Raw genomic sequence first — 47,945 nt, 5'->3', positions numbered from 1 at the left:
TAAAGAGATTTAAAAGAGTAAAGACCAATCATTTCAAAGAAAGAACGAGCATAAATTTTTCTAGTATTAGTGAAGTATTAGAGAAATTTATGCTTTTTTAATACACTATTAGTAAATGAGTAAATTTTTGAGGAGCATTAGTATGATTATAAGAGCTTTAGAGGAAACGGATTTACCTTTCGTACATCATTTAAATAATGAATATTCAATTATGTCATATTGGTTTGAAGAACCTTATCAATCACTTAGTGAATTGGAGAATCTTTATAAAAAGCATATTTTAGATGAATCTGAGCGACGATTTATCATTGAAGAAGATGAGGTATCTATCGGTGTAGTAGAGTTATTAGAAATCAATTTTATACATCGTACTTGTGAAGTTTTAATTATTATAGATCCTCAATTTGCGAATCGTGGTTATGCTAAAAAAGCTTTCAAAATGGCAATTGATTATGCATTTTTAGTATTAAATATGAATAAAGTATATTTATATGTAGACATTAAAAATGAAAAAGCTGTTCACATTTATAAAAGTAATAATTTCGAGATTGAAGGTACATTAAAGGAACATTTCTATACACGTGGAGAGTATAGAGATTGTTATGTGATGGGATTATTAAAGAGAAATTGGGTTAATCAACATGACGATGATTTATCTCATATTAGGTAGAAGTGTTGCATTGGGAGAATAGAAAAGAGTGGATAAGATGGAAAAACCTATAACAAATAAACTTGAAGAGTTAATTGATAATAAAGTTATTTCAATGCATGTTCCAGGACATAAGAACATGACTATAGGAAATTTAAATCAACTAAAAATTAATATGGATATGACAGAAATTACGGGACTTGATGATATGCATCAACCAGAAGATATCATTTTAGAAAGTATGTCTCATTTTAAAAAACACGATGATTATGATGCATTTTTGCTTATTAATGGGACTACTTCAGGGATACTCTCTGTGATACAGGCATTTTCAGAGGAAAAGGGACGATATCTTATTAGTAGAAATGTTCATAAATCAGTTTTCCATGGTTTAGACTTAGCAAAAGCACAAGCTACTTTTACAGCTATGCATCAAAGTAACCTAACATGTCAATATGTAGAACCAATGCTAGAAGATGTGATTGAGGATTATAAGCTAGGTATTTGTACATATCCAAATTATTACGGGGAAACATTTAATATTGGAAATTTCACTAATAAATTACATGATAATGGCATTCCAGTATTAGTAGATGAAGCGCATGGCGCACATTTCGATCTCGAAGGTTTTCCAACTTCGTCTATGAATTATGGTGCGGATTATGTGGTTCAGTCTTATCATAAAACGTTACCAGCTTTAACCATGGGCTCAGTTTTATTTATACATAAAGATGCGCCTTTACGTTCACAAGTAATAGAGTATTTATCTTATTTTCAAACTTCAAGTCCCTCATATTTAGTTATGTCTAGTTTGGAATATGCTCAAGAATTCTATAATGAATTTAAAAGTGAGTTATTCTTTGAAAAGAGAAAACATTTTATAAAAGTATTAAAAAAGAAAGGATTCAACATTGGTGAACCCGACGATGCTGTTAAATTAGTCGTTAGTTATGATGGTTTTGAAGGGTATGATATACAACGTTGGTTCGAAGATCATAATATTTTTGTTGAATTAGTTGATGAGCATCAAATTTTGCTAGTATTACCACTTTGGCATGAAAATGACGTATTTCCGTTTGAATTATTAATTAAAACAATAAATGAAATGGAGATTCCTGAACGAGCTGAACATGCTCCTAAAAAATTGAATTTGATGCTAGCATCGAGTGAGTATAGGGCAGTTCATTTTCCAAAAGTAAAAGAGATAGCAATTCATCAAGCGGAAGGTGAAGTTTTAGCACAGCATATTGTGCCATATCCTCCTGGAATACCAGTAATGTTTAGAGGAGAAGTTATCACGACACATATGATAAAATTATTACAACATTATTCAAACCTCGGAATAAGAGTTGAAGGTTTGAAAGATCAAAATATTTTAGTTAAGGATGAATAAAATGTCAGCTTTTATAACGTTTGAAGGGCCTGAAGGAGCAGGAAAAACCTCTGTAATATCGAAAGTAAGTCAAAAATTAGCTACAGATATGGATGTTATTACAACTCGTGAACCTGGTGGAGTTCCTACAGGGGAAGAAATACGTAGAGTTGTATTAGAGGGAAATAACATGGATATTCGTACTGAGGCGATGTTGTTTGCAGCCTCAAGACGTGAGCACCTTGTTGAGAAAGTTATCCCGGCATTAAAAAAAGATAAAATTGTACTATGTGATAGATATATTGATAGTTCTTTAGCTTATCAAGGATATGCAAGGGGTATAGGTATTGAAGAAGTGAAAACTTTAAATGAATTTGCAATAAATGGATTGTATCCTGACTTAACTATTTATTTAGATGTAAGTGCTGAAGTAGGACATCAACGTATCCTTAAAAATCAACGTAATCAAAACCGTTTAGATCAGGAAGATAAGGCGTTTCATGAGAAAGTGATTGAAGGTTATCAGAGAGTTATCGATAGCGATCCTGAACGTTTTGTTAAAGTAAATGCGGATCAGGATTTGGAAAATGTTGTTGAGGAAGCTTACCAATCTATCATCAAATATTTAAAAAATATGTGATATAATATTAATAAGAGGTGTTATAAAATGAAGATGATTATAGCGATCGTCCAAGATCAAGATAGTCAAGAACTTTCAGACCAACTCGTAAAAAATAATTTTAGAGCAACTAAATTGGCTACTACAGGCGGATTTTTAAGAGCCGGTAATACTACATTCTTATGTGGTGTTAATGATGAACGTGTTGAAGAACTATTAACGGTTATTGATAACACTTGTGGTAATAGAGAACAACTTGTTTCTCCAATTACTCCAATGGGTGGTAGTGCTGATTCATATATTCCATATCCAGTTGAAGTTGAAGTAGGTGGAGCAACAGTATTTGTTATGCCAATCGAGGCCTTTCACCAATTTTAAATAGAAATAAATGGTCGTTAAATCAAGTGTATGTAGTATGAAGAGCTGATTAATAGCGACTATACTGGAATCAATTCAGTTATGAAATAGTAATTATTTTAATTACAATGTTGGGCTGCTTTGAAATGTAGCTTAGGATTGAGGTCATATTCATTCAAAACATGGTTTATCCTTTGAGTTATAGCATTGAAATTCGTTATTATATGAATTAATGTAAAGGATTACTGTTCGCATTGTTAAATTTGATTGAAGTAAGATGTCTACAATCTCAAGCTAATTTTTGAGTAGTCTTTTTTTATATAAGAAATTAAGAAGGAGTCGTCAATCATGGATGAACAACAACAGTTAGCTCATGCATATCATTCGAATAAGTTATCACACGCTTATTTATTTGAGGGTGACGATGCTCAAACTATGAAACATGTAGCTATTAACTTTGCTAAGTTGATTTTGTGTGCAGAGGATAGCCAGTGCGAACTGAAAGTTGATACATTTAATCATCCTGATTTTATGTATGTTTCTTCTGATGAGAACACGATTAAGAAAGAACAAATAGAAAGACTCGTACACTATATGAATCAATTGCCGATTGAAGGACGCTATAAAGTGTATATTATCGAAGATTTTGAAAAATTAACTGTTCAAGGTGAAAATAGTATACTAAAATTTTTAGAAGAACCACCAGAGAATACAATCGCGATTTTATTATCGACTAAACCAGAACAAATCTTGGATACGATACATTCTAGGTGTCAACATGTTTATTTTAAGCCAATTGATAGAAAACAGTTTATTGAGCGATTGGTTGAAGCATCACTAACTAAACCTGTTGCTGAAATGATAAGTACATACACAACTCAAGTTGAGACAGCAATAGCATTGAATGAAGAATATGATTTAACTGCTTTAAGAAAGTCAGTGATCCGTTGGTGTGAACTTATTTTATCTAATAAACCAATGGCGATGATTGGTATTATTGATTTGCTTAAACAGGCTAAGAATCGCAAATTACAATTGTTAACATTAGCAGCAGTAAATGGTTTTTTTGAAGACATGATGCATGCAAAAGTAAATATAGATAATCATTTTATATATAGTGATTTGAGTGTGGAAATGAAAAAATACGCGGAAAGTTTAACGTTTAATCAAATGACTCTGATGTATGACCAACTGACTGAAGCTCATAAGAAATTAAATCAAAACGTTAATCCAACACTCGTATTTGAACAAATAGTAATAAGAGGTGTGAGATGAGATGCCAAATGTTGTAGGTGTTCAGTTTCAAAAAGCAGGGAAATTGGAATATTATGCGCCTAACCAACTAAATGTGAACGTTGGCGATTGGGTGGTCGTTGAGTCTAAACGAGGCATTGAAATAGGTATTGTAAAATTCCCGCCGAAAGATGTCGCTAATGAAGATGTTACTTTACCTTTAAAGGAAATTATTCGAGTAGTCAATGAAGAAGATGAAGAACAATATTATAATAATGAGCGCGACGCAAAACAGGCTTTAGAACTTTGTAAGAGAGTGGTAAAGGAACAAAATTTGGATATGCGTTTAGTAAATTGTGAATACACACTAGATAAGTCGAAGGTTATTTTCAATTTTACTGCAGATGACCGTATTGATTTTCGAAAATTAGTTAAGGTATTGGCACAAAATTTAAAAACAAGAATTGAATTACGACAAATTGGCGTAAGAGATGAAGCGAAGTTATTAGGTGGTATTGGGCCATGCGGTCGTTCGCTTTGTTGTTCAACATTTTTAGGTGACTTTGAACCTGTATCTATTAAAATGGCTAAGGATCAAAACCTATCATTGAATCCAACTAAAATTTCAGGAGCATGTGGGCGGTTAATGTGTTGTTTGAAATATGAAAATGATTATTACGAAGAAGCAAGAGCACAGTTGCCCGATGTTGGTGAGTTAATTCAAACTCCTGATGGAAGTGGAAAAGTTATAGGTTTAAATATTTTAGATATTTCAATGCAAGTAAAAATAGAAGGACTTGAACAACCATTAGAGTACAAAATGGAAGAAATTGAAGCGTTTAACTAAGGAGGTTTAGCGACCTTTGAATAGAAATGAATTATTCGAGAGATTAATGCGACTTGAACGAAATGTAGGACAATTAACGAACGATATGACTGAACTCAAAGATTTAGCTGTTGAACTTGTTGAAGAGAATGTGGCGTTGCAAGTTGAAAATGATAATTTAAAAAGATTGATGGAGAAAGACGAGCAGTCAGAATCTAACAATGAAGAAAGAAGTCATTCAAAGCACGTTAAAACGCCTTCTCCAAGTAAAGATAATTTAGCTATGTTATATCGAGAAGGATTTCATATATGTAAAGGCGAATTGTTTGGAAAACACAGACACGGAGAAGATTGCCTATTGTGCTTAAATGTATTAAGTGATTAATGTTTTGAAAGGTCGATATGATTAAATTTAAGGGTGTATTATATGTATGAAAAGAAAATCATGCTATAATGACATCCTTTTTTTAGGAGTAAAAGTATGCTTAAAGAAAATGAGAGATTAGATTGTTTAATTAAAGAGGGGTATGAGATTATTCAAAATGATGATGTGTTTTCTTTTTCAACAGATGCACTGTTATTAGGACATTTGACTGAAGTTAGAAAAAACGATCGAATCATGGACTTATGTTCTGGAAACGGTGTTATACCTTTGCTATTAGCCGCAAAGTGCAATCAAAAGATAGAAGCCATTGAAATTCAAGACCAATTAGTAGAAATGGCTCGTCGCAGTTTTGTACACAATAGCTTAGATGAGAGACTTACAATGTATCTGATGGATTTGAACAATGTATATGACACCTTCAAACCTTCTCAATATACTTTAGTCACATGTAACCCACCTTATTTTAAAGTGAATCAACTGAATCAACATCAAAAAGAAGCGCATAAAATAGCACGTCATGAGGTAATGTGTGATTTCACTGATTGCGTTAAAGCTTCACGGCATTTGCTTAGGGAAGGTGGACGATTTATCGTCGTACATCGTGCGGATAGGCTTATGGATGTCTTAACTGAAATGAGAAATGGTAAAATTGAACCTAAGAAACTCACTTTTGTATACAGTAAAGCTAATAAATCAGCACAAACGATTGTAGTTGAGGGACGAAAAGGTGGGAAACAAGGACTAGATATACAGCAACCTTTTTATATTTACAATCAAGATGGTACATATAGTGATGAAATGAAAGGCATATATTATGGATAGACATTTTGTTTATATAGTTAAATGTATGGATGGCAGTTTGTATACTGGTTATGCGAAAGACGTGAATGCGCGTGTTGCAAAACATAATGAAGGTAAAGGTGCTAAATATACTAAAATAAGACGTCCGGTAGAGTTAGTTTATCAAGAAATGTATGGGACAAAATCTGAAGCGTTAAAAAGAGAGTATGAAATTAAAACATTTTCTAGAAAGAAAAAATTAAAAATGATTGAGGAGGGGTAACATGGCAACTTTATTTTTAGTAGGAACGCCTATAGGAAATCTAGCTGATATAACGTTTCGTGCGGTAGACACTTTAAAAAATGTAGATATGATTGCATGTGAAGATACTAGAGTGACACGAAAGTTATGTAACCATTACGAGATTGAAACACCTTTAAAATCGTACCATGAGCATAACAAAGAACAACAAACAGAGTATTTAATTGAGCAACTCATTTCTGGTTTAAATATAGCTTTAGTTTCAGATGCAGGGTTACCACTTATAAGTGATCCAGGATATGAGTTAGTTGTTGAAGCACGTAACCAGAATATAAATGTAGAAACAATCCCTGGACCTAATGCAGGTTTAACAGCACTAATGGCCAGTGGTCTTCCTTCTTTTACATATACATTTTTAGGCTTTTTACCTAGAAAAGAGAAAGAAAAATTAGATGTATTGCAAGAGAGAATGTATCAATGTAGTACTTTGATTTTATATGAATCTCCACATCGTGTTACTGACACACTCAAGGCAATAGCTAAAGTTGATAATATGAGAAAAATAGCTATAGGCAGAGAACTGACTAAAAGATTTGAGCAACTTATGACTTTACCAGTTGAGCACATGCTAGAAATGATTCAAAGTGGTGACATTCCATTAAAAGGTGAATTTGTGATTCTAATTGAAGGCGCACGTCCTTTAGTCAATCACTCATGGTTTGAGGAATTAAGTATTAAAGAACATGTTGAATATTATATTGAAAGAGATCAATTAAAACCGAAGAAAGCAATTAAATCAGTAGCACTAGATCGTGGAATGAAAACTGGAGAAGTATACAATATATATCATGATGTAGAATAAAAATTATTAAGTTCTACATGTATTTAATTAGTGATGAATTCACGTGAAAGCCACCATAAAACACCGATTTTATGGTATTGTAGTAAAGATGATGACAATTCATTTTCAAATGATGAGAGAATGTGAAAGTTGATACATAGTAGTGCGCTACTTCATTGAAAAGAAAAATAAATTTAGATATCATTTATTATGTAATTAATGAGGAGGACCAGTGATGGCTAAAGATACATTTTATATAACTACCCCAATTTATTATCCAAGTGGGAACTTACACATCGGTCATGCATACTCTACTGTCGCAGGCGACGTTATTGCGCGCTATAAAAGAATGCAAGGGTATGATGTTCGTTATTTAACAGGTACAGATGAACATGGCCAAAAAATTCAAGAAAAAGCTCAAAAAGCTGGTAAAACTGAATTAGAATATTTAGATGAAATGATTGCCGGAATTAAAAGTTTATGGGATAAACTCGAAATTTCAAATGATGATTTTATTCGTACAACTGAAGAACGTCATAAGCAAGTTGTTGAAAAAGTGTTTGAACGCCTACTTAAACAAGGTGATATTTATTTAGGAGAATACGAAGGTTGGTATTCAGTTCCTGATGAAACTTATTATACAGAATCACAACTTGTTGACCCAGTTTATGAAAATGGGGAAATTGTAGGGGGTAAAAGTCCAGATTCCGGACATGAAGTTGAACTTGTTAAAGAAGAAAGTTATTTCTTTAATATTAATAAATATACAGATCGTTTATTAGAGTTTTATGATGAAAATCCAGATTTCATCCAACCTCCATCTAGAAAAAATGAAATGATTAATAACTTTATCAAACCTGGATTAGAAGATTTAGCTGTATCTCGTACATCATTTGACTGGGGAGTTCGTGTACCATCAAATCCTAAACATGTTGTATACGTTTGGATTGATGCGCTTGTAAACTATATTTCTTCTTTAGGCTATTTATCAGATGATGAAGAACTTTTCAATAAATATTGGCCTGCAGATATCCATTTAATGGCTAAGGAAATCGTACGTTTCCACTCTATTATTTGGCCGATATTATTAATGGCTTTAGACTTACCGCTACCTAAGAAAGTCTTCGCGCATGGTTGGATTTTAATGAAAGACGGTAAAATGAGTAAATCTAAAGGTAATGTTGTTGATCCTAATGTATTAATTGACCGCTATGGTCTAGATGCTACGCGTTATTACTTAATGCGTGAGTTACCGTTTGGTTCAGATGGAGTATTCACTCCAGAAGCTTTCGTTGAACGCACGAATTATGATTTAGCGAATGACCTAGGTAACTTAGTTAATCGTACAATTTCAATGATTAATAAATATTTCCAAGGTGAGTTACCAGCATATCAAGGTCCTAAACATGAACTTGATGAAGATATGGAAGCGATGGCACTTGAAACAGTTAAAAACTTTAATGAAAATATGGAAAGTTTACAATTCTCTGTAGCATTATCAACGGTTTGGAAATTTATTAGCCGTACGAATAAATATATTGATGAAACTCAACCATGGGTATTAGCTAAAGATGAGGATCAACGTGACATGCTTGGTAATGTAATGGCACATCTAGTTGAGAACATTCGTTTTGCAGCTGTTTTACTGCAACCATTCTTAACACATGCACCAAGAGAGGTTTTCAAACAACTTAACATGAATGACCCTAAATTATCGCAATTAGAAAGTCTTGAAAGCTACGGTGCACTTACTGAACCAATCTTAGTTACTGAAAAGCCAACACCTATTTTCCCAAGATTAGATACGGAAGCGGAAATAGCTTATATTAAAGAATCTATGCAACCACCTAAATCTGAAGAAAAAGAGGAAGTGCCAAGTAAAGAACAAATTGATATTAAAGACTTTGATAAAGTTGAAATTAAAGCTGCAACAATTACTGATGCTGAAAATGTTAAAAAATCAGATAAATTATTGAAAATTCAAATTGATTTAGACAACGAACAACGTCAAATCGTATCTGGAATAGCAAAATTCTATAAACCTGAAGATATTATTGGTAAAAAAGTTGCTGTAGTTACCAATCTAAAACCTGCTAAATTAATGGGACAAAAATCTGAAGGTATGATTTTATCAGCAGAGAAAGATGGGGTACTGACATTAGTAAGTTTACCAAGTGCAATTCCAAACGGTGCAGTCATTAAATAATATTGTTTAAAGATAGGAGAGATAATGATGTTAATCGATACACATGTACATTTAAATGATGAACAATATGATGAAGATTTAAATGAAGTGATATCTCGCGCGCAAGAAGCAGGCGTAGATAGAATGTTCGTAGTAGGATTTGATACACCTACTATAGAACGCACTATGGAACTCATAGATAAATATGAATTTATTTATGGAATTATCGGTTGGCATCCTGTCGATGCTATAGATTGTACAGACGAACGATTAGAGTGGATTGAAAGCCTGTCTAAGCATCCTAAGATTATTGGTATCGGAGAAATGGGCTTAGACTATCATTGGGATAAATCTCCTGCTGATGTTCAAAAAGAAGTATTTAGAAAGCAAATTGCCCTAGCTAAACGTGTGAAATTACCTATAATTATTCACAATCGTGAAGCAACTCAAGACTGTGTTGACATTTTAATGGAGGAACATGCCGAAGAAGTCGGTGGCATCATGCACAGTTTTAGCGCTTCGCCTGAAATTGCGGATGTTGTCATAAACAAGTTGAATTTCTATGTTTCTCTTGGTGGTCCAGTTACTTTCAAAAATGCCAAACAGCCTAAAGAAGTGGCACAACATGTACCTATGGATCGTTTGTTATGTGAAACTGATGCACCATATTTATCTCCACATCCTTATAGAGGTAAACGAAATGAACCAGAACGTGTGACTTTAGTTGCACAACAAATTGCTGATTTACGAGATTTGTCCTATGAGGAAGTTTGTCGACAAACGACTGAAAATGCAGAACGTTTATTTAAATTGAACTAATAATAATTATAGTGGGAAAGGTGTCCGACTTTGAAAGGATGAATATCATCACACTTTTAAAAGTATGAGACATCTTTCTCATTTTTTATAAATTTAAGAGTGCCGGTATAGTAATATTAAAGATTCAAGTAGCTCATATTTTAATAATTAGAATTATTTATATAAAATAAAGTTAAATGTCATAGACTTGGAAGGTATAAATATGAAGATTAATGAATTTATCGTTGTAGAAGGTAGGGATGATACTGAACGTGTTAAAACTGCTGTAGAATGCGATACAATTGAAACGAATGGTAGTGCAATCAATCAGGATACACTAAATGTTATACGTCATGCTCAAGAAACTAGAGGTGTTATTGTACTGACTGACCCTGATTTCCCAGGTGATAAAATTCGGCATACAATACGTGATTATGTACCAGGTGTGAAACATGCTTACTTAGATAGAGAAAAAGCTAAAAACAAAAGAGGTAAAATTGGCATTGAGCATGCGAATGTTAAAGATATTCGTGAGGCTTTAATGTATGTGAGCTCTCCATTAGAAGAAGCAGAAGAAACTATTGATAAGAGTGTACTCATTGATTTAGGGCTTATTATTGGTAAGGATGCAAGACGTCGTAGAGAAATATTAGGACAAAAACTACATATTGGTCACTCAAATGGCAAACAATTGCTAAAAAAACTTAACGCATTTGGTTATACAGAACAAGATGTAAGAGAGGCATTACTTGATGATGAAAGAAGGGAGAAATAAATGGAACATAAAGATATAGCTACACCATCTCGTACGCGAGCTTTATTAGACCAATACGGATTTAACTTTAAAAAAAGTTTGGGCCAAAACTTCTTAGTTGATGTAAATATAATTAATAAAATTATTGATGCGAGTCAAATAGATGATACTACGGGGGTAATTGAAGTTGGTCCTGGTATGGGCTCATTGACTGAACAACTTGCTAAAAATGCTAAAAAAGTGATGTCTTTTGAAATAGACCAAAGATTAATTCCAGTTCTTGAGGATACTCTTGCTCCATATGATAATGTGACAATTATTAATGAAGATATATTAAAAGCAAATATTAGTAAAGCAGTTCATACACACCTAAGTGATTGTGAAAAAATTATGGTTGTGGCAAATTTACCTTATTATATTACTACGCCTATATTATTAAATTTAATGCAACAAGATATACCTATAGATGGTTATGTGGTAATGATGCAAAAAGAAGTTGGTGAACGTCTTAATGCAACTGTTGGTACTAAAGCATATGGTTCACTTTCAATAGTTGCTCAATATTATACAGAGACAAGTAAAGTTCTGACAGTGCCTAAATCGGTGTTTATGCCACCTCCAAATGTTGATTCTATTGTAGTAAAACTGATGCAACGTGAAGAACCTTTAGTACAAGTTGATAATGAAGAAGCGTTTTTTAAATTAGCTAAAGCTGCATTCGCACAACGACGTAAAACAATTAATAATAACTACCAAAACTTTTTTAAAGATGGTAAAAAGCATAAAGCGTCAATATTAAATTGGTTGGAAAGTGCAGAAATTGATCCAAAACGACGTGGTGAAACGCTTACAATACAAGATTTTGCTAATTTATATGAGGAAAAGAAAAAATTCCCAGAATTAGAAAATTAATATGTTGACAAAGGTCATTTACCTTGATAAAATTTAAATTTTATTTGACGAAAACGCTCTAAATATGGTATTATGTAACTTGTAGCGAGGTGGGGCAATATGCCAAAATCAATTTTGGACATCAAAAATTCTATTGATTGTCATTTAGGAAATCGTATTGTACTTAAAGCCAATGGTGGACGCAAAAAGACAATTGAACGCTCAGGTGTTTTAAAAGAAACATATCCTTCAGTATTCATTGTCGAGTTAGATCAAGATAAACACAACTTTGAACGCGTATCTTATACATACACTGATGTGCTTACAGAGAACGTACAAGTTTCATTTGAAGAAGATAATCATCAAGAAGCAGTTGCACACTAATTATAAACACATAAGAGTGATTGATTACTCTAAACTTCACAGTTTTATATTATATTTATTAAGGTGAGTATTGGGCGAAAAGTTCAATACTCTTTTTTGGTATAAGGTCCTCGTAAAGTTTGAGTCATAGTTACTTAGGACTTTTCAAATACGGCTCATATAAAAATTTATATTTTAAAAAATCAAAAAACGTATATTATTACTTTTTAAAATGTATTTCATTAAGATTTTACGAAAAATTGAAGGTAATCTATCAAATATTTAAGACCTTTATGTTAAAATCATCTTATTAACAATTCGAAGAGAGGGCGGAAAAATGATATATGAAACGGCACCTGCCAAAATAAATTTTACGCTCGATACCCTTTTCAAAAGAGATGATGGTTATCATGAAATAGAAATGATTATGACTACGATTGATTTAAACGATCGATTATCTTTTCAAAAACGCAAAGATAAAAAGATTGTTGTAGATATTGAACATAATTATGTGCCTAATGATCACAAGAACCTTGCTTACAGAGCGGCGCAATTGATGGTTGATACGTATAATATTAAAGAGGGCGTTACAATTACCATTGATAAAGATATACCAGTTTCGGCTGGATTAGCTGGTGGTTCTGCGGATGCGGCAGCAACGATGAGAGGTATGAATCGTTTGTTTGAGTTAGGTAAATCATTAGATGAATTATCGGCACTAGGTATCCAAATTGGGACGGATATCCCGTTTTGTATTTATAATAAGACTGCAGTATGTACTGGTCGAGGTGAATGTGTGACATTTTTAGATAAACCACCTTCTGCATGGGTAGTTTTGGCTAAACCAGATTTAGGAATATCATCTCCAGATGTGTTTAAAGCATTAAATTTAAACGAAAAGCATGTTGTAAATAACGATATGTGCAAACAGGCTTTAAAAACAAACAATTACTATCAATTATGTGAGAGCTTATCTAACCGTTTAGAGCCTATTTCGATATCAATGCATCCAGAAATAAAAAAGCTGAAAGATAACATGTTACAATGCGGTGCTGATGGTGCATTAATGAGCGGGAGTGGTCCAACGGTATATGGTTTAGCTCAAAAAGAGCGACAAGCTAAAAACATTTATAATTCAGTTAACGGATGTTGCAACGAAGTATATTTAGTAAGATTATTAGGATAGAAGGGTTTGAAAAAATGAGATATAAAAGAAGCGAACGTATTGTGTTTATGACTCAATACCTTATGAATCATCCGAATAAATTAATACCCCTCACTTTTTTCGTTAAAAAATTTAAACAAGCGAAATCTTCTATAAGTGAAGATGTTCAAATCATTAAAAACACTTTTCAAAAAGAACAGTTGGGTACGGTTATTACAACTGCTGGTGCAAGTGGTGGTGTGACTTATAAACCAATGATGAGTAAGGCTGAAGCGACTGAGGTTGTTAACGAAGTCATTACGCATTTACAAGAAAAAGAACGATTGTTGCCTGGAGGCTATTTATTCTTATCAGATTTAGTTGGCAACCCTACTTTATTGAATAAAGTAGGTAAGTTGATTGCAAGTATTTATATGGAAGAGCAACTAGATGCTGTCGTGACAATTGCCACTAAAGGTATATCGCTTGCTAATGCAGTAGCAAACGTATTAAATTTACCTGTAGTGGTTATTAGAAAAGACAATAAGGTAACTGAAGGTTCTACTGTTTCCATTAACTATGTTTCTGGATCATCAAGAAAGATAGAAACTATGGTGTTATCAAAACGTACTTTAGCTGAGAATTCCAATGTCCTCGTAGTAGACGATTTTATGAGAGCTGGAGGCTCTATAAATGGAGTTATGAATTTAATGAACGAGTTTAAAGCTCACGTAAAAGGGGTATCAGTACTTGTAGAATCAAAAGAAGTTAAACAAAGATTGATTGAAGATTATACTTCCTTAGTCAGATTATCAGATGTCGATGAATATAATCAGGAATTTAAAGTAGAACCAGGCAACAGCTTGTCTAAATTTTCTTAGAAAAGGAGCATTTATACAACATGAAAACAGTAAACACAAACAAAGCACCAGAAGCATTAGGACCATATTCACATGCTACAGTAGTTAATGACTTAGTCTTTACATCAGGTCAAATTCCATTAACACTTGATGGAAATATCGTTAGCGATGATGTACAAGAACAAACGAAGCAAGTTTTAGAAAATTTAACTGTAGTACTTCAAGAAGCTGGTTCTGATTTAGATTCAGTTGTGAAAGCAACAATTTTTATTTCTGATATGAATAATTTCCAAAAAATTAATGAAATCTATGGAGATTATTTCGGCAAATATCAACCTGCACGTAGCTGTGTTGAGGTAGCACGTTTACCTAAAGACGTGAAGGTGGAAATTGAATTGATAGGTAAAGTTAAGGAATAATAATTTTCTTTTAAAAAATATTGTCAAGCTTCTAATTAATATAAAGATATACTAGGGGGGCTCACTACATGAAAGTGACAGATGTAAGACTTAGAAAAATACAAACTGATGGCAGAATGAAAGCTCTTGTTTCCATTACACTTGATGAAGCATTTGTAATCCATGACTTACGTGTAATTGAAGGAAACTCAGGTTTATTCGTTGCTATGCCAAGTAAACGTACACCAGATGGTGAATTCCGCGACATTGCGCATCCAATCAACTCTGATATGCGTCAAGAAATTCAAGATGCTGTAATGAAAGTATATGATGAAACTGATGAAGTCATTCCGGATAAAAATGCGACTTCAGATAATGAAGAATCAGACGAAGCTTAATTAAAAAATATAAAATTAAAGTATAAAAAATGGTCAACGTTTCAAATGTCGGAGCGTTGACCATTTTTTATGACAACAACTCATTGTCCCCCGATATTTACATAATTTAAGTTGTTTATAAAAAATTAACGATTAGTTAACAAAAACTTTTAAAAGTTGAAAGTCTATTAGTTGTTAAATTATAATAATTATGAAGTGTAAATTTTAATGGAGGGTTAGCATTCATGCAAAGACATGCGATTATTTTGGCAGCAGGTAAAGGCACAAGAATGAAATCTAAAAAATATAAAGTGCTTCATGAAGTTGCTGGCAAGTCAATGATTGAACATGTTCTCAACAATGTTAAACAATCTGGAGTTAATCAAATTGTAACTATCGTTGGACACGGCGCAGAAAGTGTCAAAGAAACTTTAGGCGATCAATCATTATACAGTTTTCAAGAGGAACAACTTGGAACAGCACATGCTGTAAAGATGGCATATGAACATTTGGAAGATAAAGAGGGGACAACTTTAGTTGTATGTGGTGATACACCGTTAATCACATCTAAGACGTTAGAATCACTTATCAACCAACACGAAAGTACAGAAGCACAAGTAACTGTATTATCTGCATCAACTCAACAACCACACGGATATGGTCGAATTGTAAGAGATTCCAACCATCAATTAGAACGAATTGTTGAAGAAAAAGACGCAAATGAAAACGAGCGTGCGATTAAGGAAATTAGTTCTGGTATTTTTGCTTTTGATAATAAAGAGCTATTTGATAAATTAGCACAAGTCAAAAATGATAACGTTCAAGGTGAATATTATTTACCTGATGTTTTATCGCTTATTTTAGACGATGGTGGTAAGGCAGAAGTGTACCATACAGATGATTTTGACGAAATCATGGGTGTCAACGATAGAGTTATGTTAAGTCAGGCTGAAAAAGCTCTACAAAAACGTATTAATCATTACCATATGAGAAATGGCGTAACTATTATTGACCCAGATTCAACATTTATTGGTCCTGATGTTGAAATAGGTGCTGACACAACAATAGAACCAGGTGTACGTATTGGTGGCCGTACGATTATCGGTGAAGACGTATTAGTTGGTCAATATTCTGAAATTAATAATAGTACAATTCGTTCGAATACTAACATCAAACAATCTGTCATTAACGATTCAGTTGTAGGAGAAAAAACAAAAGTTGGGCCATTTGCTCAGTTAAGACCAGGCTCAAATCTTGGCGCAGATGTAAAAGTTGGCAACTTTGTTGAAGTTAAGAAGTCAGATCTCAAAGATGGCGCAAAAGTTTCACATCTTAGCTATATTGGTGATGCTGAAATTGGTGAAAGAACAAACATTGGCTGTGGTTCTATAACTGTTAATTACGATGGGGTAAATAAATTTAAAACGATTGTAGGTAACGATGCGTTTATTGGTTGTAATACTAACCTCATAGCCCCTGTAACAGTAAATGATCACACCCTTATTGCAGCTGGTTCAACAATTACAGATGATATACCTGAAGATAGCTTAGCCATCGCGCGCGCTAGACAAGTGAATAAAGAAGGCTATTTGAAAAAATAGTTAATTAAAAAAGCAACATGTTGTTAGATTAAAGTGGAAATGAATTAGCAATAGAAATTATTTTGATTTAACTTGTAACATAGTAAAAAAGTTCTATTTTCTATATAATAAACAGTGTAAGTAAATAATTGGAGGACTATAAATGTTAAATAATGAATATAAGAATTCATCATTAAAGATCTTTTCGCTCAAAGGTAATGAACCTTTAGCACAAGAAGTAGCAGATCATGTAGGGATTGAACTAGGGAAATGTTCAGTAAAACGTTTTAGTGACGGAGAAATTCAAATTAACATCGAAGAAAGTATCCGTGGTTGTGATGTATTTATTATTCAACCAACTTCATATCCTGTAAACCTTCATTTAATGGAGTTACTTATTATGATTGACGCATGTAAACGTGCTTCGGCAGCTAATATTAACATCGTAGTTCCCTACTATGGTTATGCACGTCAAGATAGAAAAGCGCGAAGCCGTGAACCGATTACAGCTAAATTAGTTGCAAATCTTATTGAAACAGCAGGTGCCAATCGTATGATTGCTCTTGATTTACATGCACCTCAAATTCAAGGATTCTTCGATATTCCAATCGACCACTTAATGGGTGTACCTATCCTTGCTCAACATTTTGAAAATGACCCTAATATCAATCCAGAAGAATGTGTTGTTGTTTCACCAGACCATGGTGGTGTAACACGCGCACGTAAATTAGCAGACATTTTAAAAACTCCAATTGCAATTATCGATAAACGTCGTCCAAAACCAAATGTAGCAGAAGTCATGAATATTGTTGGTGAGATTGAAGGACGCACAGCAATTATTATTGATGATATTATCGATACTGCTGGAACAATTACATTAGCCGCGCAAGCACTTAAAGATAAAGGTGCTAAAGAGGTTTATGCTTGTTGTACGCACCCTGTATTATCGGGTCCAGCTAAAGAACGTATTGAAAACTCTGCAATTAAAGAATTAATCGTTTCAAATTCTATTCAATTAGAGGACAGCAGAAAACCATCTAATACTAAAGAGCTTTCTGTAGCAGGATTAATCGGTAAAGCGATTATCCGTGTTTATGAACGAGAATCTGTAAGTGTATTATTTGACTAAAGGTTACAAATGCGTTTGACGAATTAACTAACAACGTGTATAATACATTCGTTCGTGAATTTACGGACAAATAAACACTTGCAAGCAACTATAGAGTTGATGGGCAAGTGAGGAGCAGATGAGAACAGTCGATAGATTGTTAATACTGCAAAATTTGAAAGGTGGAAATTTGAATGGCTTCATTAAAGTCAATCATCCGTCAAGGTAAACAAACTCGTTCTGACCTTAAACAATTAAGAAACTCAGGTAAAGTACCTGCAGTTGTATACGGTTACGGTACTAAAAATACTTCAGTTAAAGTTGATGAAGTTGAATTCATCAAAGTAATCCGTGAAGTAGGACGTAATGGTGTTATTGATTTAGGCGTAGGTTCTAAAACAATTAAAGTAATGGTTTCAGATTATCAATTTGACCCATTAAAAAACCAAATTACTCATATCGACTTCTTAGCAATCAACATGAGTGAAGAACGTACTGTAGAAGTACCAGTTCACTTAGTTGGTGAAGCTGTAGGCGCTAAAGAAGGTGGCGTAGTTGAACAACCATTATTCGACTTAGAAGTTTCAGCTACTCCAGAAAATATCCCTGAATCAATCGAAGTGGATATCTCTGAATTACAAATCAACGACAGCTTCTCTGTTGCTGATGTTAAGATTACTGGTGACTTCACTATCGAAAATGACCCAGAGGATTCAATCGTAACAGTCGTTCCTCCAACAGACGAACCTTCTGAAGAAGAAGTGGAAGCTATGGAAGGTGAATCAGCTACTGAAGAACCTGAAGTTGTTGGTGACGACAAAGAATCTGAAGAAGAAAACAAAGAAGAAGAGTAATTTCTTTTTGCTTTCTAACTGTCATTCATATGATGGCTTTAGATGATTAATGACATACAAGCACTGTGCTTATACTAATAAGCATGGTGCTTTTTGTGTTATTATAGGGAGTGATTAATTATTTGAAGTGATATGAAGATATGGACGGATGATATGACGATAACGTGTATGATTTCGTCCCTTCATTTTCAATAAAAAATAAAACCGGTCCAAATTGATACGGCTGATAGATAAATTAAGAATAATGACGGAGGTAACATAAGATGAAGTGTATTGTCGGTCTCGGCAACATAGGTAAACGTTTCGAACTTACAAGACATAATATTGGTTTTGAAGTTATCGATTATATATTAGAACGTAATCAATTTACACTTGATAAACAAAAGTTTAAAGGTGCTTACACGATTGAGCGTTTAAATGGGGACAAAGTATTATTTATAGAACCAATGACAATGATGAATCTTTCAGGCGAAGCGGTAGCACCGTTAATGAATTATTATAATGTTGAACCTGAAGATTTAATCGTTTTGTATGATGATTTAGATTTAGAGCAGGGACAAGTGCGTCTGCGTCAAAAGGGGAGCGCGGGTGGACACAATGGAATGAAATCTATAATTAAAATGCTTGGTACTGATCAATTTAAACGTATTCGAATTGGAGTAGGGAGACCAACGAGTGGTATGTCAGTTCCTGACTACGTATTACAACGCTTTTCTAAAGAAGAAATGGTAACTATGGACAAAGTGATTGAACATGCTGCTAGAGCTGTCGAAGCTTTCATAGAATCATCAAGATTTGATCATGTAATGAATGAATATAATGGTGAAGTCAATTGAAATCAATAATTACTGATTATATTAGTGAAGATAAGCGTTTTCAGGAATTAGACGACGTTTTTGGACAGGAGAATATATTAGTTACAGGTCTCTCCCCTTCTGCTAAAGCAACGATTATTGCTGAGAAATATTTAAAAGATCAGAAACAATTGCTACTTGTAACTAACAATTTGTATCAAGCAGATAAAATTGAAGCAGATTTATTACAATATGTTGATGGCTCAGAAGTTTATAAATATCCCGTTCAAGATATTATGACTGAAGAGTTTTCTACACAAAGTCCTCAGTTGATGAGTGAACGTGTACGAACATTGACGGCGTTAGCCCAAGGCCAACGAGGGTTATTTATCGTGCCTTTAAATGGCTTTAAGAAATGGCTAACTCCAGTCGATATGTGGAAAAATCATCAAATGACATTAAAAGTAGGCGAAGACATTGATGTCGAGGCGTTTCTTAACAAACTAGTTAATATGGGATATCGTCGAGAAAGTGTAGTATCTCATATTGGTGAATTCTCACTACGTGGGGGCATTATCGATATATATCCATTGATAGGATCGCCGGTAAGAATAGAGTTATTTGATACAGAAGTCGACTCCATTAGAGATTTCGATGTTGAAACACAACGTTCTAATGAGAACTTAGATGAGGTAGATATTACTACTGCAAGCGACTATATCATCACTGATGAGGTTATTCAGCATCTACAAACACATTTGAAAGAAGCATATGAACACACACGTCCTAAAATTGAAAAATCTGTACGCAATGATTTAAAAGAGACGTATGAAAGTTTTAAATTATTTGAGTCTACTTTCTTTGATCATCAATTATTACGTCGCTTAGTCGCATTTATGTATGAACAACCCTCTACTATTATAGATTACTTTAGAGATGATGCGGTTATCGCTGTAGATGAATTTAATCGTGTCAAAGAGACGGAAGAAACGTTAACTACTGAAGTTGACGATTTTATTAGTAATTTAATTGAGAGTGGAAATGGATTCATCGGTCAAAGTTTCATGAAATATGATGGGTTTGAAACTTTACTTGAGAAGAAACCAGTTGCATACTTCACGTTATTTACATCTTCAATGCAAGTACCATTGCAACATATCATTAAATTCTCATGTAAACCTGTTCAACAATTTTACGGTCAATACGATATCATGCGCTCTGAATTTCAAAGATATGTTCATAATGACTATACCATCATGGTGCTTGTGGAGACCGAAACTAAAGTAGAGCGTATTCAGTCTATGTTGAATGAAATGCACATCCCTACTGTTTCTCATATCCATGAAAAGGTAGATAGCGGACAAGCTATCGTAACGGAAGGTAGTTTGTCAGAAGGCTTTGAACTACCATACATGCAATTAGTGGTCATTACGGAGAGAGAACTTTTCAAGACTAAGCAAAAGAAACAGCGAAAACGCACTAAAACGATATCCAACGCTGAAAAGATCAAGTCTTATCAAGACTTGAATGTTGGCGACTACATTGTTCACGTGCATCATGGTGTGGGTCGTTATTTAGGTGTTGAAACACTTGAAGTAGGCGATACGCATCGAGATTATATTAAATTACAATACAAAGGAACAGATCAATTATTCGTACCAGTGGATCAAATGGATCAAGTTCAGAAGTATGTTGCTTCAGAGGATAAATCGCCAAGACTGAATAAATTAGGCGGTACAGAATGGAAAAAAACGAAAGCTAAAGTTCAACAAAGCGTTGAAGATATTGCTGATGAACTGATTGATCTGTATAAAGAACGAGAGATGTCTGTGGGTTACCAATACGGGGAAGACACCGCAGAACAATCAGCCTTTGAGCATGATTTCCCTTATGAATTAACGCCAGACCAAGGTAAATCAATCGAAGAAATAAAAGGTGATATGGAACGTGAAAGACCTATGGATCGCTTATTATGTGGCGACGTAGGTTATGGTAAGACTGAAGTAGCTGTACGTGCTGCATTTAAAGCGGTTATGGAAGGGAAGCAAGTCGCATTTCTAGTTCCAACCACAATTTTGGCGCAACAGCACTATGAAACGTTAATTGAACGTATGCAAGATTATCCTGTAGAAATTCAACTTGTCAGTCGTTTCCGTACGACGAAAGAGGTTCGTGAAACTAAAGAAGGCTTAAAATCTGGCTACGTTGATATTGTAGTAGGAACACACAAACTACTTGGTAAAGATATTCAATATAAGGATTTAGGCTTACTCATAGTCGATGAAGAACAACGCTTTGGTGTGCGCCATAAAGAGCGTATTAAAACACTTAAGAAGAACGTTGACGTGCTTACATTAACTGCAACCCCAATTCCAAGAACGTTGCATATGAGTATGTTAGGTGTTCGTGATTTATCCGTAATTGAAACACCACCTGAGAATCGTTTCCCAGTGCAAACCTATGTATTAGAGCAGAATACGAATTTTATTAAAGAAGCATTAGAACGTGAGTTATCTCGTGACGGCCAAGTATTCTATCTTTATAACAAAGTTCAATCAATTTATGAAAAGCGTGAACAGCTTCAAATGTTAATGCCAGAAGCTAATATTGCCGTTGCACATGGACAAATGACAGAACGTGATTTAGAGGAAACAATGCTTAGCTTTATTAACCATGAATACGATATCCTCGTGACCACAACGATTATAGAAACAGGCGTAGATGTACCTAACGCGAATACATTGATTATCGAAGAAGCGGACCGGTTTGGTCTTAGTCAGCTGTATCAATTAAGAGGTCGTGTAGGACGTTCGAGTCGTATAGGTTATGCTTATTTCTTACATCCGGCGAATAAAGTTCTAAATGAAACTGCTGAAGAACGTTTACAAGCAATTAAAGAATTTACTGAATTAGGTTCAGGATTTAAAATTGCTATGCGAGATCTTAATATTCGTGGCGCGGGTAACTTACTTGGTAAACAACAACACGGCTTTATTGATTCTGTCGGTTTCGACCTATATTCACAAATGCTTGAAGAAGCCGTTAATGAGAAACGTGGTATTAAAGAAGAGACGCCAGATGCACCAGAAGTGGAAGTTGAACTTAACCTTGATGCGTACTTACCGGCTGAATATATTCAAAATGAACAAGCTAAAATTGAAATATATAAAAAGCTGCGTAAGGTTGAGACAGAAGATCAATTATTTGATGTGAAAGATGAATTAATCGATAGATTTAATGATTATCCTGTCGAAGTAGAACGTCTCTTAGACATCGTTGAAATCAAAGTACACGCTTTACATGCTGGTATTACTTTAATTAAAGATAAAGGTAAAACAGTTGAAATTTCACTCTCTAATAAAGCTACCGAAAATATTAATGGTGAAGAATTGTTTAAACAGACGCAACCTCTAGGTAGAGCGATGAAAGTAGGCGTACAAGAAAATGCGATGCGCGTTACTTTAACTAAATCTAAGCAATGGCTAGATAGTTTGAAATTCTTAGTTAAATGTATTGAAGAAAGTATGGCGATTGAAGATGAAGCATAAGCCTAAGCCTAAAACGGCATTCAATGGTGTTGTGATACTGACGCTAGCGCTTGTCGTTGTTAAAATCTTAAGCGCTATTTATCGCGTACCTTACCAAAATGTTTTGGGCGATCAGGGTCTGTATGCTTATCAACAAATTTATCCTATTGTCGCTTTAGGAATGATTCTATCTATGAACGCAATACCTAGTGCAGTCACTCAAGTATTAGGTGTGCATAGTCCAATTGCATCATACTCGAAGGTTATGTTGAGATTACAGTATGTTGGCTTGGCCATATTTACAATCATATTCATTGGTGCGTATCCATTAGCGCTATGGATGGGCGATTCAAGACTGACACCTATGTTAAGAATGGCAAGTTTTAGTTTTATACTTATTGGCATACTAGGTGTCTTACGCGGTTTTTATCAGACAAAACAAGCTATGAATATTCCAGCTATTTCCCAGGTAATAGAACAATTGATTCGAGTAAGTTTAATCATCGTAGCGATTGTTTTATTTTCTTTACACAGTTGGTCTATTTATCAGGCTGGTACACTCGCGATTTTAGCATCTTCTATTGGATTTTTAGGTTCCATGCTATATCTAGTGCTGACGCGTCCATTTTCCTTAAAATTAAAGCACAATACCGCTCAGGTTGATTGGCGCCGGCTCTTCATGTCGATACTCATCTATGCATTAAGCCAATTGATTGTCATTTTATGGCAGGTGGTTGATAGCTTCACTGTTATACACACGCTTCAAGTGAGTGGTCTGTCATTCGATACAGCTATTCGATATAAAGGTATTTATGATAGAGGGGCATCCTTTATTCAAATGGGGTTAATTGTTACCACAACATTTAGTTTCGTACTTATACCTTTATTGACTGAAGCTATTCATCATCGCAATCAAGTTCTGATGAACCGATATGCGAATGCTTCAATTAAAATTACGGTATTGATAAGTTCTGCAGCAGGAATTGGCTTAATTAATCTCTTGCCACTCATGAATCGTGTCTTCTTTAAGAACGATAGTCTAACGGGAACACTCAGTATTTACATGATTACAGTCGTTTGTGTTTCACTTATTATGATGAATATAGCATTATTACAAGTATTGAATCGCATTAGACCTATTTTAGTGGGTATCGTACTTGGAATACTCTCAAAAGCTATTTTGAATATTATGTGTATCAGTCAGCTAAGTATCTTTGGTGCGAGTTTAAGTACCGTACTTTCATTAATTTTATTTGTAACTGTGCTACAAGTGGCAGTACTGAAACACTATCATTTTAGACGTATGTCATTATTTATCATTAAACTCATAGGTGGTTTAGTGGTGATGAGTATAAGTGTGCAAATCATCATGCTCATCATCCCTGCCCATGGACGTGTAATGGGACTTATTGAATTAGTTATGAGTGCCTTCATTGGTGTTGGTGTTTTACTCATATATGTTGTAATGTTTAATGTATTAAGCTATAAAGAACTCAAATATTTACCTTTTGGAGATAAACTCTATCATTTTAAGAAAGGACGACGTTCATGACTCACACGATTACAGTTGTAGGTTTAGGTAATTATAATATCGATGATTTGCCACTAGGGGTATATCGTTTTCTGGAAAATAAAACCAAAATTTATGCGAGAACGCTAGATCATCCTGTCATAGAAGAGCTTAAAGAAACGCTTCAATTCGAAAGTTTCGATTATATATATGAAAAGAACTCGAGTTTTGAAGAGGTCTATCAAACGATAGTGAATGAATTAATTCAACACGCGCAAACTGAAGATATCGTGTATGCTGTGCCAGGACATCCTCGTGTAGCTGAAACGACTACTGCCCAATTATTAGAATATAGTCAATCACATAATGATATTCAGGTAGAAATTTTAGGTGGTAAAAGCTTTATTGACGACATTTTTGAAGCGGTTGATTTAGATCCTAATGATGGATTTACGCTATTAGATGGTACTGCGATTCAAGAATCAATGCTTAATGTACGCACACATACATTGATTACTCAAGTCTACAGTGCAATGGTGGCTGCTGACTTAAAGTTAGTTTTAATGGAACGTTACCCAGATGATTTTGAAGTGAAAATTGTTACTGGTGCACATAGTGGAGGTTCACATGTAATTGAATGTCCACTTTATGAAATTGATCACCATGAAAATGAATTTAATAATCTTACTAGTATCTTTGTGCCAAAAGTAGAAGATGAGAAAGCACTATATCAAGACTTTGATTATGCCGTACAAACTATAGATGTTCTTGTAGATGACGAGAAAGGTTGTCCGTGGGATAAAGTTCAAACTCATGAAACGCTTAAACGATATTTATTAGAGGAAACATTTGAGTTGTTTGAAGCTATTGACAATGAAGATGATTGGCATATGATAGAAGAGCTTGGCGACATCTTATTGCAAGTATTACTGCATACAAGCATTGGTAAAAAAGATGGCTATATGGATATTAAAGAAGTGATTGAAAGCCTCAATGCTAAAATGATACGTCGACACCCACATATATTTGGAGAGGCACAAGCTGACTCTATGGACGACTTAAAAGATATTTGGTCAGCAGCGAAAGAGAAAGAAGGAAAGAAACCTCGCGTCAAATTCGAGAAAGTATTTGCAGACCATTACTTGAAGTTGTATGATGAAACCAAAAATAAACACTTTGACGAAGATGCTCTCAGAAACTTTTTACAACAAGGGGAGAATAATCAATCATGAGATTAGATAAATATTTAAAGGTATCACGACTCGTTAAACGTCGTACGTTAGCTAAAGAAATTAGTGATCAAGGTCGTGTTACTGTTAACGGAAACGTAGCGAAGGCGGGGACGGACGTTAAAGAAAACGATGAACTCGTCATACGCTTCGGACAAAAACTAGTAACTGTTAAAGTTACAGGTTTAAATGAACATGCTACAAAAGAAAATGCAAAAGGCATGTATGAGTTGATAAAAGAAGAACGCATTGATGAAGCGTGAGATGTATAGGGAGGTGACAAGCAATGAGCAAAAAAGTGGAGAATATAGGTAATCAGTATACATCGCAAGAAAATAAGAAAAAGCAACGTCAAAAAATGAAGATGCGTGTTGTTCGAAGAAGAATTACCGTTTTTGGCGGTATACTTTTGGCAATTATACTGATTTTATTAGTATTGCTTGTCATTCAAAGACATAGTAACGATCAAGATGCGGTGGAACGAAAACACAAAGAAGCACAATTTCAAAAGCAACAAGATGAGGAAATTGCATTAAAAGAAAAATTAAACAACCTTAACGATAAAGATTACATCGAAAAAGTTGCTAGAGATGATTATTATTTAAGTAATAAAGGCGAAGTTATTTTTAGATTACCAGGTGATAATAAATCCTCTAAATCTAAATCATCCGACGATGACGATAATTAGAGCAATAAAATAATCTGATTATAGCATTGTTAAATTACGCGAACAGGAATATAATAAGGATAAAATCGAATCTAACCAGGAGGATTTATTTAGAATATGTCAATCGAAGTAGGAAACAAACTTAAAGGTAAAGTTACAGGTATCAAGAAATTTGGTGCATTTGTAGAATTACCTGAAGGAAAAAGTGGTTTAGTTCATATCAGTGAAGTGGCTGATAATTATGTTGAGAATGTCGAAGACCACTTATCAGTTGGTGACGAAGTTGAAGTAAAAGTATTATCAATTGCTGATGACGGTAAAATTAGTCTATCGATTAAAAAAGCTAAAGATCGTCCTCGTAAACCTCACCACAATAATAAATCTAATCATGGGAGACCAGCTCAAAAAACTGAAGACTTTGAGAAGAAATTAAGTAACTTCTTAAAAGACAGTGAAGATAAATTAACTTCTATTAAACGTCAAACAGAGTCTCGTCGTGGCGGTAAAGGCTCAAGACGTTAAGATATAAATAGATTGAACAACCATCAATGTTACATCTTCTGTGAGATGTCGAATTAAGAACAATGTGCGATGGCAATGATATAGAAAATAATCGATGGTTAAACATGTAGCACTCTTACGGGGTGGGATGATGAATTCAAATATAACACTTTTGAATTCTCTCCTACTCCTATTTTATTTTTAGAAAAGAGAGGTGAGACGATGAAGTTAAATACGCAAGGATGGAACAACGATGCACATATCATTGTCGCAGTTTCAACTGGCATTGATAGCATGACCTTATTACATAGTTTATTAAACCAGTACCGTGATACCTATAAAACATTGACCTGTGTACATGTTAATCATGGATTACGAGCGCAATCAGTTGAAGAAGAAATATTTTTAAACGAGTATTGTCAAAAAAATCAAATTAAATTATATGTTAAACATCTCGACTTATCTAAAATAGTTGATAAAGGAAATAGTATTCAAAATGAAGCGCGTCGATTGCGGTATCAGTGGTTTGGAGAAGTCATTCGTGATTTAAATGCAGATGTATTACTTACAGCGCATCATCTTGATGACCAACTTGAAACGATTCTTTATAGGGTGCTGAGTGGTCGTTCAACTAGAAGCTCATTAGGAATGTCTGATATCTCGAACTATGAAGATTACCTTGTGTGTCGTCCTTTGCTGAACATTTACAAAAAAGACATCATCAATTACCAAGAAAAGTATCAGGTTCCATATTTTGAAGATAGTTCTAATCAAGATACGAAATATGTTAGAAATGATATACGACAACGGATTATCCCAAGTATTGATAACAATCCGTTTCTTGATTCCCATCACTTATTAAAGTTAAAGGAATGGCACGACAATGAACTACAATTGTTAAAAGAACATGCGCGTTACTTTGTCGCTCACTTTGTTTCTAAAAATGATAGCGCCACGGGGTATACATTTTCAAGGGAAGCATTTAACCGACTTAATCCTAATGTTAAAACAACTGTGATGGATCAATTATTAGAGGATATAGTGACCCATTCAACTATTTCACAAAAAACGTATGACGAGTGGTTCCAACAAATCCAAAATGAAAAATCTCAATTTCATATCGATATTACAGATAAATGGATAATTCAAATTGCATATGATAAATTAATAATAATGGCTAAATTAGAAGACAATATATATATAAAGCAAAATATTATGATAGACCGGCCAGGACTATATCAATTTAACGACTATGATATATGTATTAAGGAACACTTACCTCAGACGTCTTACCCTCTTAAAGTTCGTGCGAGACGTAATGGAGATATGTTCAAATTAAACGGGAGAAATGGACATAAAAAAGTGAGTCGTTTATTCATAGATCAAAAAATTCCTGCAATTGAACGGGAACAAATGCCAATAGTACTAACCCATTTAAATGAAATAGTAGCAATAGGCGAATTATATGTTCATGAGCAGTTTAAAGATTTAATTACGATTAAAAAATGATGGAGATGAATGATAATGCATAATGATTTAAAGAATGTTTTGTTAACTGAAGAAGACATTCAAAACATTTGTAAAGAATTAGGAGCGAAAATTACTGAGGACTATAAAGACCGTCCTCTAGTGTGTGTAGGTATTCTTAAAGGTTCAGTTATGTTTATGGCAGACCTTATCAAACGAATTGATACACACTTATCAATCGACTTTATGGATGTTTCAAGCTACCATGGTGGTACAGAATCAACAGGAGAAGTTCAAATTTTAAAGGATTTAGGTTCCTCTATAGAAAATAAAGATGTACTCATTATTGAAGATATTTTAGAAACAGGAACAACTTTAAAATCAATTACTGAATTGCTACAATCTCGTAAAGTAAGTTCTTTAGAAATTGTGACTTTATTGGATAAACCTAATCGACGTAAAGCTGACATTGAAGCAAAATATGTTGGTAAGAAAATTCCTGATGAATTTGTTGTAGGTTATGGTTTAGATTATGGGGAATTATATAGAAATCTACCATACATTGGTACGTTAAAACCTGAGGTTTACTCTAAATAGATTTCATTTAAATATATGACTTATTTATGAAGCGTATGTTACAACTATCCGTACGAGTTAATGTAGTGAAGACTCGATTTATATGTGATAAGCTTTTTTATCAAATTAACTAACGATAAACATGACGATAAATGAATGATTTAGATAGCATAATTAAAGAAATATATAGTTGAAATTGACTAAAATTGAACAATCAATACGAAAGTTGAAATACTAGCCTGTGTAAGAAGTATTGTGTTACAATTTTTGTTAGTTTTATTATTGGAAGTAGGAGGAAATGACGCATGCAGAAAGCTTTTCGCAATGTGCTAGTTATCGCAATTATAGGCGTTATTATATTTGGTCTATTTTCGTTCTTAAATGGTAACGGAAAAACACCAAAACAGCTTACATACACTCAATTTGTTAATAAGTTGGATAAAGGCGACTTAAAATCATTAGAAATCCAACCTGAACAAAATGTCTATATGGTAAGTGGTAAAACTAAAAATGATGAAGACTATTCATCAACAATTTTATATAACAATGAAAAAGACTTACAAAAGATCACTGATACAGCTAAGAAACAAGATGGTCTAAAATTTAAAGTTAAAGAAGAAGAAAAACAAAGTGTCTTTGTTAGTATTTTATCAACACTGATTCCAGTATTAATCATTGCATTATTATTTATTTTCTTCCTTAGCCAAGCCCAAGGTGGTGGCGGCGGAGGTCGTATGATGAACTTTGGTAAATCCAAAGCAAAAATGTACGATAGTAACAAACGTCGCGTTCGTTTCTCAGATGTTGCAGGTGCTGACGAAGAGAAACAAGAATTAATTGAAATTGTAGATTTCTTAAAAGATAATAAGAAATTTAAGCAAATGGGATCTCGAATTCCTAAAGGTGTTTTACTTGTAGGACCTCCAGGTACCGGTAAAACTTTATTAGCACGTGCAGTTGCAGGGGAAGCTGGCGCACCATTCTTCTCTATTAGTGGTTCTGACTTCGTAGAGATGTTTGTCGGTGTCGGTGCAAGCCGTGTTCGTGATTTATTCGAAAATGCTAAGAAAAATGCACCATGTATTATTTTCATTGACGAAATTGATGCAGTAGGACGTCAACGTGGTGCTGGTGTTGGTGGCGGTCATGATGAACGTGAACAAACACTTAACCAATTATTAGTTGAAATGGATGGTTTCGGTGAAAATGAAGGTATTATCATGATTGCTGCAACTAACCGTCCAGATATCTTGGACCCAGCGTTATTACGTCCAGGTCGTTTCGACAGACAAATTCAAGTTGGTCGTCCGGACGTTAAAGGCCGTGAAGCCATTCTTCATGTACACTCTAAAAATAAACCACTTGATGAAACAGTAGACTTAAAAGCCATTTCACAAAGAACGCCAGGTTTTTCAGGTGCGGATTTAGAAAACTTACTTAACGAGGCTTCATTAATTGCTGCACGTGAAGGTAAAAATAAAATCGATATGCGTGATATAGAAGAGGCAACTGACCGAGTTATAGCCGGTCCAGCTAAGAAATCTCGAGTTATTTCTGAAAAAGAACGTAATATCGTTGCGCATCACGAAGCAGGACATACTATTATTGGTATGGTTCTTGATGAAGCTGAGGTCGTGCACAAAGTAACTATTGTCCCTCGTGGACAAGCTGGTGGTTACGCGATGATGTTACCTAAACAAGATCGTTTCTTAATGACTGAGCCAGAGTTACTTGATAAAATTTGTGGTTTGCTTGGTGGACGTGTTTCTGAAGATATTAACTTCGGTGAAGTATCGACAGGTGCTTCCAATGACTTTGAACGTGCAACTCAAATTGCAAGATCAATGGTTACTGAATATGGTATGAGTAAGAAACTTGGACCGTTACAATTCTCTAGTAGCGGTGGTGGCCAAGTATTCCTTGGTAAAGATATGCAAGGAGAGCCTAACTATTCTGGACAAATTGCATACGAAATTGATAAAGAAGTGCAACGTATTGTTAAAGAACAATATGAACGTTGTAAACAAATCTTGTTAGAACATCAAGAACAACTTAAACTTATCGCTAAGACATTGCTTACTGAAGAAACGTTAGTTGCAGAACAAATACGTGCATTGTTCTATGACGGTGAATTGCCTGAAGTAGATTATGATGCAGCTAAAGTTGTTAAAGATGAAGACACAGATTATAGTGACGGAAAATATGGTAAATCTTACGATGATATTCGTAAAGAACAGCTAGATGAAGGTGACGAGAAAGAAAAAGAAGATCGTAAAGAAAATCGTGATATCGAGCACGAAAGACGTCGACAACATAATGAAGACCACGATTATAAAGGTCAAGAGTCTGATCAAGACTCTGATTCTGATGTAACTGGTCATGAGCAGTCACCAAACATCGATAAACCATATGATCCAAATAATCCAGATAATAGACATTAATTAAGTTAAATGAAGTCTCTTTCTACTCGTTCTTTGAAGAAGTAGGAAGAGACTTTTTTAGTGTGATACGTAGTTTATTGTAGAAATATATTAATATCAGTTTATGAGTTTATTATTTCAATAAGTTGCGAATGTCTGCTTTTCATATTATTAAATGTGTATTGAATTGATGTGCATTTTTCAAAATTGAGCAACACATTTCATATTACTAACCAACATATGTATAATAGCTACTCAGTAACGAATTAAAATGATTAAAATGAATGAGAATAGATTAAAAAATTAAAAGGAGAATGACTGATGACACATGATTATATCGTAAGAGGATTGGCTTATGACGGTGAAATTAGAGCTTATGCTGCAACTACAACTGAATCTGTGCAAGAAGCCCAAACAAGACACTATACATGGCCAACTGCTTCAGCAGCAATGGGACGTACGATGACTGCTACGGTAATGATGGGAGCAATGTTAAAAGGAGACCAAAAATTAACTGTAACGGTTGATGGTCAAGGGCCAATTGGAAGAATCATAGCTGATGCCGATGCAAAAGGTAATGTACGTGCATATGTAGACCATCCACAGACGCATTTCCCTTTAAACGGACAAGGCAAATTAGATGTTAGACGTGCAGTAGGTACTAATGGATCAATCCAAGTAGTTAAAGATGTAGGTATGAAAGATTATTTCTCTGGGGCAAGTCCAATTGTTTCTGGTGAACTAGGAGATGACTTTACGTACTACTATGCAACAAGTGAACAAACACCATCTTCAGTAGGTTTAGGTGTATTAGTGAACCCTGATAACTCAATTAAAGCTGCAGGTGGATTTATTATACAAGTTATGCCTGGTGCTAAAGATGAAACTGTTACAAAATTAGAAAATGCTATTAATGAAATGGAACCTGTATCTAAATTAATCGAACAAGGTTTAACTCCGGAAGGTATTCTTAATGAGATTTTAGGAGAAGATAACGTTCAAATTTTAGATACGACAACAGCACAATTTGAATGTAACTGTAGTCATGAGAAATTCTTAAACGCTATTAAAGGTCTAGGTGAAGCAGAAGTACAAAGTATGATTGATGAGGATCACGGAGCTGAAGCTGTGTGTCATTTCTGTGGAAATAAATACCAATATACTGAAAGTGAATTAGAAGATTTGTTAACAGCGATGAAATAATTCTGTATTGAATAAGTATGATTAAGTATTAAAATTATATAAAATTAGGCATGGAGATAGTTAAACTGTAAAGATTGTTCATGAATGTGTCGTTTTTAAACATATATTAAGGTGGCGCGTATTGTACGATTTGGTGCAACTGTCTCCTAACGTTTAATTTGATTTCTTCAGGGAAAAATTCTAATGTATATGTTGAATATAGTTTTTTATTGAGAACAAGACAATTTTGTTTCTCTTTTTAGAAAATTCTGATAGAATATATCTATATCCGATAGGAAAACTAAGTTTTAATATTTATATAACAAAAAGGAGTGTTCTTAATGGCACAAAAACCCGTAGATAACGTTACACAAATTATTGGTAACACACCTGTAGTTAAATTAAGAAACGTAGTTGATGAAGATGCGGCAGATATTTATGTAAAATTAGAATATCAAAACCCGGGCGGTTCAGTAAAAGACCGTATTGCACTAGCAATGATTGAAAAAGCTGAACGTGAGGGCAAAATTCAACCTGGCGATACTATTGTAGAACCAACAAGTGGGAACACTGGAATTGGTTTAGCTTTCGTATGTGCAGCTAAAGGTTACAATGCTGTTTTCACAATGCCTGAAACAATGAGCCAAGAACGTCGTAACTTATTAAAAGCTTATGGTGCAGAACTTGTATTAACACCAGGGTCTGAAGCGATGAAAGGTGCTATTAAAAAAGCTAAAGAGCTTAAAGAAGAACACGGTTATTTCGAACCACAACAATTCGAAAACCTTGCAAACCCTGAAATTCATGAACTTACAACTGGTCCTGAACTTGTAGATCAATTCGAAGGTAAACAAATTGATGCATTCTTAGCAGGTGTAGGTACTGGTGGTACTTTATCTGGTGTTGGTAAAGTCTTAAGAAAAGAATACCCTAATGTTGAAATCGTTGCGATTGAACCAGAAGCTTCACCAGTATTAAGTGGTGGAGAGCCAGGTCCACATAAATTACAAGGTTTAGGTGCTGGTTTCGTACCTGACACATTAAATACAGATATTTACGATAGCATTATTAAAGTTGGAAATGATACTGCGATGGATATGGCACGTCGTGTTGCTAAAGAAGAAGGTATCTTAGCAGGTATTTCTTCAGGAGCTGCAATATACGCCGCGATCCAAAAAGCAAAAGAACTAGGTAAAGGTAAAACAGTTGTAACAGTCTTACCAAGTAATGGTGAGCGTTACCTATCTACGCCTTTATACTCATTTGATGACTAAGGTTTAATATTTGAATATATAGTAAGCTTTGCAAACGAAGATGTTGGTAAAGGTACTTTAAAGTCGAGATGTACAAAACTTTGGCTTTTAAGTCTCCTTTGATCCACATCTTCGTTTTTTATATTGTTAATTTTGTTGTTCTATAACACTGTTTTATCTTTCTAAATAAAAAATGTGCTCAAAATGTATGATAATGAATGATATGATTAATAGTAAATTGTGTAAGTAGTTTGATTTGAATTTTCAAGAATAATAAGTTTCTATACATAACTTTGAAAAGAATTTCAATATAGAAAAGGTGAAACACATGACTAAAACAAAAATTATGGGCATACTTAACGTCACGCCTGATTCTTTCTCAGATGGAGGTAAATTTAATTCAGTAGACAAAGCTACTAAACGAGTAAAAGAAATGATTGATGAGGGTGTTGATATCATTGATATTGGTGGCGTGTCGACACGACCTGGTTATGAAGAAGTATCTTTGGAAGAAGAAATGGAAAGAGTTATTCCAGTTGTTAAAGCACTAGTACAATATGATATACAACTTTCAATTGATACATTTCGAAGCGAGGTTGCTGAAGCATGTCTCAAACTAGGTGCTACAATGATTAATGATCAATGGGCAGGTTTATATGATCCCAAAATTTTTAAAGTTGTAGCTGAATATGGTGCTGAAATCGTTTTAATGCATAATGGGGACGGTCGAAGACAAGACCCCGTCGTAGATGAAATGATTACGTCACTTCTTGCTCAAGCTAATAAAGCTGAAATGGCAGGTATCCCACAAGAAAAAATTTGGTTGGATCCAGGAATTGGTTTTGCTAAAACACGCGATGAAGAAAATGAAGTGATGGCTCGTTTAGATGAACTGGTAGCAACTGAATATCCCATTTTATTGGCAACAAGCCGTAAAAGGTTTATTAAAGAAATGATTGGAACAGATACAACGCCATTAGAAAGAGATGAGGCCACAGGAGCAATAACTGCCTATGGTATAATGAAAGGTGTTAAAGCTGTTCGAGTTCATAACGTTCAGTTGAATGCGCGGTTAGCTCATAGTATGGATTTTTTAAAGGAGAATGAACATGAACGACATAATCTTTCTTAACGGTATGCGATTTTATGGATATCATGGGGTGTTACCATCAGAAAATGAAATTGGTCAAATATTTATAGTAGATGTTACGTTGAAGGTCGACTTAAAAGATGCTGGTCAATCAGATGATGTTGCAGATACTGTAAATTATGGCGAAGTGTTTGAAGAAGTTAAATCAATTGTTGAAGGTAAGCCATCTAGATTGATTGAACATCTAGCTGAACGTATTGCAAAACGTATAAATTCACACTATAATCGTGTAATGGAAACGAAAGTTAAAATCACTAAAGAAAGTCCACCCATTCCCGGACATTATGATGGTGTAGGAATTGAAATAGTGAGGGAGAATTGCTAAATGGTTAAAGCGTTTTTAGGTTTAGGGAGTAATATTGGAGAACGTGAAACGCAACTTAAAGAAGCTATAAGGATTTTAAATCGTTTTGATAATATTAAAGTGACTCAAATCTCTGATATTTATGAAACTGAACCAGTGGGATACACTAATCAACCGAACTTTTTAAATTTATGTGTTGAAATAGATACAACATTAGATCCTCAATCTTTACTATCATGTTGCTTAAAAACAGAACAACAACTCCATCGAGTAAGAGTTAAACGTTGGGGGCCAAGAACTTTAGATGTAGATATATTATTATATGAAGATCAAATTATCGAAGAAGATAATTTATCGGTACCACATCCGAGGATGAATGAACGTTCGTTTGTGCTTATTCCTTTAAATGATATTGCTTCGAATCAAATAGAACCTCGTACCCATCTAACTATTGGCAATTTAGTAACCGCAGACGATACTGTTAAAAAGTATAATAAGTGAGTAGCAATAAAAACAAATATTTAATTTTTAGAGAAGTTGAAATAAAAGCGTAAATTGCTTTATTACATTTACAACGTCTTGTAGAATTAAAAAGTGAGAAGATTGGCGTTGTGGAAATGATAAACCAAGATTGATGATATCTTATTGGTTTTAAAGATAAAGTTCATATAGCTTTAGATGAATCTAAAACCGAATAAGTATTTTATATGACTAACAAAATTTCTATCAAGAACGCATGGAACAATCCATAATTTAAACAATAAGCTTAAAGGAGAGAAAGTTATGTCAGAAGAAATGAATGACCAAATGCAGGTCCGTCGTCAAAAACTACAAGAATTAATAGATTTAGGAATAGATCCGTTCGGTCATCGTTTTGATCGTAGTGCTACTTCTAACGAGTTAAAAGAGCAATGGGATCAATTTTCAAAAGAAGAATTACATGAAAAAGAGGACGAAAGTCACGTTGCAATTGCAGGTCGTTTAATGACAAAACGCGGTAAAGGTAAAGCAGGATTTGCACATATCCAAGATTTAGAAGGTCAAATTCAAATTTACGTAAGAAAAGACCAAGTTGGAGAAGAACAATTTGATATTTGGAAAATTGCTGACTTAGGTGACATTGTTGGAATCGAAGGTGTTATGTTTAAAACTAATACTGGTGAAATCTCAGTTAAGGCTAAGTCATTTACATTATTATCTAAATCATTACGTCCTTTACCAGATAAGTTCCATGGACTACAAGATATTGAACAAAGATATCGTCAACGTTATTTAGATTTAATAACAAACGAAGATAGTACACGTACATTTATTAATCGCAGTAAAATTATTCAAGAAATGCGTAATTATTTAAATAAACAAGGTTTCTTAGAAGTAGAAACACCTATGATGCATCAAATTGCTGGAGGTGCGGCTGCACGTCCATTTGTTACCCACCATAACGCATTAGATGCTACGTTATATATGCGTATAGCTATTGAATTACACCTAAAACGCTTAATCGTCGGTGGTCTTGAAAAAGTATACGAAATTGGCCGTGTATTCCGTAATGAAGGAGTATCTACACGTCATAATCCAGAATTCACAATGATAGAATTATATGAAGCCTACGCTGATTATCATGATATTATGGATTTAACTGAGAGCATGGTTAGACATATTGCTCAAGAGGTCTTTGGTTCAGCTAAAGTTTCTTATAATGATGAAGAAATAGATTTAGAGTCTTCTTGGAGAAGACTTCACATTGTTGATGCAGTTAAAGAAGCCACTGGCGTGAATTTTTATGATGTTAAAACTGATGAGGAAGCGGTAAGCTTAGCTAAAGAACATGGTATTGAGATTACTGAAAATATGAAATATGGTCATATTTTAAATGAATTCTTCGAACAAAAAGTTGAGGAAACGTTAATTCAACCTACATTCATTTATGGCCATCCAATTGAAATCTCTCCATTAGCTAAAAAGAATCCAGAAGATCCTAGGTTTACTGATCGATTTGAACTATTTATAGTGGGAAGAGAACATGCGAATGCTTTCACAGAATTAAATGACCCAATCGATCAACGTGAACGTTTCGAAGCACAACTTGTCGAGAAAGAACAAGGTAACGATGAAGCGCATGAGATGGATGAAGATTATATTGAGGCGTTAGAATATGGTATGCCTCCTACAGGTGGATTAGGTATCGGTATCGATCGTTTGGTAATGTTACTAACAGATTCACCTTCTATCAGAGATGTACTATTATTCCCTTATATGAGACAGAAATAATTTTCTAGTCTAGTACTACTTGCATCAATCATCTATATGGTGGTTGATGCTTTTTTGTATTTAAAATGCTTTATTATTAAGGGTGAAAAGTCTATCAATTTGATAAATCTATAATGTGTGTAAGGCGTGCTATATAAAAAATTTCCATTACTAAGAAATATAATTATCATTTTTTAGGGAAAAGTAGTGATTTTTCACAATAAAATATACAAATGGATTTTAAAAATGCAAATATTATCATAGATTTAGCCTTTAGCTTATGGTAGAATATTACGAGTGAAATAAGTCAGGTGCATTTAAGAAATATAGATTAAAAACGATTGAAAAAAGTTCTATAAAAGTGTTGACTTGTTTATTTAAATGAAGTAACATATAAAAGTCGTCAAAAACGAGGACGCATGTTATGAAATTGTAAATGAAATTTTAACAAAGTGTAAAATTGACCGTTGCAAAGTCATTTACAAGTGTGTATCATATATAAAGTAAGTTAATTTTGTCTGGTGGCAATGGCAAGGAGGTCACACCTGTTCCCATGCCGAACACAGAAGTTAAGCTCCTTAGCGCCGATGGTAGTCGGGCTTACGTCCCGCTAGAGTAGGACGTTGCCAGGCAATATTTGAAATAGGAGAATTAGCTCAGCCGGGAGAGCATCTGCCTTACAAGCAGAGGGTCGGCGGTTCGAACCCGTCATTCTCCACCATGATAGCCGGCCTAGCTCAATTGGTAGAGCAACTGACTTGTAATCAGTAGGTTGGGGGTTCAAGTCCTCTGGCCGGCACCATCTTTTGAGCCATTAGCTCAGTTGGTAGAGCATCTGACTTTTAATCAGAGGGTCAGAGGTTCGAATCCTCTATGGCTCATTACGATTTTATTTATATGCGGAAGTAGTTCAGTGGTAGAACACCACCTTGCCAAGGTGGGGGTCGCGGGTTCGAATCCCGTCTTCCGCTCCATTATTTTGCCGGGGTGGCGGAACTGGCAGACGCACAGGACTTAAAATCCTGCGGTGAGAGATCACCGTACCGGTTCGATTCCGGTCCTCGGCACCATCTTAATAAAGCGCCCGTAGCTCAACTGGATAGAGCGTTTGACTACGGATCAAGAGGTTATGGGTTCGACTCCTATCGGGCGCGCCATTTTATTATGATTATTAACTACATACGGGAAGTAGCTCAGCTTGGTAGAGCACTTGGTTTGGGACCAAGGGGTCGCAGGTTCGAATCCTGTCTTCCCGACTTCTTTCTAAATTTATGGGGGCTTAGCTCAGCTGGGAGAGCGCCTGCTTTGCACGCAGGAGGTCAGCGGTTCGATCCCGCTAGTCTCCACCATTTATAATTATTCTTTATAATAAATGAACATTGAAAACTGAATGACAATATGTCAACGTTAATTCCAATAAACGTAACGAAACGTTACAAACTATTTAGTATTTATGAGCTAATCAAACATCATAATTTTTTATGGAGAGTTTGATCCTGGCTCAGGATGAACGCTGGCGGCGTGCCTAATACATGCAAGTCGAGCGAACAGACGAGGAGCTTGCTCCTTTGACGTTAGCGGCGGACGGGTGAGTAACACGTGGATAACCTACCTATAAGACTGGGATAACTTCGGGAAACCGGAGCTAATACCGGATAACATGTTGAACCGCATGGTTCAACAGTGAAAGACGGTCTTGCTGTCACTTATAGATGGATCCGCGCCGCATTAGCTAGTTGGTAAGGTAACGGCTTACCAAGGCAACGATGCGTAGCCGACCTGAGAGGGTGATCGGCCACACTGGAACTGAGACACGGTCCAGACTCCTACGGGAGGCAGCAGTAGGGAATCTTCCGCAATGGGCGAAAGCCTGACGGAGCAACGCCGCGTGAGTGATGAAGGTCTTCGGATCGTAAAACTCTGTTATTAGGGAAGAACAAACGTGTAAGTAACTGTGCACGTCTTGACGGTACCTAATCAGAAAGCCACGGCTAACTACGTGCCAGCAGCCGCGGTAATACGTAGGTGGCAAGCGTTATCCGGAATTATTGGGCGTAAAGCGCGCGTAGGCGGTTTTTTAAGTCTGATGTGAAAGCCCACGGCTCAACCGTGGAGGGTCATTGGAAACTGGAAAACTTGAGTGCAGAAGAGGAAAGTGGAATTCCATGTGTAGCGGTGAAATGCGCAGAGATATGGAGGAACACCAGTGGCGAAGGCGACTTTCTGGTCTGTAACTGACGCTGATGTGCGAAAGCGTGGGGATCAAACAGGATTAGATACCCTGGTAGTCCACGCCGTAAACGATGAGTGCTAAGTGTTAGGGGGTTTCCGCCCCTTAGTGCTGCAGCTAACGCATTAAGCACTCCGCCTGGGGAGTACGACCGCAAGGTTGAAACTCAAAGGAATTGACGGGGACCCGCACAAGCGGTGGAGCATGTGGTTTAATTCGAAGCAACGCGAAGAACCTTACCAAATCTTGACATCCTTTGACCCTTCTAGAGATAGAAGTTTCCCCTTCGGGGGACAAAGTGACAGGTGGTGCATGGTTGTCGTCAGCTCGTGTCGTGAGATGTTGGGTTAAGTCCCGCAACGAGCGCAACCCTTAAGCTTAGTTGCCATCATTAAGTTGGGCACTCTAAGTTGACTGCCGGTGACAAACCGGAGGAAGGTGGGGATGACGTCAAATCATCATGCCCCTTATGATTTGGGCTACACACGTGCTACAATGGACAATACAAAGGGCAGCGAAACCGCGAGGTCAAGCAAATCCCATAAAGTTGTTCTCAGTTCGGATTGTAGTCTGCAACTCGACTACATGAAGCTGGAATCGCTAGTAATCGTAGATCAGCATGCTACGGTGAATACGTTCCCGGGTCTTGTACACACCGCCCGTCACACCACGAGAGTTTGTAACACCCGAAGCCGGTGGAGTAACCATTTGGAGCTAGCCGTCGAAGGTGGGACAAATGATTGGGGTGAAGTCGTAACAAGGTAGCCGTATCGGAAGGTGCGGCTGGATCACCTCCTTTCTAAGGATATATTCGGAACATCTTCTTCGAAGATGAAAGGGATAACGTGACATATTGTATTCAGTTTTGAATGTTTATTAACATTCAAATTTGTACATTGAAAACTAGATAAGTAAGTAAATAGATTTTACCAAGCAAAACCGAGTGAATAGAGTTTTAAATAAGCTTGAATTCATAAAAATAATCGCTAGTGTTCGAAAGAACACTCACAAGATTAATAACAGGTTTTCGACTTTGACTTTTAAAGAAATCGTTTTTCAGATAATGAGTTGATTTAATTTTAAGCGCAGTTTACTTATGTAAATGAGCATTTAAATTAATGAAACGAAGCGATATGAAAGCGATTGACTAAAAGTATGGTGGAAACACAGATTAAGTTATTAAGGGCGCACGGTGGATGCCTTGGCACTAGAAGCCGAAGAAGGACGTTACTAACGACGATATGCTTTGGGTAGCTGTAAGTAAGCGTTGATCCAGAGATTTCCGAATGGGGGAACCCAACATGAGTTATGTCATGTTATCGACATGTGAATTCATAGCATGTCAGAAGGCAGACCCGGAGAACTGAAACATCTTAGTACCCGGAGGAAGAGAAAGAAAAATCGATTCCCTGAGTAGCGGCGAGCGAAACGGGAAGAGCCCAAACCAACAAGCTTGCTTGTTGGGGTTGTAGGACACTCTATACGGAGTTACAAAAGAACATGTTAGACGAATCATCTGGAAAGATGAATCAAAGAAGGTAATAATCCTGTAGTCGAAAACATATTCTCTCTTGAGTGGATCCTGAGTACGACGGAGCACGTGAAATTCCGTCGGAATCTAGGAGGACCATCTCCTAAGGCTAAATACTCTCTAGTGACCGATAGTGAACCAGTACCGTGAGGGAAAGGTGAAAAGTACCCCGGAAGGGGAGTGAAAGAGAACTTGAAACCGTGTGCTTACAAGTAGTCAGAGCCCGTTTATGGGTGATGGCGTGCCTTTTGTAGAATGAACCGGCGAGTTACGATCTGATGCAAGGTTAAGCAGCGAATGTGGAGCCGTAGCGAAAGCGAGTCTGAATAGGGCGTTGAGTATTTGGTCGTAGACCCGAAACCAGGTGATCTACCCTTGGTCAGGTTGAAGTTCAGGTAACACTGAATGGAGGACCGAACCGACTTACGTTGAAAAGTGAGCGGATGAACTGAGGGTAGCGGAGAAATTCCAATCGAACTTGGAGATAGCTGGTTCTCTCCGAAATAGCTTTAGGGCTAGCCTCAAGTGATGATTATTGGAGGTAGAGCACTGTTTGGACGAGGGGCCCCTCTCGGGTTACCGAATTCAGACAAACTCCGAATGCCAATTAATTTAACTTGGGAGTCAGAACATGGGTGATAAGGTCCGTGTTCGAAAGGGAAACAGCCCAGACCACCAGCTAAGGTCCCAAAATATATGTTAAGTGGAAAAGGATGTGGCGTTGCCCAGACAACTAGGATGTTGGCTTAGAAGCAGCCATCATTTAAAGAGTGCGTAATAGCTCACTAGTCGAGTGACACTGCGCCGAAAATGTACCGGGGCTAAACATATTACCGAAGCTGTGGATTGTCCTTTGGACAATGGTAGGAGAGCGTTCTAAGGGCGTTGAAGCATGATCGCAAGGACATGTGGAGCGCTTAGAAGTGAGAATGCCGGTGTGAGTAGCGAAAGACGGGTGAGAATCCCGTCCACCGATTGACTAAGGTTTCCAGAGGAAGGCTCGTCCGCTCTGGGTTAGTCGGGTCCTAAGCTGAGGCCGACAGGCGTAGGCGATGGATAACAGGTTGATATTCCTGTACCACCTAGTATCGTTTTAATCGATGGGGGGACGCAGTAGGATAGGCGAAGCGTGCTGTTGGAGTGCACGTCCAAGCAGTAAGGCTGAGTGTTAGGCAAATCCGGCACTCGTTAGGCTGAGCTGTGATGGGGAGAGGAAATTGTTTCCTCGAGTCGTTGATTTCACACTGCCGAGAAAAGCCTCTAGATAGATAACAGGTGCCCGTACCGCAAACCGACACAGGTAGTCAAGATGAGAATTCTAAGGTGAGCGAGCGAACTCTCGTTAAGGAACTCGGCAAAATGACCCCGTAACTTCGGGAGAAGGGGTGCTCTTTAGGGTGCAAGCCCAGAAGAGCCGCAGTGAATAGGCCCAAGCGACTGTTTATCAAAAACACAGGTCTCTGCTAAACCGTAAGGTGATGTATAGGGGCTGACGCCTGCCCGGTGCTGGAAGGTTAAGAGGAGTGGTTAGCTTCTGCGAAGCTACGAATCGAAGCCCCAGTAAACGGCGGCCGTAACTATAACGGTCCTAAGGTAGCGAAATTCCTTGTCGGGTAAGTTCCGACCCGCACGAAAGGCGTAACGATTTGGGCACTGTCTCAACGAGAGACTCGGTGAAATCATAGTACCTGTGAAGATGCAGGTTACCCGCGACAGGACGGAAAGACCCCGTGGAGCTTTACTGTAGCCTGATATTGAAATTCGGCACAGCTTGTACAGGATAGGTAGGAGCCTTTGAAACGTGAGCGCTAGCTTACGTGGAGGCGTTGGTGGGATACTACCCTAGCTGTGTTGGCTTTCTAACCCGCACCACTTATCGTGGTGGGAGACAGTGTCAGGCGGGCAGTTTGACTGGGGCGGTCGCCTCCTAAAAGGTAACGGAGGCGCTCAAAGGTTCCCTCAGAATGGTTGGAAATCATTCATAGAGTGTAAAGGCATAAGGGAGCTTGACTGCGAGACCTACAAGTCGAGCAGGGTCGAAAGACGGACTTAGTGATCCGGTGGTTCCGCATGGAAGGGCCATCGCTCAACGGATAAAAGCTACCCCGGGGATAACAGGCTTATCTCCCCCAAGAGTTCACATCGACGGGGAGGTTTGGCACCTCGATGTCGGCTCATCGCATCCTGGGGCTGTAGTCGGTCCCAAGGGTTGGGCTGTTCGCCCATTAAAGCGGTACGCGAGCTGGGTTCAGAACGTCGTGAGACAGTTCGGTCCCTATCCGTCGTGGGCGTAGGAAATTTGAGAGGAGCTGTCCTTAGTACGAGAGGACCGGGATGGACATACCTCTGGTGTACCAGTTGTCGTGCCAACGGCATAGCTGGGTAGCTATGTATGGACGGGATAAGTGCTGAAAGCATCTAAGCATGAAGCCCCCCTCAAGATGAGATTTCCCAACTTCGGTTATAAGATCCCTCGAAGATGACGAGGTTAATAGGTTCGAGGTGGAAGCGTGGCGACACGTGGAGCTGACGAATACTAATCGATCGAAGACTTAATCAATATTAAAATGTTTTGCGACGCAAAATCATTACTTACTATCTAGTTTTGAATGTATAACACATTCATTTGTCTGGTGACAATGGCAAGGAGGTCACACCTGTTCCCATGCCGAACACAGAAGTTAAGCTCCTTAGCGCCGATGGTAGTCGGGCTTACGTCCCGCTAGAGTAGGACGTTGCCAGGCAAACCACTTTTGACCGTTAGGTCATTTTTTTGTGGATTATTTTTACTGAATAAAATTAATTTTAAATATTTATTGACTTTAACATCAATAAAGCGTATAATTAATTCTTGTCGGTAAGAAAAATGAACATTGAAAACTGAATGACAATATGTCAACGTTAATTCCAATAAACGTAACGAAACGTTACAAACTATTTAGTATTTATGAGCTAATCAAACATCATAATTTTTTATGGAGAGTTTGATCCTGGCTCAGGATGAACGCTGGCGGCGTGCCTAATACATGCAAGTCGAGCGAACAGACGAGGAGCTTGCTCCTCTGACGTTAGCGGCGGACGGGTGAGTAACACGTGGATAACCTACCTATAAGACTGGGATAACTTCGGGAAACCGGAGCTAATACCGGATAACATGTTGAACCGCATGGTTCAACAGTGAAAGACGGTCTTGCTGTCACTTATAGATGGATCCGCGCCGCATTAGCTAGTTGGTAAGGTAACGGCTTACCAAGGCAACGATGCGTAGCCGACCTGAGAGGGTGATCGGCCACACTGGAACTGAGACACGGTCCAGACTCCTACGGGAGGCAGCAGTAGGGAATCTTCCGCAATGGGCGAAAGCCTGACGGAGCAACGCCGCGTGAGTGATGAAGGTCTTCGGATCGTAAAACTCTGTTATTAGGGAAGAACAAACGTGTAAGTAACTGTGCACGTCTTGACGGTACCTAATCAGAAAGCCACGGCTAACTACGTGCCAGCAGCCGCGGTAATACGTAGGTGGCAAGCGTTATCCGGAATTATTGGGCGTAAAGCGCGCGTAGGCGGTTTTTTAAGTCTGATGTGAAAGCCCACGGCTCAACCGTGGAGGGTCATTGGAAACTGGAAAACTTGAGTGCAGAAGAGGAAAGTGGAATTCCATGTGTAGCGGTGAAATGCGCAGAGATATGGAGGAACACCAGTGGCGAAGGCGACTTTCTGGTCTGTAACTGACGCTGATGTGCGAAAGCGTGGGGATCAAACAGGATTAGATACCCTGGTAGTCCACGCCGTAAACGATGAGTGCTAAGTGTTAGGGGGTTTCCGCCCCTTAGTGCTGCAGCTAACGCATTAAGCACTCCGCCTGGGGAGTACGACCGCAAGGTTGAAACTCAAAGGAATTGACGGGGACCCGCACAAGCGGTGGAGCATGTGGTTTAATTCGAAGCAACGCGAAGAACCTTACCAAATCTTGACATCCTTTGACCCTTCTAGAGATAGAAGTTTCCCCTTCGGGGGACAAAGTGACAGGTGGTGCATGGTTGTCGTCAGCTCGTGTCGTGAGATGTTGGGTTAAGTCCCGCAACGAGCGCAACCCTTAAGCTTAGTTGCCATCATTAAGTTGGGCACTCTAAGTTGACTGCCGGTGACAAACCGGAGGAAGGTGGGGATGACGTCAAATCATCATGCCCCTTATGATTTGGGCTACACACGTGCTACAATGGACAATACAAAGGGCAGCGAAACCGCGAGGTCAAGCAAATCCCATAAAGTTGTTCTCAGTTCGGATTGTAGTCTGCAACTCGACTACATGAAGCTGGAATCGCTAGTAATCGTAGATCAGCATGCTACGGTGAATACGTTCCCGGGTCTTGTACACACCGCCCGTCACACCACGAGAGTTTGTAACACCCGAAGCCGGTGGAGTAACCATTTGGAGCTAGCCGTCGAAGGTGGGACAAATGATTGGGGTGAAGTCGTAACAAGGTAGCCGTATCGGAAGGTGCGGCTGGATCACCTCCTTTCTAAGGATATATTCGGAACATCTTCTTTGAAGATGAAAAGGAATAACGTGACATATTGTATTCAGTTTTGAATGTTTATAACATTCATTTTAATAATGGGCCTATAGCTCAGCTGGTTAGAGCGCACGCCTGATAAGCGTGAGGTCGGTGGTTCGAGTCCACTTAGGCCCACCATTAAAATTGTACATTGAAAACTAGATAAGTAAGTAAATAGATTTTACCAAGCAAAACCGAGTGAATAGAGTTTTAAACAAGCTTGAATTCATAAAAATAATCGCTAGTGTTCGAAAGAACACTCACAAGATTAATAACGCGTTTCCTGGTGGAAACACAGATTAAGTTATTAAGGGCGCACGGTGGATGCCTTGGCACTAGAAGCCGAAGAAGGACGTTACTAACGACGATATGCTTTGGGTAGCTGTAAGTAAGCGTTGATCCAGAGATTTCCGAATGGGGGAACCCAACATGAGTTATGTCATGTTATCGACATGTGAATTCATAGCATGTCAGAAGGCAGACCCGGAGAACTGAAACATCTTAGTACCCGGAGGAAGAGAAAGAAAAATCGATTCCCTGAGTAGCGGCGAGCGAAACGGGAAGAGCCCAAACCAACAAGCTTGCTTGTTGGGGTTGTAGGACACTCTATACGGAGTTACAAAAGAACATGTTAGACGAATCATCTGGAAAGATGAATCAAAGAAGGTAATAATCCTGTAGTCGAAAACATATTCTCTCTTGAGTGGATCCTGAGTACGACGGAGCACGTGAAATTCCGTCGGAATCTAGGAGGACCATCTCCTAAGGCTAAATACTCTCTAGTGACCGATAGTGAACCAGTACCGTGAGGGAAAGGTGAAAAGTACCCCGGAAGGGGAGTGAAAGAGAACTTGAAACCGTGTGCTTACAAGTAGTCAGAGCCCGTTTATGGGTGATGGCGTGCCTTTTGTAGAATGAACCGGCGAGTTACGATCTGATGCAAGGTTAAGCAGCGAATGTGGAGCCGTAGCGAAAGCGAGTCTGAATAGGGCGTTGAGTATTTGGTCGTAGACCCGAAACCAGGTGATCTACCCTTGGTCAGGTTGAAGTTCAGGTAACACTGAATGGAGGACCGAACCGACTTACGTTGAAAAGTGAGCGGATGAACTGAGGGTAGCGGAGAAATTCCAATCGAACTTGGAGATAGCTGGTTCTCTCCGAAATAGCTTTAGGGCTAGCCTCAAGTGATGATTATTGGAGGTAGAGCACTGTTTGGACGAGGGGCCCCTCTCGGGTTACCGAATTCAGACAAACTCCGAATGCCAATTAATTTAACTTGGGAGTCAGAACATGGGTGATAAGGTCCGTGTTCGAAAGGGAAACAGCCCAGACCACCAGCTAAGGTCCCAAAATATATGTTAAGTGGAAAAGGATGTGGCGTTGCCCAGACAACTAGGATGTTGGCTTAGAAGCAGCCATCATTTAAAGAGTGCGTAATAGCTCACTAGTCGAGTGACACTGCGCCGAAAATGTACCGGGGCTAAACATATTACCGAAGCTGTGGATTGTCCTTTGGACAATGGTAGGAGAGCGTTCTAAGGGCGTTGAAGCATGATCGCAAGGACATGTGGAGCGCTTAGAAGTGAGAATGCCGGTGTGAGTAGCGAAAGACGGGTGAGAATCCCGTCCACCGATTGACTAAGGTTTCCAGAGGAAGGCTCGTCCGCTCTGGGTTAGTCGGGTCCTAAGCTGAGGCCGACAGGCGTAGGCGATGGATAACAGGTTGATATTCCTGTACCACCTAGTATCGTTTTAATCGATGGGGGGACGCAGTAGGATAGGCGAAGCGTGCTGTTGGAGTGCACGTCCAAGCAGTAAGGCTGAGTGTTAGGCAAATCCGGCACTCGTTAGGCTGAGCTGTGATGGGGAGAGGAAATTGTTTCCTCGAGTCGTTGATTTCACACTGCCGAGAAAAGCCTCTAGATAGATAACAGGTGCCCGTACCGCAAACCGACACAGGTAGTCAAGATGAGAATTCTAAGGTGAGCGAGCGAACTCTCGTTAAGGAACTCGGCAAAATGACCCCGTAACTTCGGGAGAAGGGGTGCTCTTTAGGGTGCAAGCCCAGAAGAGCCGCAGTGAATAGGCCCAAGCGACTGTTTATCAAAAACACAGGTCTCTGCTAAACCGTAAGGTGATGTATAGGGGCTGACGCCTGC

The 47,945-nt window shown here is 37.0% G+C and carries 38 protein-coding genes, 9 tRNA genes and 6 rRNA genes (1 of these 53 only partly in view); all 53 read left to right on the top strand.

The genetic code is table 11. From position 1 onward, the window contains the following. Window positions 1-142: 142 nt before the first annotated feature. Window positions 143-670, top strand: a complete 528-nt coding sequence (locus tag MHI13_RS17045; protein ID WP_002436836.1) for a GNAT family N-acetyltransferase — start codon at window positions 143-145, stop codon at window positions 668-670. A gap of 37 nt (window positions 671-707) precedes the next feature. Beyond that, a complete protein-coding gene (locus MHI13_RS17040) occupies window positions 708-2,042 on the top strand; it encodes an aminotransferase class I/II-fold pyridoxal phosphate-dependent enzyme (protein ID WP_037579248.1) in 1,335 nt (444 codons plus the stop codon). Between the two features lies 1 nt (window position 2,043). Next, complete coding sequence (gene tmk / locus MHI13_RS17035; protein WP_002436838.1) at window positions 2,044-2,661, top strand: dTMP kinase; 618 nt, start codon at window positions 2,044-2,046, stop codon at window positions 2,659-2,661. 27 nt (window positions 2,662-2,688) lie between these two features. Next, complete coding sequence (locus MHI13_RS17030; RefSeq protein WP_002452447.1) at window positions 2,689-3,018, top strand: cyclic-di-AMP receptor; 330 nt, start codon at window positions 2,689-2,691, stop codon at window positions 3,016-3,018. Between the two features lie 327 nt (window positions 3,019-3,345). Then, window positions 3,346-4,272, top strand: coding sequence for a DNA polymerase III subunit (locus MHI13_RS17025; RefSeq protein WP_002436832.1), 927 nt, complete (start codon window positions 3,346-3,348; stop codon window positions 4,270-4,272). A 1-nt stretch (window position 4,273) separates the two neighbouring features. Continuing rightward, entirely contained in the window at window positions 4,274-5,077 is an 804-nt protein-coding gene (locus MHI13_RS17020) for a PSP1 domain-containing protein (protein WP_002436842.1), read from the top strand. 16 nt (window positions 5,078-5,093) lie between these two features. Next, window positions 5,094-5,441 carry a DNA replication initiation control protein YabA gene (yabA, locus tag MHI13_RS17015; protein ID WP_002436812.1) on the top strand — a complete coding sequence of 116 codons (348 nt, stop codon included), beginning with the start codon at window positions 5,094-5,096 and terminating at the stop codon, window positions 5,439-5,441. Window positions 5,442-5,537: 96 nt separating this feature from the next. Then, the gene (locus tag MHI13_RS17010) at window positions 5,538-6,263 is read left to right on the top strand and encodes a tRNA1(Val) (adenine(37)-N6)-methyltransferase (protein WP_064210763.1); all 726 of its coding nucleotides are present in this window, start codon (window positions 5,538-5,540) and stop codon (window positions 6,261-6,263) included. Beyond that, window positions 6,256-6,504 (top strand): GIY-YIG nuclease family protein, encoded by a 249-nt coding sequence (locus MHI13_RS17005; protein ID WP_002436834.1) that lies wholly within the window; start codon window positions 6,256-6,258, stop codon window positions 6,502-6,504. Before MHI13_RS17010 ends, MHI13_RS17005 begins: the two co-directional genes overlap by 8 nt. Window position 6,505: 1 nt before the next feature. Further along, a complete protein-coding gene (gene rsmI / locus MHI13_RS17000) occupies window positions 6,506-7,345 on the top strand; it encodes a 16S rRNA (cytidine(1402)-2'-O)-methyltransferase (RefSeq protein ID WP_002436825.1) in 840 nt (279 codons plus the stop codon). Between the two features lie 214 nt (window positions 7,346-7,559). Further along, window positions 7,560-9,530 (top strand): methionine--tRNA ligase, encoded by a 1,971-nt coding sequence (gene metG / locus MHI13_RS16995; RefSeq protein ID WP_002436807.1) that lies wholly within the window; start codon window positions 7,560-7,562, stop codon window positions 9,528-9,530. Between the two features lie 27 nt (window positions 9,531-9,557). Continuing rightward, window positions 9,558-10,328 carry a TatD family hydrolase gene (locus MHI13_RS16990; RefSeq protein WP_002469840.1) on the top strand — a complete coding sequence of 257 codons (771 nt, stop codon included), beginning with the start codon at window positions 9,558-9,560 and terminating at the stop codon, window positions 10,326-10,328. A 202-nt stretch (window positions 10,329-10,530) separates the two neighbouring features. After that, entirely contained in the window at window positions 10,531-11,082 is a 552-nt protein-coding gene (gene rnmV / locus MHI13_RS16985; RefSeq protein ID WP_002436804.1) for a ribonuclease M5, read from the top strand. Next, entirely contained in the window at window positions 11,083-11,973 is an 891-nt protein-coding gene (gene rsmA, locus MHI13_RS16980; protein WP_002436766.1) for a 16S rRNA (adenine(1518)-N(6)/adenine(1519)-N(6))-dimethyltransferase RsmA, read from the top strand. It abuts the gene before it with no gap. 99 nt (window positions 11,974-12,072) lie between these two features. After that, window positions 12,073-12,336 (top strand): biofilm formation stimulator Veg, encoded by a 264-nt coding sequence (gene veg / locus MHI13_RS16975; protein WP_001832193.1) that lies wholly within the window; start codon window positions 12,073-12,075, stop codon window positions 12,334-12,336. Between the two features lie 316 nt (window positions 12,337-12,652). Further along, window positions 12,653-13,501 carry a 4-(cytidine 5'-diphospho)-2-C-methyl-D-erythritol kinase gene (gene ispE / locus MHI13_RS16970; protein WP_002436768.1) on the top strand — a complete coding sequence of 283 codons (849 nt, stop codon included), beginning with the start codon at window positions 12,653-12,655 and terminating at the stop codon, window positions 13,499-13,501. 14 nt (window positions 13,502-13,515) lie between these two features. After that, complete coding sequence (purR, locus tag MHI13_RS16965; protein ID WP_002436794.1) at window positions 13,516-14,340, top strand: pur operon repressor; 825 nt, start codon at window positions 13,516-13,518, stop codon at window positions 14,338-14,340. A 20-nt stretch (window positions 14,341-14,360) separates the two neighbouring features. Next, on the top strand, window positions 14,361-14,738 hold the full coding sequence (locus tag MHI13_RS16960) for a RidA family protein (protein ID WP_002436792.1): 378 nt from the start codon (window positions 14,361-14,363) through the stop codon (window positions 14,736-14,738). Between the two features lie 68 nt (window positions 14,739-14,806). Continuing rightward, window positions 14,807-15,115, top strand: coding sequence for a septation regulator SpoVG (gene spoVG / locus MHI13_RS16955; protein ID WP_001832195.1), 309 nt, complete (start codon window positions 14,807-14,809; stop codon window positions 15,113-15,115). Window positions 15,116-15,339: 224 nt separating this feature from the next. Beyond that, window positions 15,340-16,695 (top strand): bifunctional UDP-N-acetylglucosamine diphosphorylase/glucosamine-1-phosphate N-acetyltransferase GlmU, encoded by a 1,356-nt coding sequence (gene glmU, locus MHI13_RS16950; protein WP_064210762.1) that lies wholly within the window; start codon window positions 15,340-15,342, stop codon window positions 16,693-16,695. 142 nt (window positions 16,696-16,837) lie between these two features. Continuing rightward, complete coding sequence (locus tag MHI13_RS16945) at window positions 16,838-17,803, top strand: ribose-phosphate diphosphokinase (protein WP_002436814.1); 966 nt, start codon at window positions 16,838-16,840, stop codon at window positions 17,801-17,803. A gap of 173 nt (window positions 17,804-17,976) precedes the next feature. Next, window positions 17,977-18,636, top strand: a complete 660-nt coding sequence (locus MHI13_RS16940; RefSeq protein ID WP_002436828.1) for a 50S ribosomal protein L25/general stress protein Ctc — start codon at window positions 17,977-17,979, stop codon at window positions 18,634-18,636. Window positions 18,637-18,899: 263 nt separating this feature from the next. Further along, complete coding sequence (gene pth / locus MHI13_RS16935) at window positions 18,900-19,472, top strand: aminoacyl-tRNA hydrolase (RefSeq protein ID WP_002436815.1); 573 nt, start codon at window positions 18,900-18,902, stop codon at window positions 19,470-19,472. Continuing rightward, window positions 19,469-22,978 carry a transcription-repair coupling factor gene (mfd, locus tag MHI13_RS16930; protein WP_002436817.1) on the top strand — a complete coding sequence of 1,170 codons (3,510 nt, stop codon included), beginning with the start codon at window positions 19,469-19,471 and terminating at the stop codon, window positions 22,976-22,978. Before pth ends, mfd begins: the two co-directional genes overlap by 4 nt. Then, window positions 22,968-24,509: a polysaccharide biosynthesis protein gene (locus MHI13_RS16925; RefSeq protein ID WP_002436820.1), complete on the top strand. Its 1,542-nt coding sequence runs from the start codon at window positions 22,968-22,970 to the stop codon at window positions 24,507-24,509. The genes mfd and MHI13_RS16925 overlap by 11 nt, the downstream gene beginning before the upstream one ends. Next, window positions 24,506-25,699 (top strand): MazG nucleotide pyrophosphohydrolase domain-containing protein, encoded by a 1,194-nt coding sequence (locus MHI13_RS16920; RefSeq protein WP_002436819.1) that lies wholly within the window; start codon window positions 24,506-24,508, stop codon window positions 25,697-25,699. The genes MHI13_RS16925 and MHI13_RS16920 overlap by 4 nt, the downstream gene beginning before the upstream one ends. After that, on the top strand, window positions 25,696-25,959 hold the full coding sequence (locus MHI13_RS16915; RefSeq protein WP_002436795.1) for an RNA-binding S4 domain-containing protein: 264 nt from the start codon (window positions 25,696-25,698) through the stop codon (window positions 25,957-25,959). Before MHI13_RS16920 ends, MHI13_RS16915 begins: the two co-directional genes overlap by 4 nt. Before the next feature lie 23 nt (window positions 25,960-25,982). Next, the gene (divIC, locus tag MHI13_RS16910) at window positions 25,983-26,384 is read left to right on the top strand and encodes a cell division protein DivIC (RefSeq protein ID WP_002436818.1); all 402 of its coding nucleotides are present in this window, start codon (window positions 25,983-25,985) and stop codon (window positions 26,382-26,384) included. Window positions 26,385-26,480: 96 nt separating this feature from the next. After that, entirely contained in the window at window positions 26,481-26,885 is a 405-nt protein-coding gene (locus MHI13_RS16905) for a S1 domain-containing RNA-binding protein (protein ID WP_002436830.1), read from the top strand. 201 nt (window positions 26,886-27,086) lie between these two features. Continuing rightward, window positions 27,087-28,373, top strand: coding sequence for a tRNA lysidine(34) synthetase TilS (tilS, locus tag MHI13_RS16900; protein ID WP_002436813.1), 1,287 nt, complete (start codon window positions 27,087-27,089; stop codon window positions 28,371-28,373). Window positions 28,374-28,388: 15 nt separating this feature from the next. Then, a complete protein-coding gene (gene hpt, locus MHI13_RS16895; RefSeq protein ID WP_002436810.1) occupies window positions 28,389-28,928 on the top strand; it encodes a hypoxanthine phosphoribosyltransferase in 540 nt (179 codons plus the stop codon). 284 nt (window positions 28,929-29,212) lie between these two features. Next, complete coding sequence (gene ftsH, locus MHI13_RS16890) at window positions 29,213-31,348, top strand: ATP-dependent zinc metalloprotease FtsH (protein ID WP_002436841.1); 2,136 nt, start codon at window positions 29,213-29,215, stop codon at window positions 31,346-31,348. A gap of 300 nt (window positions 31,349-31,648) precedes the next feature. Further along, window positions 31,649-32,530: an Hsp33 family molecular chaperone HslO gene (hslO, locus tag MHI13_RS16885; RefSeq protein WP_002436823.1), complete on the top strand. Its 882-nt coding sequence runs from the start codon at window positions 31,649-31,651 to the stop codon at window positions 32,528-32,530. Window positions 32,531-32,850: 320 nt separating this feature from the next. Next, window positions 32,851-33,783 (top strand): cysteine synthase A, encoded by a 933-nt coding sequence (gene cysK, locus MHI13_RS16880; RefSeq protein ID WP_002436801.1) that lies wholly within the window; start codon window positions 32,851-32,853, stop codon window positions 33,781-33,783. Window positions 33,784-34,090: 307 nt separating this feature from the next. Beyond that, entirely contained in the window at window positions 34,091-34,894 is an 804-nt protein-coding gene (folP, locus tag MHI13_RS16875) for a dihydropteroate synthase (protein ID WP_340761604.1), read from the top strand. Beyond that, entirely contained in the window at window positions 34,872-35,237 is a 366-nt protein-coding gene (gene folB, locus MHI13_RS16870) for a dihydroneopterin aldolase (protein ID WP_002436772.1), read from the top strand. Before folP ends, folB begins: the two co-directional genes overlap by 23 nt. Beyond that, the gene (gene folK, locus MHI13_RS16865) at window positions 35,238-35,717 is read left to right on the top strand and encodes a 2-amino-4-hydroxy-6-hydroxymethyldihydropteridine diphosphokinase (protein WP_002436837.1); all 480 of its coding nucleotides are present in this window, start codon (window positions 35,238-35,240) and stop codon (window positions 35,715-35,717) included. It abuts the gene before it with no gap. 282 nt (window positions 35,718-35,999) lie between these two features. Beyond that, window positions 36,000-37,487 carry a lysine--tRNA ligase gene (gene lysS, locus MHI13_RS16860; RefSeq protein ID WP_002436798.1) on the top strand — a complete coding sequence of 496 codons (1,488 nt, stop codon included), beginning with the start codon at window positions 36,000-36,002 and terminating at the stop codon, window positions 37,485-37,487. A gap of 496 nt (window positions 37,488-37,983) precedes the next feature. After that, window positions 37,984-38,098: ribosomal RNA gene (gene rrf, locus MHI13_RS16855) — 5S ribosomal RNA — on the top strand. 13 nt (window positions 38,099-38,111) lie between these two features. Next, window positions 38,112-38,187, top strand: a tRNA-Val gene (locus MHI13_RS16850). A 5-nt stretch (window positions 38,188-38,192) separates the two neighbouring features. Further along, a tRNA-Thr gene (locus tag MHI13_RS16845) sits at window positions 38,193-38,268 on the top strand. Window positions 38,269-38,274: 6 nt separating this feature from the next. Then, a tRNA-Lys gene (locus tag MHI13_RS16840) sits at window positions 38,275-38,347 on the top strand. Window positions 38,348-38,365: 18 nt separating this feature from the next. Continuing rightward, a tRNA-Gly gene (locus MHI13_RS16835) sits at window positions 38,366-38,440 on the top strand. A 7-nt stretch (window positions 38,441-38,447) separates the two neighbouring features. Continuing rightward, window positions 38,448-38,536, top strand: a tRNA-Leu gene (locus tag MHI13_RS16830). A gap of 10 nt (window positions 38,537-38,546) precedes the next feature. Continuing rightward, window positions 38,547-38,623 (top strand) — tRNA-Arg (locus tag MHI13_RS16825). A gap of 25 nt (window positions 38,624-38,648) precedes the next feature. Then, a tRNA-Pro gene (locus MHI13_RS16820) sits at window positions 38,649-38,722 on the top strand. Window positions 38,723-38,739: 17 nt separating this feature from the next. Beyond that, window positions 38,740-38,815: transfer RNA gene (locus tag MHI13_RS16815), tRNA-Ala, on the top strand. A gap of 129 nt (window positions 38,816-38,944) precedes the next feature. Next, window positions 38,945-40,495, top strand: a 16S ribosomal RNA gene (locus MHI13_RS16810). Between the two features lie 370 nt (window positions 40,496-40,865). Then, window positions 40,866-43,787 (top strand): 23S ribosomal RNA (locus tag MHI13_RS16805). Between the two features lie 69 nt (window positions 43,788-43,856). Beyond that, window positions 43,857-43,971: ribosomal RNA gene (gene rrf, locus MHI13_RS16800) — 5S ribosomal RNA — on the top strand. Between the two features lie 228 nt (window positions 43,972-44,199). Then, a 16S ribosomal RNA gene (locus MHI13_RS16795) occupies window positions 44,200-45,750 on the top strand. Window positions 45,751-45,847: 97 nt separating this feature from the next. Continuing rightward, window positions 45,848-45,924: transfer RNA gene (locus MHI13_RS16790), tRNA-Ile, on the top strand. Between the two features lie 159 nt (window positions 45,925-46,083). Next, window positions 46,084-47,945 (top strand): 23S ribosomal RNA (locus MHI13_RS16785) (it continues 1,060 nt past the right edge of the window). The 16S, 23S and 5S rRNA genes sit together here with 9 tRNA genes alongside, the layout of an rRNA operon.

The sequence above is a fragment of the Staphylococcus sp. FSL K6-0223 genome (assembly GCF_038008285.1).
Note: the sequence above shows the minus strand (reverse complement) of the source record. Positions and strands in the feature narration are given on the sequence as shown.

Bases quoted from the DNA above. Each gene is read 5' to 3' on its own strand.
- rsmI (WP_002436825.1), top strand. From the start codon at position 6,506: ATGGCAACTTTATTTTTAGTAGGAACGCCTATAGGAAATCTAGCTGAT.
- MHI13_RS17045 (WP_002436836.1), top strand. From the start codon at position 143: ATGATTATAAGAGCTTTAGAGGAAACGGATTTACCTTTCGTACATCAT.
- tmk (WP_002436838.1), top strand. From the start codon at position 2,044: ATGTCAGCTTTTATAACGTTTGAAGGGCCTGAAGGAGCAGGAAAAACC.
- MHI13_RS16945 (WP_002436814.1), top strand. From the start codon at position 16,838: ATGTTAAATAATGAATATAAGAATTCATCATTAAAGATCTTTTCGCTC.
- cysK (WP_002436801.1), top strand. From the start codon at position 32,851: ATGGCACAAAAACCCGTAGATAACGTTACACAAATTATTGGTAACACA.
- ispE (WP_002436768.1), top strand. From the start codon at position 12,653: ATGATATATGAAACGGCACCTGCCAAAATAAATTTTACGCTCGATACC.
- pth (WP_002436815.1), top strand. From the start codon at position 18,900: ATGAAGTGTATTGTCGGTCTCGGCAACATAGGTAAACGTTTCGAACTT.
- MHI13_RS16960 (WP_002436792.1), top strand. From the start codon at position 14,361: ATGAAAACAGTAAACACAAACAAAGCACCAGAAGCATTAGGACCATAT.
- MHI13_RS16905 (WP_002436830.1), top strand. From the start codon at position 26,481: ATGTCAATCGAAGTAGGAAACAAACTTAAAGGTAAAGTTACAGGTATC.
- MHI13_RS17025 (WP_002436832.1), top strand. From the start codon at position 3,346: ATGGATGAACAACAACAGTTAGCTCATGCATATCATTCGAATAAGTTA.
- divIC (WP_002436818.1), top strand. From the start codon at position 25,983: ATGAGCAAAAAAGTGGAGAATATAGGTAATCAGTATACATCGCAAGAA.
- lysS (WP_002436798.1), top strand. From the start codon at position 36,000: ATGTCAGAAGAAATGAATGACCAAATGCAGGTCCGTCGTCAAAAACTA.
- MHI13_RS17030 (WP_002452447.1), top strand. From the start codon at position 2,689: ATGAAGATGATTATAGCGATCGTCCAAGATCAAGATAGTCAAGAACTT.
- folK (WP_002436837.1), top strand. From the start codon at position 35,238: ATGGTTAAAGCGTTTTTAGGTTTAGGGAGTAATATTGGAGAACGTGAA.
- MHI13_RS16990 (WP_002469840.1), top strand. From the start codon at position 9,558: ATGTTAATCGATACACATGTACATTTAAATGATGAACAATATGATGAA.
- veg (WP_001832193.1), top strand. From the start codon at position 12,073: ATGCCAAAATCAATTTTGGACATCAAAAATTCTATTGATTGTCATTTA.
- folB (WP_002436772.1), top strand. From the start codon at position 34,872: ATGAACGACATAATCTTTCTTAACGGTATGCGATTTTATGGATATCAT.
- folP (WP_340761604.1), top strand. From the start codon at position 34,091: ATGACTAAAACAAAAATTATGGGCATACTTAACGTCACGCCTGATTCT.
- MHI13_RS17040 (WP_037579248.1), top strand. From the start codon at position 708: ATGGAAAAACCTATAACAAATAAACTTGAAGAGTTAATTGATAATAAA.
- spoVG (WP_001832195.1), top strand. From the start codon at position 14,807: ATGAAAGTGACAGATGTAAGACTTAGAAAAATACAAACTGATGGCAGA.
- rsmA (WP_002436766.1), top strand. From the start codon at position 11,083: ATGGAACATAAAGATATAGCTACACCATCTCGTACGCGAGCTTTATTA.
- rnmV (WP_002436804.1), top strand. From the start codon at position 10,531: ATGAAGATTAATGAATTTATCGTTGTAGAAGGTAGGGATGATACTGAA.
- MHI13_RS16920 (WP_002436819.1), top strand. From the start codon at position 24,506: ATGACTCACACGATTACAGTTGTAGGTTTAGGTAATTATAATATCGAT.
- glmU (WP_064210762.1), top strand. From the start codon at position 15,340: ATGCAAAGACATGCGATTATTTTGGCAGCAGGTAAAGGCACAAGAATG.
- ftsH (WP_002436841.1), top strand. From the start codon at position 29,213: ATGCAGAAAGCTTTTCGCAATGTGCTAGTTATCGCAATTATAGGCGTT.
- MHI13_RS17005 (WP_002436834.1), top strand. From the start codon at position 6,256: ATGGATAGACATTTTGTTTATATAGTTAAATGTATGGATGGCAGTTTG.
- MHI13_RS16915 (WP_002436795.1), top strand. From the start codon at position 25,696: ATGAGATTAGATAAATATTTAAAGGTATCACGACTCGTTAAACGTCGT.
- MHI13_RS17020 (WP_002436842.1), top strand. From the start codon at position 4,274: ATGCCAAATGTTGTAGGTGTTCAGTTTCAAAAAGCAGGGAAATTGGAA.
- hslO (WP_002436823.1), top strand. From the start codon at position 31,649: ATGACACATGATTATATCGTAAGAGGATTGGCTTATGACGGTGAAATT.
- MHI13_RS16925 (WP_002436820.1), top strand. From the start codon at position 22,968: ATGAAGCATAAGCCTAAGCCTAAAACGGCATTCAATGGTGTTGTGATA.
- metG (WP_002436807.1), top strand. From the start codon at position 7,560: ATGGCTAAAGATACATTTTATATAACTACCCCAATTTATTATCCAAGT.
- tilS (WP_002436813.1), top strand. From the start codon at position 27,087: ATGAAGTTAAATACGCAAGGATGGAACAACGATGCACATATCATTGTC.
- purR (WP_002436794.1), top strand. From the start codon at position 13,516: ATGAGATATAAAAGAAGCGAACGTATTGTGTTTATGACTCAATACCTT.
- MHI13_RS16940 (WP_002436828.1), top strand. From the start codon at position 17,977: ATGGCTTCATTAAAGTCAATCATCCGTCAAGGTAAACAAACTCGTTCT.
- MHI13_RS17010 (WP_064210763.1), top strand. From the start codon at position 5,538: ATGCTTAAAGAAAATGAGAGATTAGATTGTTTAATTAAAGAGGGGTAT.
- hpt (WP_002436810.1), top strand. From the start codon at position 28,389: ATGCATAATGATTTAAAGAATGTTTTGTTAACTGAAGAAGACATTCAA.